Annotated in this window: 52 protein-coding genes and 1 tRNA gene (2 of these 53 cut by a window edge); 24 read left to right on the top strand and 29 right to left on the bottom strand. The window is 74.2% G+C overall.

Going from position 1 to position 56,428, the window contains the following annotated elements; translation table 11 throughout:
- Positions 1-341, bottom strand: the start of a protein-coding gene (locus ACQPYD_RS09435) for a TetR/AcrR family transcriptional regulator (protein ID WP_433700623.1). Its footprint begins 757 nt before the window's first position; the window shows 341 of its 1,098 coding nt (coding positions 1-341); the start codon lies at positions 339-341; the stop codon falls past the left edge of the window.
- A gap of 374 nt (positions 342-715) precedes the next feature.
- Here ACQPYD_RS09435 and ACQPYD_RS09430 point away from each other — a divergent pair, with 374 nt between their 5' ends.
- Positions 716-2,833 carry an acyltransferase family protein gene (locus tag ACQPYD_RS09430; RefSeq protein WP_433700622.1) on the top strand — a complete coding sequence of 706 codons (2,118 nt, stop codon included), beginning with the start codon at positions 716-718 and terminating at the stop codon, positions 2,831-2,833.
- A 54-nt stretch (positions 2,834-2,887) separates the two neighbouring features.
- Here ACQPYD_RS09430 and ACQPYD_RS09425 read toward each other — a convergent pair whose 3' ends face one another.
- On the bottom strand, positions 2,888-3,286 hold the full coding sequence (locus ACQPYD_RS09425; protein ID WP_433700620.1) for an ArsR/SmtB family transcription factor: 399 nt from the start codon (positions 3,284-3,286) through the stop codon (positions 2,888-2,890).
- A gap of 213 nt (positions 3,287-3,499) precedes the next feature.
- Here ACQPYD_RS09425 and ACQPYD_RS09420 point away from each other — a divergent pair, with 213 nt between their 5' ends.
- Genes ACQPYD_RS09420 through ACQPYD_RS09405 form a run of 4 tightly spaced genes read left to right on the top strand, consistent with a single transcriptional unit; the run spans position 3,500 to position 8,585 of the window.
- Positions 3,500-5,110 carry an ABC transporter substrate-binding protein gene (locus ACQPYD_RS09420; RefSeq protein ID WP_433700619.1) on the top strand — a complete coding sequence of 537 codons (1,611 nt, stop codon included), beginning with the start codon at positions 3,500-3,502 and terminating at the stop codon, positions 5,108-5,110.
- Positions 5,098-6,129: an ABC transporter permease gene (locus tag ACQPYD_RS09415; RefSeq protein ID WP_433700618.1), complete on the top strand. Its 1,032-nt coding sequence runs from the start codon at positions 5,098-5,100 to the stop codon at positions 6,127-6,129. The genes ACQPYD_RS09420 and ACQPYD_RS09415 overlap by 13 nt, the downstream gene beginning before the upstream one ends.
- Entirely contained in the window at positions 6,122-7,900 is a 1,779-nt protein-coding gene (locus tag ACQPYD_RS09410) for an ABC transporter permease subunit (protein WP_433700617.1), read from the top strand. The genes ACQPYD_RS09415 and ACQPYD_RS09410 overlap by 8 nt, the downstream gene beginning before the upstream one ends.
- Positions 7,884-8,585 carry an ABC transporter ATP-binding protein gene (locus ACQPYD_RS09405; RefSeq protein WP_433700616.1) on the top strand — a complete coding sequence of 234 codons (702 nt, stop codon included), beginning with the start codon at positions 7,884-7,886 and terminating at the stop codon, positions 8,583-8,585. Before ACQPYD_RS09410 ends, ACQPYD_RS09405 begins: the two co-directional genes overlap by 17 nt.
- A gap of 84 nt (positions 8,586-8,669) precedes the next feature.
- Here the strand turns inward: ACQPYD_RS09405 and ACQPYD_RS09400 are convergent, their stop codons facing one another.
- The 6 genes from ACQPYD_RS09400 to ACQPYD_RS09375 all read right to left on the bottom strand — a co-directional run bounded on the left by ACQPYD_RS09400 (position 8,670) and on the right by ACQPYD_RS09375 (position 13,462).
- Positions 8,670-9,425, bottom strand: a complete 756-nt coding sequence (locus ACQPYD_RS09400; RefSeq protein WP_433700615.1) for an urease accessory protein UreD — start codon at positions 9,423-9,425, stop codon at positions 8,670-8,672.
- Between the two features lie 10 nt (positions 9,426-9,435).
- The gene (gene ureG / locus ACQPYD_RS09395; RefSeq protein WP_433702005.1) at positions 9,436-10,143 is read right to left on the bottom strand and encodes an urease accessory protein UreG; all 708 of its coding nucleotides are present in this window, start codon (positions 10,141-10,143) and stop codon (positions 9,436-9,438) included.
- A gap of 79 nt (positions 10,144-10,222) precedes the next feature.
- Entirely contained in the window at positions 10,223-10,909 is a 687-nt protein-coding gene (locus ACQPYD_RS09390) for an urease accessory protein UreF (RefSeq protein ID WP_433700614.1), read from the bottom strand.
- Between the two features lie 8 nt (positions 10,910-10,917).
- Positions 10,918-12,627 carry an urease subunit alpha gene (locus ACQPYD_RS09385; protein ID WP_433700613.1) on the bottom strand — a complete coding sequence of 570 codons (1,710 nt, stop codon included), beginning with the start codon at positions 12,625-12,627 and terminating at the stop codon, positions 10,918-10,920.
- The gene (locus ACQPYD_RS09380) at positions 12,624-13,163 is read right to left on the bottom strand and encodes an urease subunit beta (protein WP_433700612.1); all 540 of its coding nucleotides are present in this window, start codon (positions 13,161-13,163) and stop codon (positions 12,624-12,626) included. Before ACQPYD_RS09380 ends, ACQPYD_RS09385 begins: the two co-directional genes overlap by 4 nt.
- Positions 13,160-13,462, bottom strand: coding sequence for an urease subunit gamma (locus ACQPYD_RS09375; RefSeq protein WP_433700611.1), 303 nt, complete (start codon positions 13,460-13,462; stop codon positions 13,160-13,162). Before ACQPYD_RS09375 ends, ACQPYD_RS09380 begins: the two co-directional genes overlap by 4 nt.
- Positions 13,463-14,216: 754 nt before the next feature.
- Here ACQPYD_RS09375 and ACQPYD_RS09370 point away from each other — a divergent pair.
- Positions 14,217-15,548, top strand: coding sequence for a cytochrome P450 (locus ACQPYD_RS09370; RefSeq protein ID WP_433700610.1), 1,332 nt, complete (start codon positions 14,217-14,219; stop codon positions 15,546-15,548).
- Positions 15,530-16,630: a cytochrome P450 family protein gene (locus tag ACQPYD_RS09365; protein WP_433700609.1), complete on the top strand. Its 1,101-nt coding sequence runs from the start codon at positions 15,530-15,532 to the stop codon at positions 16,628-16,630. The genes ACQPYD_RS09370 and ACQPYD_RS09365 overlap by 19 nt, the downstream gene beginning before the upstream one ends.
- 52 nt (positions 16,631-16,682) lie before the next feature.
- On the opposite strand, the gene ACQPYD_RS09360 is transcribed toward ACQPYD_RS09365, so the two are convergent.
- The gene (locus ACQPYD_RS09360; protein WP_433700608.1) at positions 16,683-17,912 is read right to left on the bottom strand and encodes an MFS transporter; all 1,230 of its coding nucleotides are present in this window, start codon (positions 17,910-17,912) and stop codon (positions 16,683-16,685) included.
- Positions 17,913-18,185: 273 nt separating this feature from the next.
- Here ACQPYD_RS09360 and ACQPYD_RS09355 point away from each other — a divergent pair, with 273 nt between their 5' ends.
- Positions 18,186-19,172 (top strand): aldo/keto reductase, encoded by a 987-nt coding sequence (locus ACQPYD_RS09355; RefSeq protein WP_433700607.1) that lies wholly within the window; start codon positions 18,186-18,188, stop codon positions 19,170-19,172.
- Positions 19,173-19,359: 187 nt separating this feature from the next.
- Here the strand turns inward: ACQPYD_RS09355 and ACQPYD_RS09350 are convergent, their stop codons facing one another.
- From ACQPYD_RS09350 to ACQPYD_RS09330, 5 genes are all read right to left on the bottom strand, one after another.
- On the bottom strand, positions 19,360-20,904 hold the full coding sequence (locus tag ACQPYD_RS09350; protein WP_433700606.1) for a pectate lyase family protein: 1,545 nt from the start codon (positions 20,902-20,904) through the stop codon (positions 19,360-19,362).
- A gap of 440 nt (positions 20,905-21,344) precedes the next feature.
- Positions 21,345-21,418: transfer RNA gene (locus ACQPYD_RS09345), tRNA-Val, on the bottom strand.
- Positions 21,419-21,462: 44 nt separating this feature from the next.
- Positions 21,463-21,933 carry a peroxiredoxin gene (locus ACQPYD_RS09340; RefSeq protein WP_433700605.1) on the bottom strand — a complete coding sequence of 157 codons (471 nt, stop codon included), beginning with the start codon at positions 21,931-21,933 and terminating at the stop codon, positions 21,463-21,465.
- 130 nt (positions 21,934-22,063) lie between these two features.
- Positions 22,064-22,489, bottom strand: coding sequence for a DUF3052 domain-containing protein (locus ACQPYD_RS09335; protein ID WP_267949059.1), 426 nt, complete (start codon positions 22,487-22,489; stop codon positions 22,064-22,066).
- A 192-nt stretch (positions 22,490-22,681) separates the two neighbouring features.
- A complete protein-coding gene (locus tag ACQPYD_RS09330) occupies positions 22,682-23,092 on the bottom strand; it encodes a secondary thiamine-phosphate synthase enzyme YjbQ (RefSeq protein WP_267949058.1) in 411 nt (136 codons plus the stop codon).
- Positions 23,093-23,220: 128 nt separating this feature from the next.
- On the opposite strand from ACQPYD_RS09330, the gene ACQPYD_RS09325 reads away from it, so the two are divergent.
- Positions 23,221-24,879, top strand: a complete 1,659-nt coding sequence (locus ACQPYD_RS09325; RefSeq protein WP_433700604.1) for an alkaline phosphatase D family protein — start codon at positions 23,221-23,223, stop codon at positions 24,877-24,879.
- A 104-nt stretch (positions 24,880-24,983) separates the two neighbouring features.
- Here ACQPYD_RS09325 and ACQPYD_RS09320 read toward each other — a convergent pair whose 3' ends face one another.
- Positions 24,984-26,081: a hypothetical protein gene (locus ACQPYD_RS09320; protein ID WP_433700603.1), complete on the bottom strand. Its 1,098-nt coding sequence runs from the start codon at positions 26,079-26,081 to the stop codon at positions 24,984-24,986.
- Between the two features lie 334 nt (positions 26,082-26,415).
- Positions 26,416-27,699, bottom strand: a complete 1,284-nt coding sequence (locus ACQPYD_RS09315) for a PucR family transcriptional regulator (RefSeq protein ID WP_433700602.1) — start codon at positions 27,697-27,699, stop codon at positions 26,416-26,418.
- A 252-nt stretch (positions 27,700-27,951) separates the two neighbouring features.
- On the opposite strand from ACQPYD_RS09315, the gene ACQPYD_RS09310 reads away from it, so the two are divergent.
- From ACQPYD_RS09310 to ACQPYD_RS09290, 5 genes are all read left to right on the top strand, one after another.
- Positions 27,952-28,935 carry an ACP S-malonyltransferase gene (locus ACQPYD_RS09310; RefSeq protein ID WP_433700601.1) on the top strand — a complete coding sequence of 328 codons (984 nt, stop codon included), beginning with the start codon at positions 27,952-27,954 and terminating at the stop codon, positions 28,933-28,935.
- Between the two features lie 2 nt (positions 28,936-28,937).
- Positions 28,938-29,894, top strand: a complete 957-nt coding sequence (locus ACQPYD_RS09305; RefSeq protein ID WP_267949053.1) for a beta-ketoacyl-ACP synthase III — start codon at positions 28,938-28,940, stop codon at positions 29,892-29,894.
- 106 nt (positions 29,895-30,000) lie between these two features.
- A complete protein-coding gene (locus ACQPYD_RS09300; RefSeq protein WP_433700600.1) occupies positions 30,001-30,243 on the top strand; it encodes an acyl carrier protein in 243 nt (80 codons plus the stop codon).
- Positions 30,244-30,378: 135 nt separating this feature from the next.
- On the top strand, positions 30,379-31,617 hold the full coding sequence (gene fabF, locus ACQPYD_RS09295) for a beta-ketoacyl-ACP synthase II (protein WP_433700599.1): 1,239 nt from the start codon (positions 30,379-30,381) through the stop codon (positions 31,615-31,617).
- Positions 31,618-31,848: 231 nt separating this feature from the next.
- Positions 31,849-33,075: an EAL domain-containing protein gene (locus ACQPYD_RS09290; protein WP_433700598.1), complete on the top strand. Its 1,227-nt coding sequence runs from the start codon at positions 31,849-31,851 to the stop codon at positions 33,073-33,075.
- 164 nt (positions 33,076-33,239) lie between these two features.
- Here the strand turns inward: ACQPYD_RS09290 and ACQPYD_RS09285 are convergent, their stop codons facing one another.
- Positions 33,240-34,133 carry an SGNH/GDSL hydrolase family protein gene (locus tag ACQPYD_RS09285; protein WP_433702004.1) on the bottom strand — a complete coding sequence of 298 codons (894 nt, stop codon included), beginning with the start codon at positions 34,131-34,133 and terminating at the stop codon, positions 33,240-33,242.
- Between the two features lie 743 nt (positions 34,134-34,876).
- On the opposite strand from ACQPYD_RS09285, the gene ACQPYD_RS09280 reads away from it, so the two are divergent.
- Positions 34,877-37,243, top strand: a complete 2,367-nt coding sequence (locus ACQPYD_RS09280) for a hypothetical protein (protein ID WP_433700597.1) — start codon at positions 34,877-34,879, stop codon at positions 37,241-37,243.
- 169 nt (positions 37,244-37,412) lie between these two features.
- Positions 37,413-38,171 (top strand): DUF2470 domain-containing protein, encoded by a 759-nt coding sequence (locus tag ACQPYD_RS09275; protein ID WP_433700596.1) that lies wholly within the window; start codon positions 37,413-37,415, stop codon positions 38,169-38,171.
- Positions 38,172-38,301: 130 nt separating this feature from the next.
- Here ACQPYD_RS09275 and ACQPYD_RS09270 read toward each other — a convergent pair whose 3' ends face one another.
- From ACQPYD_RS09270 to ACQPYD_RS09235, 8 genes are read right to left on the bottom strand one after another with little or no spacing between them, the layout of a single operon-like run.
- Entirely contained in the window at positions 38,302-38,694 is a 393-nt protein-coding gene (locus ACQPYD_RS09270) for a metal-sulfur cluster assembly factor (RefSeq protein WP_433700595.1), read from the bottom strand.
- Positions 38,694-39,170, bottom strand: a complete 477-nt coding sequence (gene sufU, locus ACQPYD_RS09265) for a Fe-S cluster assembly sulfur transfer protein SufU (protein WP_433700594.1) — start codon at positions 39,168-39,170, stop codon at positions 38,694-38,696. Before sufU ends, ACQPYD_RS09270 begins: the two co-directional genes overlap by 1 nt.
- A gap of 19 nt (positions 39,171-39,189) precedes the next feature.
- Positions 39,190-40,491, bottom strand: a complete 1,302-nt coding sequence (locus tag ACQPYD_RS09260) for a cysteine desulfurase (RefSeq protein ID WP_433700593.1) — start codon at positions 40,489-40,491, stop codon at positions 39,190-39,192.
- Between the two features lie 3 nt (positions 40,492-40,494).
- Entirely contained in the window at positions 40,495-41,256 is a 762-nt protein-coding gene (sufC, locus tag ACQPYD_RS09255; protein WP_433700592.1) for a Fe-S cluster assembly ATPase SufC, read from the bottom strand.
- A 9-nt stretch (positions 41,257-41,265) separates the two neighbouring features.
- Positions 41,266-41,601, bottom strand: a complete 336-nt coding sequence (locus ACQPYD_RS09250; protein ID WP_330162110.1) for a non-heme iron oxygenase ferredoxin subunit — start codon at positions 41,599-41,601, stop codon at positions 41,266-41,268.
- The gene (gene sufD, locus ACQPYD_RS09245) at positions 41,594-42,754 is read right to left on the bottom strand and encodes a Fe-S cluster assembly protein SufD (protein WP_433700591.1); all 1,161 of its coding nucleotides are present in this window, start codon (positions 42,752-42,754) and stop codon (positions 41,594-41,596) included. The genes ACQPYD_RS09250 and sufD overlap by 8 nt, the downstream gene beginning before the upstream one ends.
- A 1-nt stretch (position 42,755) precedes the next feature.
- The gene (gene sufB / locus ACQPYD_RS09240; RefSeq protein ID WP_433700590.1) at positions 42,756-44,168 is read right to left on the bottom strand and encodes a Fe-S cluster assembly protein SufB; all 1,413 of its coding nucleotides are present in this window, start codon (positions 44,166-44,168) and stop codon (positions 42,756-42,758) included.
- Between the two features lie 19 nt (positions 44,169-44,187).
- Positions 44,188-44,964: a helix-turn-helix transcriptional regulator gene (locus tag ACQPYD_RS09235; protein WP_355013480.1), complete on the bottom strand. Its 777-nt coding sequence runs from the start codon at positions 44,962-44,964 to the stop codon at positions 44,188-44,190.
- A 296-nt stretch (positions 44,965-45,260) separates the two neighbouring features.
- Here ACQPYD_RS09235 and ACQPYD_RS09230 point away from each other — a divergent pair, with 296 nt between their 5' ends.
- From ACQPYD_RS09230 to ACQPYD_RS09220, 3 genes are all read left to right on the top strand, one after another.
- Positions 45,261-46,202, top strand: coding sequence for an ABC transporter ATP-binding protein (locus ACQPYD_RS09230; RefSeq protein ID WP_344182369.1), 942 nt, complete (start codon positions 45,261-45,263; stop codon positions 46,200-46,202).
- Entirely contained in the window at positions 46,199-47,044 is an 846-nt protein-coding gene (locus tag ACQPYD_RS09225; protein ID WP_433700589.1) for an ABC transporter permease, read from the top strand. Before ACQPYD_RS09230 ends, ACQPYD_RS09225 begins: the two co-directional genes overlap by 4 nt.
- Positions 47,045-47,111: 67 nt before the next feature.
- On the top strand, positions 47,112-47,909 hold the full coding sequence (locus tag ACQPYD_RS09220; protein WP_433700588.1) for an inositol monophosphatase family protein: 798 nt from the start codon (positions 47,112-47,114) through the stop codon (positions 47,907-47,909).
- Between the two features lie 200 nt (positions 47,910-48,109).
- On the opposite strand, the gene ACQPYD_RS09215 is transcribed toward ACQPYD_RS09220, so the two are convergent.
- Positions 48,110-48,799 carry an RICIN domain-containing protein gene (locus tag ACQPYD_RS09215; protein ID WP_433700587.1) on the bottom strand — a complete coding sequence of 230 codons (690 nt, stop codon included), beginning with the start codon at positions 48,797-48,799 and terminating at the stop codon, positions 48,110-48,112.
- 133 nt (positions 48,800-48,932) lie between these two features.
- Between ACQPYD_RS09215 and ACQPYD_RS09210 the strand changes: the two genes are divergently transcribed.
- From ACQPYD_RS09210 to ACQPYD_RS09195, 4 genes are all read left to right on the top strand, one after another.
- A complete protein-coding gene (locus ACQPYD_RS09210) occupies positions 48,933-49,340 on the top strand; it encodes a hypothetical protein (RefSeq protein ID WP_433700586.1) in 408 nt (135 codons plus the stop codon).
- Between the two features lie 36 nt (positions 49,341-49,376).
- Positions 49,377-50,321, top strand: coding sequence for an EamA family transporter (locus ACQPYD_RS09205; protein ID WP_433700585.1), 945 nt, complete (start codon positions 49,377-49,379; stop codon positions 50,319-50,321).
- A gap of 248 nt (positions 50,322-50,569) precedes the next feature.
- Complete coding sequence (locus tag ACQPYD_RS09200) at positions 50,570-50,770, top strand: hypothetical protein (RefSeq protein ID WP_267949033.1); 201 nt, start codon at positions 50,570-50,572, stop codon at positions 50,768-50,770.
- A gap of 254 nt (positions 50,771-51,024) precedes the next feature.
- A complete protein-coding gene (locus tag ACQPYD_RS09195; RefSeq protein ID WP_433700584.1) occupies positions 51,025-52,158 on the top strand; it encodes a COX15/CtaA family protein in 1,134 nt (377 codons plus the stop codon).
- Here the strand turns inward: ACQPYD_RS09195 and ACQPYD_RS09190 are convergent.
- Positions 52,085-53,380: a PrsW family intramembrane metalloprotease gene (locus ACQPYD_RS09190; protein WP_433700583.1), complete on the bottom strand. Its 1,296-nt coding sequence runs from the start codon at positions 53,378-53,380 to the stop codon at positions 52,085-52,087. The genes ACQPYD_RS09195 and ACQPYD_RS09190 overlap by 74 nt on opposite strands.
- Positions 53,381-53,563: 183 nt before the next feature.
- Here ACQPYD_RS09190 and ACQPYD_RS09185 point away from each other — a divergent pair, with 183 nt between their 5' ends.
- Positions 53,564-53,965, top strand: a complete 402-nt coding sequence (locus tag ACQPYD_RS09185) for a hypothetical protein (RefSeq protein WP_433700582.1) — start codon at positions 53,564-53,566, stop codon at positions 53,963-53,965.
- Between the two features lie 72 nt (positions 53,966-54,037).
- Here ACQPYD_RS09185 and ACQPYD_RS09180 read toward each other — a convergent pair whose 3' ends face one another.
- Together ACQPYD_RS09180 and ACQPYD_RS09175 are read right to left on the bottom strand one after the other, a co-directional pair.
- The gene (locus tag ACQPYD_RS09180; RefSeq protein WP_433700581.1) at positions 54,038-55,450 is read right to left on the bottom strand and encodes a hypothetical protein; all 1,413 of its coding nucleotides are present in this window, start codon (positions 55,448-55,450) and stop codon (positions 54,038-54,040) included.
- An 815-nt stretch (positions 55,451-56,265) separates the two neighbouring features.
- Positions 56,266-56,428, bottom strand: the 3' portion of a protein-coding gene (locus tag ACQPYD_RS09175; RefSeq protein ID WP_433700580.1) for a DUF5682 family protein. 3,566 nt of this gene lie beyond the right edge of the window; 163 of the gene's 3,729 nt are visible here — the last part of the coding sequence; its start codon lies beyond the right edge, outside the window; the stop codon is at positions 56,266-56,268.

Genomic DNA, 56,428 nt, shown 5'->3' with positions numbered 1-56,428 from the left:
GTGAGCCCGGCCGCGGCCCGCAGGGACTCGTCGGAGTCGGAGAGGGGGAACCGGGAGACCCAGGCGCGGGCGAGCGCGCCCAGGGCCGTGGCGGCCGTGGTCCCGGGCCCGGTCCGGGGCGGCGGCGCGGCACGCTCGGCGGTCTCGGCCAGGACCGAGAAGTACAGGGCCCGTTTGCCGGGGAAGTTGGAGTAGACCGCCCCCCTGGTGAGTTCGGCGCGGTCGGCGATGCGGTCGACCTTGGCGTCGCGGAAACCGTGTTCGGCGAACTCGTCCCCCGCGGCGGCCAGTACACGTGCGCGGTTGCGGGCCTGCTGTTCCGCCCTGTTGAGCCGGGCCATCGTTCTCCTCGCTTCGGCGTCGCCTCATCCTATGTCGAGATGCCCCGGGCACTCGGATGCCGGCGACACCCGCATGCCAGGGGCATCCGGACGGGGAGCGCCGTACGCACCGGGGCGGCGCCCGCGCGGTCCCCCTCGCGCCCGCCGGCGCCTCCCCGGGAGGAGGGCGCGGCCGACCGGCCCCGGAGCCCGCCCGCGGGCCGGTGGGGCGCCCCGGCGGGGGCGGCGACGCGAAGTGTGCAGCGGACCATGGCGCGGGATTCAGCCCGCGTACCCCGCACGGTCACGGGAACCGGGCAGCATGGCCGACCACCGGCCGGGCCGCCCCCGCCGGGACCGCTCCCTCCCCTCCCGCGAAAGCGAGCACCGTTCCCGTGTCCCCACTCGCCTCCCGCGCCGGGACCGGGGCCGGGACCGCCCCGCGCACCGGCGGCGCCGACGGCGGCCACCGCCCCGAGATCGACGGGCTGCGGGCGGTCGCCGTGCTGCTGGTCGCCGTCTACCACATCTGGCTGGGCCGGGTCTCCGGCGGCGTCGACGTCTTCCTGATGCTCAGCGGGTTCCTCGTCACGGGGTCCCTGCTGCGGGCGGCCGACCGCGGCGGGATCCGGTTCGGGGCCTTCCTCGGACGGCTGGCCGCCCGGCTGCTGCCCACGGCGGCCCTGGTCATCGCGGCCGTGCTGCTGTGCACACGGCTCCTGCTGCCCGAGCCCCGCTGGCGGGACGTCCTGGGCGAGGCGTTCGCCTCCGCGTTCCACCACCTCAACTGGTCCCTGGCCCTGGACTCGGTGGACTACCTGTCGCGGGGCGACGGGACCAGCCCCCTCCAGCACTTCTGGTCCCTGTCCGTCCAGGGGCAGTTCTACGTGCTGTGGCCGCTGCTCGTCGCCGCGGCGGTGTGGGCGGCGGGACGCTCCGGGCGCGGTCCGCGCGCGGGCGCCCTCGTCGCGCTGGCCTCCGTGTTCGCGCTCTCCCTGGCCTACTCGGTGTACGCCACCCGCGCCGACCAGCCCTGGGCCTACTTCGACACCGGGGCGCGGCTGTGGGAGTTCGCCCTCGGCGGCCTCCTCGCCCTGGCGCTCCCCCACCTCCGCCTGCCCCTCGCGGTGCGGGTCGTGCTGGGGTGGGCCGGGCTGGCGGCGCTGGTCCTGTGCGGCGTCCTGCTCCAGGTGTCCACGGTCTTCCCCGGCCTCGCGGCCCTGTGGCCGACGCTGGCCGCCGCGGCGGTCGTGGCGGCGGGCGCGACCGGCGCCGGGCCGGGCGCCGACCGGCTGCTGACCCTCCGCCCCGTGCGCTACCTCGGCTCGGTGTCGTACGCGCTGTACCTGTGGCACTGGCCGCTGCTGGTGTTCTACCTGGCCGCCACCGACCGCACCCTGGCTACCCCGGTGGGCGGGGCGGCGGTGCTGGCCGCGGCGCTGGTGCTGGCCGCGGCGACCACCCCGGTCGCCGACCGGCTGGCCGCGCTCGGAAGGCGGCCGGGCGCCCCCGGCTCCGCGGCGGCCCCCCGCCGGGGCGGGGCCGCGCGGGCCGCCCTGCGGGGGCCGGCTCTGCGCGGAGCGGCGGTGGGCCTGGCCTGCCTGCTCCCGGTGCTGCTCGCGGCCGGGGCCTGGTCGGCCCGGCTGGACGCCGACCAGCGCCGGTGGGAGGAGCTGTTGGCGGACGGCCGCAGCTACCCCGGCGCGGCGGTGCTGGCGGACGGGGGAGGCGCCGGCCGGGCCTCGGACCTCCCGGTCTACCCGAGCCCCGCGTCGGCCTCCGAGGACGTGCCCGCCACCTACGGGGACGGCTGCAACCAGACCATCGCGGACGCCGAGGTCATCACCTGCGTCTACGGCTCGGAGTCCCCGGAGCGCACGGTGGCGCTGGTCGGCGGCTCCCACGCCGCGCACTGGTTCCCTGCGCTGGAGCGGGTGGCGCTCGACCACGACTGGCGGCTGGTCAACATCGTCAAGGGCTCGTGCCTGTTCACCGAGGCCCCGCAGACCTACAAGGGAGCCCCCTACACCTCCTGCGCGGAGTGGAACCGCGGCGTGATGGCCGAACTCGCCGCGCTGGAGCCCGACGCGGTGTTCACCACCGGCACCACGACCAGCCTGGACGCCTCCGCCGGGTTCGGGGAGGAGCAGGTCGTGGACGGCTACGTGGAGCGGTGGAGGGAGCTGGAGGAGATGGGCGTGGAGGTGGTCGCCGTGCGGGACACCCCCCGGTTCGGCTTCGACGTCCCCGAGTGCCTCGCCTCGTCCACGCCGGAGGAGTGCTCGGTGGAGCCGGGGACGTCGATGGCCGCGACCTCGCCCCTGGAGGGGGTGCGGCTCCCGGACAACGTGACCGTGCTCGACCTCAACGACCTGATCTGCGAACCCGCGGTGTGCCGTCCGGTCGTCGGCAACGTGCTCGTGTACTGGGACGGCAGCCACATCGGCGCGACGTTCATGCGCACCCTCGCACCGGCGCTGGACGAGCGCCTCACCGCGGCGACCGGCTGGTAGGCCCTGCGGCGGCGGCCCGCCGGAGGGTCCGGGTCCGCGCCGGGGGCCGGGGCGCTACGTCGCCCGGGAGCGCTCCCCGGGCGCACCGCCCGCGGGCCCGGGGCCGGGCGCACCGCCCTCCCCCTCGGCCGGGGCGGCTCCGTGCCCGGCGCCGATGAGGTGGAGAAGATCGTGCACGGTGCGGTCGGTGAGCGTGTAGCGCACCGTGCGCCCCTCCCGCTCGTCGCGCACCCAGCCCTGGAGCCTCAGGGTCCGCAGCGCCTGGGAGGCGGTGGCGTCGCTGATCCCGGCGGCGGCGGCGAGCTCCCCCACCGAGGCCGTCCCGGGGCCGGCCTGGTGCATCGCGGTCAGCAGCCGCAGGCGGGTCGGGTCGCCGAGCAGGCGGAACCGGTCCGCCCAGGCGCCGATGTCGAGCTGGGAGTTCGGGTCGAGCCGGTCACCGGAAGAAGTCATCGGGGCCATCATCGCAGAGCCGGGGCACTGGTGACGATCGTCTCCACGTCCGCGTTCCGGCCCCGCATCGCCGTGGTGACAGGGGAAGGAGGATCCCGGGGCGGTCCGGTGCGCCCGGTCCGGGCGCCGCGCGCGAAATCGGGACCTTATCATCTGATCAGATGGTCAGGTATTGGCCGTCGTTCGTGAGAACCGCCCCACAGGAAGCTCTGCATGACACGACCCGTCCCCGCACGCACCCTCCTCACCGCCGCCGCACTCGTCGCCGCGCTCGCGCTCACCTCCTGCGCGGGGCCGCCGGCGGCCGGATCCTCCGGCTCCCCCACCCGCATCGTCCTCGCCGACGCCCAGCCCCTGGGCGGCTACGACCCCGTCGACGGATACGGCGAACTCGGCGTCTCCCCGGTCTTCGAGGGCCTGCTGCGGCCCGAGTCCACCGGGGACGACCGGCTGCCCGACCTCGTACCGGCCCTCGCCGCCGCCCCTCCCGAACCCAACGGGGACTCCACGGTCTGGGACGTGGAGCTGCGCACCGACGTCGTCTTCTCCGACGGGTCCGCCCTCGACGCGGACGACGTCGTGGCCACCTACTCCGCCGTGCTCGACCCCGCCACGGCCTCCGAGGTCGCCGCCTCCTACTCGATGATCGAGTCGGTCACCGCGACCGGCGACCACAGCGTGCGCTTCACCCTGCGCCACCCCTACTACGCCTTCCCCGCGCGGATGTCGCTGGGCATCACGCCCGAGGAGGAGATCACCCCGGGCCTGGCCGCGGACTCCGAGCGCAACCGCCGACCCGTCGGAACGGGGCCCTACGTCCTGGCCGGACTCGACGCCGAACAGGCCGTGTTCGAGCCCAACCCGCACTACCACGGCACCGCGCCGCAGGTCACCGAACTGGTCACCCTGTACCTCCCCGACGACAACACCCGCGCCCAGCGGATGCGCGCGGGGGGCGTCGACGGCACCGTGCTGCCCCCGACCACGGCCGCGACCTTCGCCGGCGCCGACGGCGTCGACGTCCTGGCGGTGCGCACCGCGGACTGGCGGGGGCTGTCCCTCCCGGCGGAGAACGCCTTCGCCTCCGACGCGGCCGCCCGGCTCGCCATGAACCTGGCCGTGGACCGCGACGGGATCATCGAGCACGTCCTCGCCGGCCACGGCCGCCCCGCGCACACCCCGGTGGCCGAGGTCTACGGCGAGGCCCACGAGCCCGACGCCGTCTTCGACCACGACCCCGACGAGGCCGCCCGCCTGCTGGACAGGGCCGGCTGGCGCGAGGGGCCGGACGGCATCCGCGAGCGCGACGGCGACCGGGCCGCGTTCACCCTGTACTACCTCGCCTCCGACAGCCTGCGCCGCGACCTGGCCACGGCGTTCGCCGCCGAGATGCTGCCCCTGGGGATCGAGGTCGACGTCCGCGGCGGCACCTGGGACGACATGGGTTCGCACACCGCCGACGCCGCGATCCTGCTGGGCGGCGGGGACAAGCCCTACGACCTGGACACCCAGGTGTACGCCACCCTGCACACGCGCGAGGAGGGCACGCCCACGTTCGAGAACCCCGGCGACCTCGCCGTCCCGGGGGTGGACGAGGCGCTGGAGGACGCCCGGCGCAGCCCGGACGCCGCCGAGCGCGCCGAGCTCTACCGCGAGGTGCAGAGGGCCTACGTCGAGCAGCCCACCTACGTGTTCCTCGCCTTCGCGGACCACACCTACGTCTCCGCCGACAACGACTGGGACAGCGGGCCGCTGGTGCTCGAACCCCATGCCCACGGCGTCTCCTGGGGCCCGTGGTGGAACCTCGCCGGATGGCGGCGGTGACCGCCGGACCCACCGCGCGCCCGCGTCGCACCCTGTGGCGGGACCGCCGCCGCGCCCTGGGCGGCCTGGCCCTGCACCGCGCCGTCGTCGGCGTTCCGATGCTGGCGGGTCTGAGCGGCCTGGTGTTCCTCCTCGCGGACCGGTCCCCCTTCGACCCGCTCGCCGCCCACCTGGGCGCGCGCTACCAGCAGGTCTCCGCCGAACAGCGGGAGTCGCTGAGCGGCGCCCTGGGGTTCGACGCCCCGTGGTGGCAGGCCTGGTGGGCCTGGGCCGGCGACCTGCTCCGCGGGGACCTCGGCTGGTCCCGCGTGTACGCCATGCCGGTGTCCGAGGTGTTCGCCGAACGCCTTCCGTGGACGCTCCTGCTGTCCGGCACGGCGCTGGCGGGGGCCGTCCTCGCCGCGCTGCTGCTGGGCACGGCGGCGGGGCTCGCCCCGGGCGGCCCCCTGGACCGCGCGGTCACCCGCACGGGCGTCCTGGTGCAGGCGGTGCCCCCGTTCGTGCTCGCCCTGGGATCGGTCACCGTGTTCGCGGTGCTCCTGCGCTGGGCCCCCGTGGCCGGCGCGGCCGAGCCGGGCGAGCCCCACACCGCCGCCGGGGTGGCCCGCCACCTGGTGCTCCCGGCGGTGACCCTGGCCCTCACGCAGCTGCCCTGGGCCCTGCTGGCGGTGCGCACCGCCGTGGCACGGGCCACGGGTTCCGAGGCCGTGCGGGCCGCACGGGCGCGCGGGCTGCCCCCGGCGCGGGTGGTCGCCGCGCACGTCCTCCCGGTCTCCCTCGCACCCCTGGCCACCATCGTGGGAGCCCGGCTCCCCGAGCTGGTGGTGGGGGCGGTGCTGGTCGAGGAGGTCTTCGCCTGGCCCGGGCTCGCGGGAGCCGTGGTGGGCTCGGCGCAGGCGCTCGACTTCCCGCTGCTGGCCGCGCTCACCGTGGCCACCACCGCCGTCGTGCTGGTCGGGTCCCTCCTCGCCGACGCCGCCTACCTGCTCCTGGACCCGAGGGTGGGGACCGATGCCTGAACCGGCGACACGTCCCGCGCGGATCGGGCGGACGGTGTCCGGACGGGTCCTGCCCGTGGCGGCGCTGGCCGCGCTGGCGGTCTACGCCGTCGTGGTCCCGTGGTGGGCGGGGCCCCAGACCGCGGACTTCTCCCAGGCCCTCCGGGGGCCCGGCCCGGCCCACTGGTTCGGGACCGACCACTCCGGGCACGACCTGTTCGTCCGCGCCGCCGAGGGGTTGCGCGTCTCCCTGGCGATCGCCCTGGCCTGCGCCGTCACCGCCACCGTCCTCGGTGTCGCCGTGGGGGCCGCGGCGGCGTCCGCGGGCGGGCGGGTCGACATGCTGCTCATGCGCGTGACCGACGGCGTCAACGCCCTGCCGCACCTGCTGCTCGGCGTGGTGGTCGTGGCCCTGTACCCGGGGTCGCCGTGGGCGGTCATCGCCTCGGTCTCCCTCACCCACTGGCCGCAGATCGCGCGCATCGTGCGCGCGGAGATGCTCTCCGTGCGCTCGGCCGAGTACGTGGAGGCGGCCTACCTGTGGGGCTCCACCCGAGGCGCGGTCCTGCTCCGCCACCTGCTCCCGGCGGCGCTGCCGCAGGCCGCGGTGGGCCTGGTGATGCTCCTTCCGCACGCCGTCTGGCACGAGTCCACCCTCAGCTTCCTCGGTCTCGGGCTCCCGCCGGACGAGGCCAGCCTGGGCACGCTGCTCGAAGTGGCCCGGGGCGACGTGTTCACCGGAGCCTGGTGGACCCTGGCCGCACCGGCCGGGGTGCTCGTGGCCACCACGCTCGCCACGGCCGGGGCGAGCGGCGTCCTGGCTCCGGGCCCCCGGCGGGCGGGGGTCCGGCGCGGTACCGCCGCCCCGGCCGCGGCCGGGGCGGCGGCGCCCGGCGCGATCGCGCGGGACGTGCCCGCCGCGGAGCCTCCCGAGCCCCGGGTGCGCGTGCGCGGACTGACGCTGCGGCTCCCGACGGACGACGGCCGGCTGGTGCACGCCGCCACCGGCGTCGACCTCGACCTGCACGCGGGGCGGTTGACCGCGCTGGTGGGGGAGTCCGGGTGCGGGAAGTCCACGCTCGCCTCGGCCCTGTGCGGACTCCTTCCGCCGGGAACCCGGTCGGCGGGCAGCGTGCGGGTCGCCGGCCGGGAGGTCCCCGCCGCCGACGAGCGGGCCTGGCGGGGCCTGCGCGGAAGAGTGGTCGGCCTCGCCGGGCAGGCCGGGGCCGCGACGTTCACACCGGTCCGCAGGCTCGGTCCGCAGCTCGCGGAGGTCGCGGCCTCGCTCGGCACCCCGACGCCGGTGCCGGAACTGCTGGCGCGCGTGGGGCTGGAGGAGTCCGCGGCGGACAAGTACCCCCACGAGCTCTCCGGCGGTATGGCCGCGAGAGCGGTGCTGGCCGCCGCGCTCGCCGGGGACCCGGCGGTGCTCGTGGCCGACGAACCCACCGCGGGGCTCGACCCGGACCTCGCCGGGCAGGTCCTGCGCCTGCTGCGCGGCGCGGCCGACCGGGGTACCGCGGTGCTCGTCATCACCCACGACCTCCAGGCCCTGGACACCGCGGGCGCCGCCGACGCGGTGGCGGTGATGTACGCCGGGCGGATCGTCGAGCACGGACCGGCGGAGCGCGTGCTGACCGCCCCGGAGCACCCCTACACCGGGGCGCTCCTGGCGGCGCTCCCCGGCCGGGGACTGCGGCCGCTGCCGGGCCTGCCGCCCGAACTGACCGACCCGCCCGGGGAGGGGTCGTTCGCCGAACGACGGGGAGGAAACGATGTCGCTGGTCGCTGAGGGCGTCACCTGCCGCTACGGGCCGCAGACGGTCCTCGACGGGGTGGACCTCACCGTCGAACCGGGCCGCGTCCTGGGGCTGACCGGGCCCTCGGGGAGCGGGAAGTCCTCCCTCGCCCGGATCCTGACGGGGCTGCGCCTTCCCGACTCCGGAACGGTGCTGGCCGACGGCCGGCCGGTGGCCGCGCGCCGGGGGAGGATGAGCGGGGACCTGGGGCTGCTGCACCAGTCCCCGCGGGCGGCCACCGACCCCCGGATGCGGCTGCGCGGGATCATCGCCCAGCCGCTCGCCGCACGGGCGCGGGGGACCGGCCCCGGGGCCCGGGGGGCCGGGCGGAGGGCCGACGAGGCCCGTCGCGTGGCGGAGCTGGCCCGACGGGTGGGCCTGACCGGGGACCTGCTCGACCGCCGCCCCGACCAGGTGTCCGCCGGACAGCTCCAGCGGGCGTGCGTGGCCAGGGCGCTGGCCGCCGCGCCCCGCTACCTGGTCTGCGACGAGCCGACCGCCATGCTCGACGCCGCCTCCACCGCCACCGTCGCGCACCTGCTGGCCTCGCTCGCCGAGGACGGCGTGGGGATCCTCGCGATCAGCCACGACCACGCGCTGCTGGCCGCCTGGGCCCACGACGTGGTGGACCTGCCGCGGCTGGGGACCCCGCACGCCGAGCGGCCCGCCGCCCCCTGAGCGGGGCGGCGGGCCGGCGCGGGACCCGCCCGGAGGTCCCGCGGGCCGTCCGGGCGGCGTGCCCGGGACCGGCCCGCGGGGCGCTCAGACGGCGTCCTCGTAGCCCGCCGGATCGGCGAACCCCGTCCTCCAGCGCTCCCAGGAGCCGGCGACGGCGGCCTCCGCCTCGTGGGCGTGGGCGGCCACCGAGCGCGCCAGGGCCCCCGGCCCGTGGAGCAGCGTCTCCTGGACCCCCACCGCCTGCCCGGGGCGGGCCCCGAGCAGGAACGCGGTGGTCAGCACCCGGTTCCCGCCCAGGACCCCCGGGGCCCCGGCCAGGGCCGGGTCGCGCAGGTCCAGGTCCTCCACCAGCAGGGGGCGGCCGTCGGCCGCGACCCTCGTCGTCGACCGCAGGGGGCCTCCTCCGGTCTCGTAGCTGCGGCCCAGCACCAGGGTCTCGTGCACCAGGGCCCGGGCCCCGCCGGACAGCTCGATCCGGGTGCGGCGGGTGACGTCCGCACCCGCCGTCACCACGAACGGCGCTCCCCGCCACACCAGGCACCCGCCGTCGGCGACCCGGACGTCCGCCTGCCAGCTCGCGGCGCCGCCGCGGGCGTCGTAGGCGACGATCCCCGACGGCTCCACCAGCTCCAGCCACACCCCGGGGCCCACGGTGACCTCCATACGCAGGTCGTCCCCGGCCAGCAGCAGCGCGTAGGCGCCGACGAGCGCCACCCGCGCGGCGGCGCCGCGCGCTCCCAGGGGCCGGGGGCTCAGGTACGTGCCACCGGACAGGTCGCTCAGGCGCACCCGTCCGCCGACCCGTTCCGCGGTCACCCTGGCCGGTACCGTCTCACTCACGGGCGCTCGCTCACGCGTGCCCGTGCCCGTGGACGTCCCCGGCGTCCCCGTGGGCGTGGGCGGTGCCGTCGGCGTGCGTGTGCGGGGCCATCGGCCCCGGGTCCCGCGGCACGTGGACGCCGGACCGGTGGTCGGCCAGGACCTGGCGCACCCATCCGGCCAGCGCTTCGAGCGAGGCCCTGTCGTGCTGGCTCAGGGCCAGCACGGGCAGCCCGTCCCTGGCGCGGGTGGCGTCGGCCACCATCTGACCGGCGTCGACCCCCACGTGCGGGGCGAGGTCGGTCTTGTTGACGACGAGCAGGTCGGCGCGTTCGATCCCCGGCCCGCCCTTGCGGGCCACGTCCCCGCCCCCGGCCACGTCGAGGCAGAAGATCTGCGCGTCGGCCAGCGCGGGGCTGAACGTGGCGGTCAGGTTGTCCCCGCCGCTCTCCACGACGACCAGGTCCAGGGGGGCGAACTCCGCCTCCAGGTCCTCGACGGCGATCAGGTTGGGCGTGACGTCGTCGCGGATCGCGGTGTGGGGGCACGCCCCGGTCTCCACCGCGTGGATCCGCTCCACGGGCAGGACGCCGGCGGCCCGCAGCAGCCTGGCGTCCTCGTCGGTGTAGATGTCGTTGGTGACCACCGCCATGCTCAGCTCGGCGGCGAGTTCGCGGCACAGGGACGCGATCAGGGTGCTCTTGCCGGTGCCGACGGGCCCGGCCACGCCCAGGCGCATCGCGCGCCGGGGCGCGGGGGGCGTGTCGGCGGCGCGGGCGCCGGCGGCGGGCTCCGTGGACGGGGTTCGTCGAGTCGTGTCAGGCAATGAAGATCCTCCTGGTCTTGTTCCGGTGTTCGAGGGACCATCCCTCGATCTGGGGTGCGGTGGGCGCGGGCAGGTCGGCGGCGTCACGCACCGCGAGCGCCTCGGCGACCACCGAGGTCATCACGTCCCCCGTCGAGAGAACCCACCCGGCGGCGTCCACCGGGTCCACGGGGGCGAGTTTGAGTGCGGCGGAGGCCACCGTCTGGGCGTCGTCGTACAGACTCACCCGGGCGGTCTCGGCCTCCCCCGCCCCGATGACGGCGGCGACCACCCCGAGCGCGACCGGCCGCTGCGGCGCGCGGCCCAGGGCGCGCAGCGCGGCGACGGCGGGGTGGTCCGGCCGGAGCCGGGCGGCCAGGCGCACGAGGCCGCGCCCGAGCATCCCCGAGACCTCCCTCAGGGTGTCGCTCGGCGAGCGGGCCAGCAGCTCCTCGTGCACGGCCTCCAGCGCCCGCGGGTCGACGGGGGCCCCGCCGTCCCCGCCGGCCGCCCGGTGCGCCAGCACCGAGGCCGCCGCCTCCACCAGGCCCACCGTGCGCAGCCGCGCGGTCATGTACGCCGGGATGAGCTCCGCGGGCATTCCGGCGATCAGTGCGGGCTCCAGTCCGGCCGAGTAGGTGTGCCCGCCCACGGGGAGGCGGGCGTCGGCCAGCAGCAGGGAGCCCAGTCCCGAAGTCACCCGGCCGCCTAGAACATCGTGTACCGCTGCGCGAGCGGTACCTCGTCCACGGGCCGGGGGCGCACGAACTCGCCGTCGATGCTGATCGCGAACGTCTCGGGGTCCACGTCGATGTCGGGCAGGGCGGTGTTGTTGGGCATGTCCGCCTTGGTGACGCCGCGGGTGGGGCGTACCGCCACCAGCTCCCGGCGCAGCCCCAGCCTGCCGGCCAGGCCGTCCTCGATCGCCAGCGGGGACACGAAGGTCACCGCCAGGTCGGCGGCCGAGGACGCCCGGGCCGCCAGCGCGGGGCGCAGCAGCACCGGCTGCGGCGCGGGCACGGCCCCGTTGGGGTCGCCCAGCGGTGCGGCGACGATCGCACCGGACTTGATCACCGCGGACGGGCGGATCCCGAAGAACGCCGGGTCCCAGAGGACGAGGTCGGCCATCTTGCCGGGCTCCACGGATCCGACCACGTGGTCGATCCCGTGCGCCACCGCCGGGCAGATCGTGTACTTGGCCACGTACCTGCGGGCGCGGGCGTTGTCGGCCGGCAGGTCCGAGGACAGCGGGCCGAACTGGTTCTTCATCACGTGCGCCACCTGCCAGGTGCGGCAGACCAGCTCGCCGATCCGCCCCATCGCCTGGGCGTCGGTGGAGGTGATCGAGAGGGCGCCCATGTCCTGGAGGATGTCCTCGGCGGCCATCGTGGAGGCCCGGATGCGGGACTCGGCGAAGGCCAGGTCCTCGGGGACCCGGGGGTTGAGGTGGTGCACGACGAGCAGCATGTCCAAGTGCTCGTCGACCGTGTTCACCGTGAACGGCAGGGTCGGGTTGGTGGAGGCCGGCAGCACGTTCGCCTCACCGGCGGTGACGATGATGTCGGGTGCGTGGCCGCCGCCCGCGCCCTCGGCGTGGAACACGTGGATGCCGCGCCCGGCGATGGCCTCCAGCGTGTGCTGGACGTACCCGGTCTCGTTGAGCGAGTCGGCGTGCAGCGCCACCTGGAGGCCGAACTCGTCGGCCGCCCGCAGCGCGGCGTCGATCGCCGCCGGGGTGGCGCCCCAGTCCTCGTGCACCTTGTACCCGCCCGCCCCGGCCAGGGCGTCCTCGGCGAGGGCCCCGGCGGAGACGGTGCTGCCCTTGCCGAACAGCATGACGTTGAGCGGGAACCGGTCCAGGGCCCGGTGCATCGTCCGCAGCGAGTGCGCCCCGGCGGTCACCGTGGTGGCCTTCGACCCCTCGGTGGGCCCGGTCCCGCCGCCGATCACGGTGGTGGTGCCGGTGGCGAGCGCCTCGTGCATCTCGATCTCGCTGAGGAAGTGCACGTGGGTGTCCACGGCGCCCGCAGTGAGGATCTTGCCCTCTCCCGCGATCACGTCGGTGCCCGGACCGATCAGCAGGTCCGGGTGCACCCCGTCCATCACGTCCGGGTTGCCCGCCTTGCCGACGGCCACGATGCGCCCGTCGCGGATGCCCACGTCGCCGCGCACGATGCCCCAGTGGTCCATGACCACGACGTTGGTGACGACCACGTCCAGCGCCCCCTGGGCCCGCGTGGTCAGTCCCTGGCCCATCGACTCGCGGATGGTCTTGCCGCCGCCGAAGACGGCCTCGTCGCCTCCCGCCGTGCGGTCCTCCTCGACCTCGATCCACAGGTCGGTGTCGGCCAGGCGGATCTGGTCGCCGACGGTGGGACCGTACAGCTGGGCGTACTCGCGGCGGTCGATGCGGCTCACTGGTCGCGCTCCTCGGTGTCGGCAGGGGCCGCGTCCTGCTCGGCGCCGGTGTCCGGTCCGGCGGTGTCGGGGCGGGGTGTGTGGGTGGGGACCACCTCGGCGGGGTCGCCGTCGCGGGCGTCCGCGTCGCCGACCCGCATGGCGGCGCCGGAGGCGCGCGCGGGTTCGGGCACGTCCACGCCCGGGGTGCCGAAGGGGACCACCGGTCGCGGGACGCGCTCCTCGGCGCCGGGTTCCCGGACCAGGTCGCGGATCTGGAGGCCGGGCACGTGGCGGCGGCCGCCGAGGGCCACGAGCTCCACGGTGCGGCTCACCCCCGGTTCCAGTCGCACCGAGGTGCCGGCGGGGATGTCCAGCCGGAAGCCGAGGGCCGCCTCGCGGTCGAACCGCAGGGCCGGGTTGGCGTCGGGGAAGTGGAGGTGGGAGCCCACCTGGATGGGGCGGTCCCCCGTGTTGACCACCACGAGGGACAGGCGTTCGCGGCCCTCGTTGAGGACCAGGGGGGTGGGGCGGGTGCGGATCTCGCCGGGGATCACTGGATCGGCTCCGTGATCGTGACGAGCTTGCGGCCGTCGGGGAAGGTGGCCTCGACCTGGACGTTGGGGATCATCTCCGCCACACCGTCCATGACCTCGTCCCGGCGCAGCACGTTGCGCCCGTCGTTCATGAGGTCGGCGACGCGGGCCCCCTCGCGGGCCCGCTCGATCACCCAGCAGGACAGCAGGGCGACCGACTCGGGATGGTTGAGCTCGACGCCCCGCTCGCGCCGGTCGCGGGCGATCATCCCGGCGACGGCGAGCAAGAGCTTCTCGGTGTCCGATGGAAGTAGATGCATGAACCACCTCTCAACAGTTCCGACCCACGCGGTGGTGGGCACGGACCTAGTCTTAGCAGGAGGCCCGGGTCGCCATCGCAGGTGAGGAGCTCGCCGGGGGCTCCGGGACCCGCCCGGCGGGACCCGGGCCGGGACCGCTCGGGCGCCGCCGCGGACGGTGCGGGGCACGGGCCCCGCACGGCTCCGGCCGCCCCCTTCCGAACACCGCCGCCCCGCCCCCGCCCCGACACCGCGGAAATCCATAGGCCCTGTCATCCCATGACTTTCGAGCGATCCGGCGTCCCGGCGCCGACGGTCCTGAGCCGCCGGGCGGCCGCCCGGCGGCGGGCGTCGGCCGGGGGCTCCGTCCCCCTCCCGCCGCGGCCGCACCGCGCGTCCCGGACGGCGCGCGCCGCGCCCCCGGCCGGTGGGGAAGATCACCACGGCGACCGGGGGCTCCGGAGCCCCCGGAGGGGCGGACACGGCTCCGGGCGGGCCCGCCCCCGCGCGGCGGCAGGCCCGCGGCCGGGGCGGTCCGACCGGTCGCACCCGGGCGGGGCGCCCCTCCACCCTGGGGAAGGCCCCCTCCCGTCCGGGCCGTTCCCGCGCGGGGAGGCGCGCCGCCGCCCCGCCGGAGGACCGGGACACGGGGACCGGTACCGTCCGGAACCGGAACCCCGTGTGGTGCGGGGATTTCGCGTGTGATCCAATGTGGCCGGAGTTCGCTGTGTCCTACTAGACTCTGCGGCCTCCCCACCCCAGAGGACAGGACACCGTGGCTTCCCGCTGCCCCTACGCCGAACTCCACTCCCCTGACTTCCACGCGGACCCGCACAAGGTCAACCGACGCATGACCGAGGAACACGGACCGGTCTTCCCCGTCGAGATCTCCCCCGGCGTCCGCGCCTGGGTCGTCGCGGACTACGCGATGATCACCGCCTGGTGCAGGGACACCCGTACCTTCGTCCGCGACTCGCGGCTCTGGCTCGACTGGCGGGAGGGGCGCGTCCCCGACGACGCACCGGTCGCGGCGATGATGGCCCACCGGCCCAACCTGCTCTTCGCCGACGGGGACGAGCACGCCCGCCTCAAGCGTTCGATCACCGACTCCCTGGGGCGCGTCCCCGAGAGCAAGGTCGGCGACATCACCCGTCGGCACGCCGACACGCTCATCGACGCCTTCTGCGCGCGGGGCAGCGCCGAACTCGTCTCCGAGTACGCCCGCCTGCTGCCGCTGCTGGTCATGTCCGACCTCTTCGGCTTCTCGCCCGACATCGGCCGGCGGGTCCTGACCTCCCTCAGCGACCTGTGGGACGGCGTGGACGCGGCCAGGGCCAACGGCGAGTACGAGCGCGCGCTGTCCGACGCCATCTCGGCCAAGCACGCCGAGCCCGGCGAGGACATCACCTCCTGGCTGCTCGAGCACCGGGCCGGCCTCAGCGACGACGAACTCCTCCACCAGCTCGTCGTCACCATCGGGGCCGGGGCGGAGCCGACCGCCAACCTCATCACCGGGACCACGCGCACCATCCTGGTCGACGCCGAGGTCGGCCAGGCCGTCCGCGGCGCCCGGGTGGGGATCGGCGAGGCGATCGACCAGGTGCTCTGGCGCGAGCCCCCCATCAACAACTACCCCGTCCTCTACCCGGTGACCGATGTGCGGGTCGGCGCGGACACGGTGGTCCGGGCGGGCGAACCGGTCCTGCTCGGGTACTCCGCCGCGCACGCCGGGCTGTCCGGGAGCGGACCCGACATCGAACAGGGCAACCGCGCCCACCTCGCCTTCGGCGTGGGCCCGCACCGCTGCCCCGCCCAGGGGTTCGCCTACGCCATCGCCCAGGTCGGGGTGGAGACCCTGACCAGGCGGTTCCCCGATCTGCGGACGACGGAGGACGAGGCCCAGTGGCGCCCCTCCCCGTTCGCGCGGGCCCTGGCCCGCCTCCCCGTCGCCTTCACCCCCGACACCCCGAAGGGCACCACTCCCCCATGGCAGCAGACATCCCCGTCCTCCACCCCTACGACCTCCACCGCCAGACAGCCGGACTCCGCGGGCGAGGCCCCGTCGTCGAGGTTGAGATCCCTGGTGGCGTGGTTGTTCGGGCGCTGACCGGACACGACGTCGTCATGGAGGCGCTGGCCCACCCCGGCGTGCGCAAGGAGGCGCGCCACTGGGGCCCCTGGGCCCGGGGCGAGATCCCCATGGACTGGCCGCTGATCTCCTGGGTCGCCCCGGACAACATGCTCACCGCGGACGGCGACCGCCACCGCCGCCTGCGCACGCTGGTCTCGCAGGCGTTCACCCCCCGCCGCGTGGAGGTCCTGCGGCCGCGCGTCGCCGAGATCACCGCCGACCTCCTCGACGCCGCCGAGGCCTCCGGCCCCGGCCCGGTGGACCTGAGGGCCGCGCTGGCGCTGCCCCTGCCGATGACGGTGATCTCCGAGCTGTTCGGGGTCGCCCCCGAGCACCGCGACACCCTGCACGGGCTGATGCACTGGGTCTTCGACGCGACCGTCACCCCGGAGCAGGCCGCCCGGACCAACGCGGACATGCTGGCCTTCCTCACCGAACTGGCCGAGGAGAAGGCCGGGGCCCCCGGCGACGACCTCACCAGCGCGCTGCTGGAGGCCCGCGCCGAGGGGGACGAGAAGCTCTCGCAGAGCGAACTGGTGTGGACGCTGATCCTCATGATCGGTGCGGGCTACGAGACCACGATGAACCTCATCACCAACTCCGTGCACGCCCTCCTCACCCACCCGGAGCAGCTGGCGCTGGTGCGCTCCGGCGAGGCCTCCTGGGCCGACGCGGTCGAGGAGACCCTGCGCTGGGACGCCAGCATCCAGTACCTGCCCCTGAGGTACACGGCCGAGGACGTCACCCTGGCCGGGGTGCGCGTGCCCAAGGGCGAGGCCCTGCTGATGGGCTTCGGCGCGGCGGGCCGGGACCCGGGACAGCACGGCGACGACGCGCACGTCTTCGACCTCCGCCGCGAGCAGCGCGGCCACCTGGCCTTCTCGCACGGACCGCACTTCTGCCTGGGCGCGGGACTGGCCCGGCTGGAGGGCGCCACGGCCCTGGAGGCGCTGTTCACCCGCTTCCCGCGGATCCGCCTGGCCGAGGGGGAGGACGTGCCCGAGGCCCCCTCCATCGTGGCCAGCGGCAGGTCCCGCCTCCCCGTCGTCCTGGGCTGAGCCGGCCGGGACCCGCGCCGGCCCCGGGGCCGGCGCGGGTCCGCCGGGTTCCCTACGCGTGCGCTCCCCCGCCCGGGGGGAGCCGGACGAGGAGGACGGTGAGGACCAGCGCGAGCCCCGTGAGGACCGACGCCGAGAGGCCGACCCCGGCCAGTCCCGCGGTCTCCAGGGCGATCCCGCCCAGTCCGGCTCCGAGGACGATGCCCGCGTTGAAGGCGGCGACGGAGAACGACACCGCCGCGTCGCCCGCGTCCCCGCCCAGTTCGTAGATCCTCGCCTGGACCGCGGGCACGAAGCTCCACGCGGCGAGCTGCCAGAGCCCGACCACGGCGACCGCGGCGACCGCGAACGAGGCGGTGGCGAAGAGCAGGACGAGCCCGGCCAGGGCCGCGGCGACGGCCGCCACCAGGGTGGCGCCCGGGGCCCGGTCGGCGCCGCGCCCGCCGACCGCGTTGCCCGCGACGCCGAGCACCCCGGCGAGCAGCAGCACGCCGACCACCGACAGGCCCTCCAGCCCGGCCTCCTCGCGCAGCAGGGGCAGCAGGTAGGTGAAGGCGCAGAACGTCCCCGCCCAGAACACGGCGACCGCGGTGGTGCCCAGCGCCACCGGCTTCCTCGCCAGGACGGCGAACCGCTCCCGGAGCGACTGGTCGCGCACGGGAGCGAGCCCGGGCACGGCGAGGAGCACGGCCAGGGCGGCGAGCCCGGAGAGGACCGCGATGGCCAGGAACGGGAGCCGCCAGCCCCCGGTGCCGTCGGAGCCGCGCTCCAGCAGCATGCCGAGCGGGCTCCCCAGTGCCGTGGCCGTGGTGATCCCGCCCTGGAAGACGGCCAGGGCCCGCGCACGGGCGCCGGGCGCGGCCAGGCGCGCGGCGGCGCCGAACCCCACCGCGAGGTAGAGGCCGAAGCAGGCCCCGGTCACGAGGCGGGTGGCCAGCAGGACCGCGAAGGTGGGCGCGGCAGCCGCCACCGCGTGCGCGGCGCCGAACACCAGGAGGGAGGCCACGAGCACCGGCCGGCCGGCGTACCGGGCCATGGCCGCGCCGAGGAGGGGCGCGCCCAGCGCGACGGCGACCGCGTTGAGCGTGACGAGCTGGCCGACCGCGCCCTCGGGCACCCCGAGGTCCACGGAGATCTGGGGCAGCAGGCCCACGACCACGAACTCGGTGCAGCCGATGGCGAACGCGCCGAGGGCCAGGGCGAGGAGGGGCGCCCAGGCGCGGGGGGCCGCCGCGGAGGAGGCGCGTGCCCGGGAGGGGGACTCTTTCCGTTGTCTGCTCACACGCCTTTCTACAGGCGCGTCCCCCCGCCGGACAGGGGACCTCCGGCCCTTTCTTAACACTCGTTAAGCAACCTCGGCCGACCCGCGCTCCGACCGGCTCCGGTCCGCCGCGCCGGGCGCCTACGGACCCGCGCGGGCGTCCCGGCTGCCGCGCGGAGGCCGGTCCCGGCCACGGGAGAACCTCGCCGGGACTTGACCTGGAGCGCACTCCAGGATCCAGACTCTCCTTCGGAGGCCCGGTCGACAGGCGGGCCCGGACCCGAGGGGACCACCATGCGGTACCGCACCATCGGCAGTGACCCGCGGACCCGGCGCGAGGTGAGCGTGCTCGCCCTGGGCGCGATGCTCATGGGCTCGGCGACCGACGAGAAGACGTCGTTCGCCGTCCTGGACCGCTACGTCGAGGCCGGCGGCACGTTCGTCGACACCTCCGGCAACTACGCCTTCTGGACGGACGGCGGCCAGGGCGGGCAGAGCGAGGAACTGCTCGGCCGCTGGCGGAGGAGCCGGGGCATCGGCTCGGAGGTCGTCGTCGCCACCAAGCTCGGGGCGCGCCCGCTCGCCCCGGGGACGAGCTTCACCGACAACCCCGAGGGGCTCTCGGCCGGGATCATCCGGGAGTCGGCCGAGCGCAGCAGGGAGCGGCTCGGCACGGACACCCTCGACCTGCTCTACGCGCACATCGAGGACCGTGCCGTGCCCGTGGCCGAGACCGTCGGGGCGTTCGCCGAGCTCGTGTCCGAGGGCTCGGTGGGTCTGCTGGGGGTCAGCAACCACGCGGCGTGGCGGGTCGAGCGCGCCCGCGCCCTGGCGGCGGCCTCCGGGCTGCCCGGCTACGAGGTGCTCCAGTACCAGCACAGCCACCTGCGCCCGCGCACGGACATCCCCGACGCCCTGTCCCGGGACGGCAGCATCGCCGCGGCGGGCCCCGACCTGCTCGGCTACCTGCGCGCGGAGCCCGGCCTGGTCCTGGTCGCGTACTCGCCCCTGCTCGGCGGCGCCTACACCCGGGACGACAAGCCGCTGCCGCGCGACTACGACCACCCCGGCACCCGGGCGCGCCTGGAGGTCCTGCGCGCGGTGGCGCGCGAGGCGGGCGCGACGGTGAACCAGGTGGTGCTCGCCTGGCAGATGGGCGGCGAACTGCCGATCATCCCCCTGGTCGGCGCGTCGTCCGTCGCCCAGCTGGAGGAGAGCCTGGCCGCCGTCGACCTGGAGCTGACCGCGGACCAGCGCTCGCGCCTCGACGCGGCGCACTGACCGCGCGGGCCTCCTCCGGGGGGCATGCCCGGCGCCGACACGCGGAACGGCCGACCCGCCCGGTTCGTCCGGGCGGGTCGGCCGGGATCCGGCCGGTTCGGGTGCTCTCGGCCGGACCGGTCACGGGCCGGCCCCACTGCCGCCGACCGTCACCGCGGGGCGGCGGGTGCCCCCCGCCGCCCGGCGGCTAGCCGCCGTAGGTCTCGAACTCGGCGACGCGCGGTGTGCCGTTCGAGCCGGTGATCTCGAAGTTGATCTTCCGGAGCGTCGTCGGGGCGAAGGTGATGACGCCCGCTCCGCTCCCGGTGGCCAGGACGGCGCCGGTGTCGTGGTTCACGAGCCGCCAGGAACCGATGTTGCCCTCGGCCCCGGCCGCCTCGCGGATGTTGACCGAGGACACCGCGGTGCCGGAGCCCCACTTGACCGAGACGCGGCCGGTCGAGCCGCTCGGCGACCAGTAGGTGCCCATGTCGCCGTCGAGGACGTTCCCGTAGCCGGTCCCGCTGGCCTTGCCCGATCCGTCGGCGCCGGCCCCGATGCTGAGGTTGGTCCCCTCGGGCGGGTCGGTCGGGTCGGGGTCGGGGTCCGTCGGGTCGGGGTCGGTCGGGTCCGGGTCGGTCGGCTCCTCCGCCTCGCAGTTGCCGTCCGAGACCCGGTTGCCCTGGCCCGCGCCGGCGGTCTGGTTCAGCACGGTCGGCACGCAGCCGGCGTCGTCGAGGTCGTAGGAGTACGGGATGCTCACCGACGTGGTGGACTGCGGGTTGGGCCCGGCGGGGTAGTTCGAGTCGCCCGGGCTGGACCAGGTCACGTTGTCGAAGACGTTGCCGTCGACCTCCCAGGTCCCCCTCTCGTCGGTGTAGAAGGTGCCCAGGACGTCCTTGGAGTCCTCGAAGTAGTTGTTCTCCACCTTCGCCCTGGCCCCGGCCCGGGAGTTGATGCCGGACTCGTGGATGTCCGCGTAGTGGTTGCTGTACATGTGCCCGACGCCGCCGCGGAGCAGGGGCGCGCGCGAGTCGAGGTTCTCGAACCGGTTGTGGTGGTACGTGACGTAGCCGTTCGAGCGGTCGCTCTCGCTGGACCCGACCAGGCCGCCGCGGCCGGAGTTGCGCAGGATGCTGTAGGAGAGGGTGACGTACTGGGTGTTGTTCTTCATGTCGAAGAGGCCGTCGTAGCCCTCCGACTCCCCGCCCGACGCCTCCAGGGTGACGTGGTCGACCCAGACGTTGCGGACGCCGCTCTCCATCCCGATGGCGTCACCGCCGTTGGACGTGGGCGAGCCGGACTTCTTGACGTTCCGGACGGTCACGTTCTGGATGATGATGTTGCTGGACTCCCGGATGTGGATGCCCAGCTGGTCGAACACGGCCCCGCTGCCGGTGCCGACGATGGTGACGTTGCTGATCTTCTTGAGCTCGATCACGTCGTCGGCGGTCTCGCAACCGGCCCCCGACACCTTCGAGGTGTTGCCGTGGTTGATGGTTCCCTGCACCTCGATGACGATCGGGGTGCTGGTACTGGGACGGCTGCACAGGGCCTCGTGGATCTGGGTCCCGGTCGTGGCCCGTACCGTCTGGCCGCCCGCGCCGCCGGTGGTCCCGCCGTTCTGCGTCGCGTAACCCGTGGCACTGCCGGTCTGCGCCGATGCCGAGGCCATCGGCAGGGCCAGACCGCCCGCCACCACGGCCGCGGCGGCCAGCGCCGACACGAGCCCACGCGTGATTGATCGTCTCACTGCTCACCCTTCTTCTGGAGCACAAGCATGTGACCTGCTTCACTCGAGAGTAGAGAAAGCGCTTTCCATGTCAAGAGGTGTTGATGCAAACGTTTGCAAGAAGGGGAAGCGTCCCTCGTGCTCCATATGCCTGATGTACTGCGGCTTTACAGGAATTTCACATCGAAAATCGGGACCGGGTACCTCTGTTGATGCAACCGGTTGTAGCCCTCCGCCGAGGACTCGGCGGGGCGTCCGCGACCCGGGGCACGAGGGCGGGGCACCGGTTCCGCAGGATGGCGGGCGCACGGCCGAAGAGGGTTCGAGGAGGTGTCGGTGACGGGTCTCGCGCCCCGGCCGCAGGGGGTGCCTCGGGGCCTCGGGGGTCTGCCCCCGGTCAACACGAAGGACGACCCGGCGAGGCGGCCTCGAACCCTCCGAGCAGGGTCGTCCTGAGTCCGTGGGCGCGAAGGGACTCGAACCCCTGACCTATTGCTTGTAAGGCAATTGCTCTAACCAACTGAGCTACGCGCCCGTGCGTCGCACGAGATCATACCGGTTCGCGGTGGCCGCCGCGCCTCAGGCTCCGGCGTGCTCCCGCAACCGCGCCAGGTACTCGCCGGTGTCGCGCGGCCGGGAGGCCGGGGAGACCGTCGACCAGCGGACGACGCCGTCGGCGCCGACCAGGAAGGTGCCCCGTCGGGCGACCCCGCGCCGGGGGTCGAGGACCCCGTAGGCCTCGGCGACGCCGCCGTGCGGCCAGAAGTCCGACAGCAGCGCGAACGGGAACCCCTCGCGGTCGGACCAGGTGCGCAGGGCGAACACCGAGTCCACCGACACCGCCAGGACCTCGGCGCCCAGCTCCTCGAACTCGGAGTGGCGTTCGCTCAGGTCGGCGAGCTCCCCCGAGCACACGCCGGAGAACGCCAGCGGGTAGAAGACCACGAGCACGGGCCGACCGCGCAGGTCGGCCAGGGCCGTGTCGCGCCCGTACTGGTCCTGGAGGGTGAAGTCGGGCGCGACCGCGCCCGCGGTGATGGGATCGATCATGGTCGCGTTCGTGTTCGGCGGCGCTCGGGCCGGGGACGGCGGCCGCCTGCCGGCGGACGCCCCTCAGCGCCGCGCGCCCGCCTCTGGGACGCGCGGCACCGGATGCCTCACCCGGTACGGGTGGTGGACGTCACCGCTTGGGAACGACCAGGCGCGTACCCGACCAGTCGGCGCCGATGCTGACCGCGCTCGTCTGGGACAGGCCCGACGTCGAAGCGGCCTCCGCGACGTCGTTCGGGGACACGTGGAGCTCACGTCCCGCCTTCGGGGTCAGCACCAGGATGGTCCCGCCGTCGGCGATGGTGGTCACCGTGTCCATCAGCGCGTCGGTGAGGTCCTCCTCCTCGTCGGACCGCCACCACAGCAGTGCCGCGTCGACGTCTCCGTCGAAGTCCTCGTCGACCAGCTCCTCACCGGTGAGTTCGGTGATGGATGCGCGCAGGCCCTCGTCGACGTCGTCGTCGAAGCCGAATTCCTGCACCACCTGACCCGGCTTGAATCCGAGTCGGTCAGCCAAGCCACGTTCGCTCTGTGCCTGGCCCGCGGTCGCGCTCACGAAAGTTCTCCTCCACAGATGGTTTTTCTCAATCTTGCCTGCACTGGGCAGTTGTCACAACGATGCCGGGCCAATTCGCGGCCCGTCACGTGGGTCCGTAACCATCGCTGATGGCCTAGTTCACACGCTAGTGGCATGTTCCGTCAACGCGCTCCCAAACCCCGTCCCGGTCCCGGTCACCCGCGGCGGGGATCACGAGGACGAGAGGTAGGACAGCCGGACCAGGCGGTCCGGGTTGTCCACGTTCAGGTCGACAACGGCGATCGACTGCCATGTTCCCAGTTCGAGGCGGCCCGAGAGCACCGGAACGGTGGTCTGGGGCGCGATGAACGCGGGCATCACGTGTGATCTCCCGTGGCCCCGGGAGCCGTGCTTGTGCCGCCACCGGTCGTCGGCCGGCAGCAGGTCGTCCAGGGAGGCGAGGAGGTCGTCGTCGGACCCCGCCCCGAGTTCGATGATCGCCACGCCCGCCGTCGCGTGCGGGACGAACACGTTGAGCAGTCCGTCGCCTCCGGTCTCGGCGACGAAGTCACCGCACTCCCGCGTGATGTCGGTGATGCTCTCCGATCCACCGGTGTGCAGCTCAAGGATCTGTGTCCGCATAGCGCCACCTTCGCGCAGGTGCGGCCCTCGTGCAACCATCCCGGTGGCACCCGTGCTCAACTGCGCAGGTCGGCGCACGTCATACTCGTCCGCCACATGTGCGAACCTGGTCCAAAGGAGGGCAAACGGTGACTGCTTCTTTACGTTTGGGCCCACTGCTGCGTCACGCGGGACCGACCACGGCGACGGTGTGGGTGGAGACCGACTCCCCCTGCACCGTGCGGATCCGGGTCGACGGAGCCGTGACGGCCGCCTCGGAGACCTTCACCGTGCACGGGCACCACTACGCCGTGTGCGAAATCACCGGGCTCCCGGAGGGCGCGGCCCTGCCCTACGAGGTCTTCCTGGGCGAGGACCGGGTGTGGCCCGAGCCGGACAGCCCCTTTCCGCCCAGCGTCCTGCGCACGACGGCCCCGGACGGGCCCACGCGGCTGCTGTACGGCTCGTGCCGCAGGCCGACGGGCGACACCCCCGAGGGGGTCGTGCGGTACGGCCCGGACATGCTCCGCGCCACCGCCCGGCGGCTGGCCCGCGAGGAGGTCGACGGCAACCTCGTCCTCCTCCTCATCGGCGACCAGGTGTACGCCGACGAGCTGGAGGAGCCGATGCGCTCCTTCCTGGCGTCGGAACGCGGGCCGGACGCGGCCGGCGGGGCCCCGGGGGACGAGGTCGTCCACTACGGCGAGTACGCCGAGCTGTACCGGCAGGCGTGGACCGATCCTCCCGTGCGGTGGCTGCTGTCCACCGTGCCCACGCTGATGATCTTCGACGACCACGACATCCGCGACGACTGGAACACCTCGGAGGCCTGGCGCGGCGCCATGGACGGCCGCCCGTGGTGGCGCCGGCGGATCACCAGCGGACTGGGTGCCTACTGGGTCTACCAGCACCTGGGCAACCTGTCCGCGGACGCCCGGTCCAAGGACCCGCTCTGGGCCCGCGTCCGCGACGCGCGCGGGGACGCCGCCGACGCGGTCGACGGGTTCGCCCGGCTGGCGCACGACGAACCGTCCTCCTACCGGTGGAGCCACCGCTACGACGTGGGCTCCGTGCGGGTGCTGATGGCGGACACCCGCTGCTCCCGCGCGCTCGGGGAGGACGCCGTCCACGAGGGGTCGCGGTCGATCCTCGGCGCGGAGGGGCACGAGTGGCTGGACGAGAACCTGGCCGGGGGCCCCGACCACGTGGTGGTCGCCTCGACCGTCCCGGTCATGCTGCCCTCCGCGGTGCACCACCTGGAGGCATGGAACGAGGCGGTGTGCGCCGGCGCCTGGGGCGAGTGGCCGCGCCCCCTCGGCGAGCGGCTGCGGCAGGCGATGGACCTGGAGCACTGGGGCGCCTTCCAGTACTCGATGCGCCGCCTGGGCGACGCCGTCGGCGCGGCGGCCCGGGGCGAGCGGGGTCCCGCCCCCGCGACCGTGCTGTTCCTGAGCGGCGACGTGCACTTCTCCTACGCGGCCCCCGTCCGCCACCGGCATGTCGCCGGGGGCGGAACCAGGATCACACAGCTCGTGTCCTCGCCCCTGTGCAACCAGCTCTCCGCCGGGACCCGCCGGATCGTGCGCCTGACGGCGAGCCGCGCCGTCCACGTGGTCGGCAGGGCGCTGACGTGGCTGGCCCGGGTCCCGGGGATCGACCTGTCCTGGAAGCTGGACGGCAAGACCTACGCGGGCAACACCATCGGCGAGGTGGTCTTCGAGGGCCGTGAAGCCGAGGCTCTCTGGTACCACGCCTCCGAGGGGGGCATCGACGCGCTGCCCGGCGTGCAACGGCGTATGAGGGTCTGAGGCCGCCCGTTCCCGGGGCGGGGCCGCCCGACCCGTCGTCCCGCGCGGAGCCCGCGTCCCCGGCGCCGGGGACGCGGGCTCCGCGCCCGTGCCCCCGGCGGGTGTCAGGGCTTGTTCGAGTGCGGGCGGCGGGTGGAGGGGGCGGCGCGGCGGGAGCGGCGGACCGCGATCCCGAGGGCCCCGCCGCCCTGTTCGAAGAACTGCCGGGCGGCCCGGTGCACGCTGGAGCGCGGTCCCGCGGGGGCGTCGGGGTCGGGGTCGCCGTCGGCCGCGGCGCGGCTGCCCGGTCCCGGCTCGGAGCCCTCCTCACCCGCTCCGGCGCCGCCCAGGTGCGGGAGCTGACGCGTCGGCTCCACCTCCTGCCCGGAGGGGAGGTGGGGAAGGACGTCGGTCGGCTTCTCCCCTCCGGTGCGCTCCGCCTCCAGGTGGGGGAGGACGTCCGTGGGCTCCTCGCTCCCGTGCCGGGGGGAGCCCAGGTGCGGGAGGACGTCGGTGCGCTCGTCGGACGGGGTGTCCAGCGGACGGATCGGCCGGGTGCGCTCGTCGGCGGAGGCCGCGGCGGGCGCGGCGCCGTCGGGCGCCCCGGAGCTCTCCTCGCGCACGGCCTTCTTCCAGGCCCTCTCCTCCAGCTTCTGGCGCATCGACTCCCGGGAGCGCTCGACCCGCGCCGCCTTCCAGGAGTTGACCAGCGGGGTGACGATCGGCCAGGTCACCTTGGCCGGGCGCGACAGGGCGTGCCACAGGTAGGCGGTGGTGCCCCACGCCTCCATGGCCCTGCGGGCCCTGGTGATCGTGAAGAAGGTCGGCATGGCCAGCAGGAGCTGGGGCCAGGCCAGCAGCAGCGAGGCCAGCAGCGGGTACATGCCCCCGCCCACGACGGACGCGGCGGCGCCGATCGCGACGGGCACCAGCGCCAGGGCGATCCGCAGACCGGTGAACTGGCGGAAGCGGTGCAGCGAGCGGCGCGCGGAGACCTGTGGTACCAGCCCCTCGGGCAGGGGCGTGGGCTGGACGATGAGCGCCAGCAGCAGTGTGCCCACGCCGACGCTCGCGGCCAGCAGTATCGTCCACCCCGCGGCGGAGAGCGCACCGCCGACCAGGAGGTACACCACTCCCAGGACCGGCAGTGGCGCGGGGAGCCAGAACAGCACCCGTCTGCGCAGCTCGCCCTCCTGCGTGGGCTGGAGAACGAAATCGATCACCGAACGGAAGAACCGGGACCTTTTCCTCGGTCGCTCGACCACAGCGTTGACCCCCCAAGAACGTCGCGACGGAGCGGTGCGGGGACCATCGCCCGAGGGTGTCCTTAACCTCATGGGTCCCGCCAGCAGCCTGCCCATCACAAAGCTATCCCTTTTCATGTAGTCCCCGGGCGCACACGGGCAGTCACAGACATACCCGACCCAGGTGAAACTTCCATAAGTCGGTAGATATGACAGGCAACGATCAGATTACGTCCCCCAGTCCTTCCGGTCACCTCCGTGGCTGGTTCCGGACAACCTCCCCGGTGTGGTGTCGGCCACTCCGCGCCGCGCCTCACCCCTCGTGCGTCTGCGCCAGCCGCCCCAGGGCGACCGCCACCCGCAGGACGAACGACCCGCGGCCGTCGGAGGGGGTGCGGCCGGTGAGCTCGGCGATCCTGCTGAGCCGGTAGCGGACGGTGTTGGGGTGGACGAAGAGCATCCGGGCGGTGGCCTCCAGCGAGGAGGCGTGCTCCAGGTAGACCGACAGGGTGTCCAGCAGCGGCGAACCGGCCCCCAGGAGGGGGACGTAGACCTCCTCCACCAGCTGGCCGCGGGCCTCGGTGTCCCCCTGGAGGGCCCGCTCGGGCAGGAGGTCGTCGGCGAGCACGGGGCGCGGCGCGTCCGGCCAGGCCACTGCGGCGCGCAGTCCGCTGACCGCCGCGCGCGCCGACGCCCCCGCCGCGCGCAGGTCCGCGACGGCGGGTCCGACCACCACGGGGCCGGGTCCGAAGAGCCCGGCCAGGGGTTCGGCGGCGGCCGCCGGGAGGTCCTCCTCCGGGTAGCGGTCGCCCACGCCGACCACCACGACGACGCGCCTCCCCTGGGTGCCCGCCAGCACGTCGTGCCCGAAGCGGCGCGCGGCCGCGCGCAGGTCGTCCAGGATCTTGCCGGGGTCCTCCCCGCCGGTCTCCCCGGCCACCGCGATCACGGGGGTGTGCGACCAGCTCAGCGCCGACCCCCAGGTCTGGAGGCCGTCCTCGTGGTCGCCGTGCAGGAGCGCGTCGACGATCAGCGCCTCCAGTCGGGCGTCCCACGCCCCGCGCGCCTCGGCGGCTCGCGCGTACACCTTCGCGGAGCTGAAGGCCACCTCCCTGGTGTACCGGAGCACCGCCTCGCGCAGCTGCTGGGCGCCGCCCGGGGCGGCCAGCTCGTCGACCTGTCCCTCGACCACGTCGATGACCACGCGGATCATGTCGACGGTCTGCTGGAGGGAGACCGAGCGGGTGAGCTCGCGCGGAGCGGTGCCGAAGACCTCGACGGTGATGGCGGGACGGCCCCGGACGGGGTTGCGGAACCAGTCCACGAAGGCGGCCACGCCGGACTGGGCGACGAGCCCGATCCATGAGCGGTCCTGGGCGGACATGCGGCGGAACCAGCCGAGCCGCTGCTCCATGCGGGAGACGGCGGCCGTTCCGAGGGCTCCCATGGAGCGCTCCAGGCGGCGCACGGTCTCGGCGCGCACGCGCTCCTGTTCCTCCGCGGCCGGATCGGTGTCGAGGTCGACGTCGACGTCGGCGGCGTCCGCCGGACCGGTGCTGCCCTCGTCGTCCCGGGGCGGGTGGGGTTCGGTGTTCACACCTCTAGGTTCGCACCCCCGGGGGACCCGACCGGAGGGCCGCCCCGCGCCGGGGCGCTTCCGCCCCCTCCGCGCACCCGCTCCGTGGTCGGTGCGGAACAGCGCGTACCGTCGGGGGTGATCCCCCACACTGGTTTCGGCCGGGCGGGTCCGTGTCGGGCCTCCTTTTGTGGAGTACCTACAAATGCCCCGGCCGAAGTTCGTGTTCCTCCCCATCCGACTGGTGATCTCCTACAGGGCAAGGTTGATGTCGTGCTCGTAATCGTTGCTCCCGGCCAAGGCGCCCAGGTTCCCGGTTTCCTCTCCCCGTGGCTCGAACTCCCCGGCGTCGCCGAGCAGTTCGCCGCGTGGTCCGAGGTGTCCGGACTCGACCTGGCCCGCTACGGCACCACAGCGGACGCGGAGGAGATCCGCGACACCGCCGTCGCCCAGCCCCTGCTGGTCGGCGCCGGCCTCGTCGCGGCCTCCGCCATGCTCTCCCCGCTCTCCGCCCCCTCGCCCGCGCTGCCCGCGGAGTCCTCCCTCGTGGACGCCGTCGCGGGCCACAGCGTCGGTGAGTTCACCGCCGCCGCGATCGCCGGCGTGCTGTCCCCCAAGGACGCCATGGCGCTGGTCGCCGAGCGCGGCCGGGGCATGGCCGACGCCGCCTCCCGCACCGGGACGGGGATGACCGCGGTGCTCGGCGGGGACCGCGACGAGGTCCTCGCGGCCCTGGCCGCCGCGGGCCTGACCCCGGCCAACGACAACGGCTCCGGCCAGATCGTGGCCGCCGGGACCACGGAGCAGCTCGCGGCCCTCGCCGGAAACCCGCCCGCGCGGGCCCGGCTCCGGCCCCTGGCCGTCGCGGGCGCCTTCCACACCGAGCACATGGCCCCGGCTGTGGAGCGGGTCCGCGCGACGGCCGCCGCCCTGTCCCCGTCCGACCCCACGGTCCGCCTCCTGTCCAACGCCGACGGCGCCGTCGTGGACAGCGGCGCGGAGTACCTCGAACGCCTCGTCTCGCAGATCTCCTCGCCTGTGCGCTGGGACTCCTGCACCCGGACCCTGGCCGACCTCGGGGTGACCGCCCTGATCGAGCTCACCCCCGCGGGCACGCTGACCGGTCTGGCCAAGCGCGCGCTGCGCGGTGTGGAGCTCCTCGCGGTGAAGACCCCCGACGACCTCGACCGCGCCGGTGCCCTCATCAAGGAGCACGCGGGGGTTCTCTCCCCCGCGGGCACCGACCAGGAAGGCTAACCATGTTCAGCTCCCCGAACTCCCCCGGAGGCGCGTCCGTCGTCGCCCTCGGCGAGTACCAGCCGTCCCAGGTCCTCACCAACGCCGACCTCGAGTCCCGCGTCGACACGACCGACGAGTGGATCCAGAGCCGCGTGGGCATCAGGGAGCGGCGCATCGCCGGTCCCGAGGACACCGTGGCGAGCATGGCCGTGGCGGCCGGCGGCAAGGCCCTCGCCGCCAGCGGGCTCTCCCCCGAGGACATCGACCTCGTCATCGTGGCGACCTGCACCGTGCAGGACCAGATCCCCAACACCGCGGCCACCGTCGCCGCGAAGCTGGGCATCACCGCCCCGGGCGCCTTCGACCTCAACGCGGCCTGCGCGGGCTTCTGCTACGCGCTGGGCGTCGCCGCGGACATGGTCCGCGGCGGCAGCTCCCGCAACGTCCTGGTGATCGGCTCCGAGAAGCTCAGCGACTGGGTCGACTGGGAGGACCGCTCCACCTGTGTGATCTTCGCCGACGGCGCGGGCGCGGCGATCGTCTCGGCGTCCGAGGAGCAGGGCGTGGGCCCCGTGGTCTGGGGCTCCTCCGGCGAGCGCGCCGACAAGATCCACCTGCGCGACGGCAAGTACCTCTACCAGGAGGGCCAGGCGGTCTTCCGCTGGACGACCACCGAGCTGTACCAGGTCGCCCTGGAGGCCCTGGAGCGGGCCGGTGTGGAGCCCTCGGAGCTGACCGCGTTCGTCCCGCACCAGGCCAATCTGCGGATCGTGGAGTCGATCGCCAAGAAGCTGGGCGCTCCCCAGGCACTCGTGGCGCGCGATATCGTCACCGCTGGCAACACCTCCTCCGCGTCCATCCCTCTCGCGCTCTCGCGCATGATCGGGCGCGGGGAGCTGCCGTCGGGGAGCATCGTCCTCACCCTGGGCTTCGGCGCGGGGCTGGTGTACGCCGCACAGGTGATCCGCATCCCCTGAACACCGCCCGAGCCCGCGGCACCACCGCGCGAGCCGGGTTCGCAGAACCCCGGCACGTGCGGTGTCCATGAACCGACACCGAAACACCAACCAAGGAGATAACGACATGGCGGCTCACAGCGAGCAGGAGATCCTGACCGGCCTCGGCGAGATCGTCGAGGAGATCGTCGGCACCGAGCCCGCCGACGTCACCCCGGAGAAGAACTTCGTGGACGACCTCGACATCGACTCGCTGTCCATGGTGGAGATCGCCATCGCCGCCCAGGACAAGTTCGGCGTGGAGATCCCGGACGACCGGCTCAAGGACCTCAAGACGGTCCAGGACGTCATCAACTTCATCCAGAAGTAGCGTGCTCGGGGCGCCGGGTCCCACCCCTGACCCCGGCGCCCCCACAGGCCACCACCCGTGGTCTCCCCCAGGTACATCCGCCAACGCCTCCCGGCCCCGCGGCCGGGAAAGTCCCACGAGAAGGGCGAACGGATCATGTCAAAGACCGATGTCGTCGTCACCGGCCTCGGCGCCACCACCCCCCTCGGGGGTGACGTCGCGACCACATGGTCCGCGCTCCTCGACGGCCGCTCCGGAATCTCCACCCTTCCTGAGGAGTGGCACGAGAAGCTCCCGGTGCACTTCGCCGGGCAGATCGCGCAGGAACCCTCCGAGAAGCTGCCCAGGCCGCGCATGCGGCGCCTGGACCGCACCCAGCAGTTCGCGCTGATCGCCGCGAAGGAGGCCTGGGAGGACGCCGGGTCGCCCGAGGTCGACCCGATCCGTCTCGGCGTCGTCGTCTCCAGCGGCATCGGCGGCATCCTCACCATCCTCGAGCAGTACGACATCTTCCGTGAGAAGGGCTGGAAGCGGGTCTCCCCGTTCACCGTGCCCATGCTCATGCCCAACAGCCCCGCCGCCGCGATCAGCCTGGAGTACACCGCGCGGGCCGGGTCCCACGTGCCGGTGAGCGCCTGCGCCTCCAGCGCCGAGGCCATCGCCAACGGTGTGGACATGATCCGCTCCGGCCGCGCCGACATCGTCATCGCCGGCGGCACCGAGGCCGCGATCCACCCGCTGAACATCGCCTCGTTCGCGTCCATGCGGGCCCTGTCCACGCGCAACGACGACCCCCAGACGGCCTCCCGCCCCTGGGACAGGAACCGCGACGGCTTCGTCATGGGCGAGGGCGCGGGCATCCTGGTGCTGGAGTCCGCCGAGCACGCCGCCCGCCGGGGCGCCCGCGTCTACGCGCACGCCTCCGGCGTCGGCTACACCAACGACGCCTACGACATCGTCCAGCCCGACCCGGAGGGCGCCGGCCAGGCCCGCGCCATCACCCAGGCCCTGGACGACGCCGGCCTCGTGCCCGACGACGTCGTGCACGTCAACGCCCACGCCACGTCCACGCCCGCCGGAGACGTCGGCGAGACCCGCGCGATCCGCTCGGCCCTGGGCGACTCCGCCGCCGACCGGGTCTCGGTGACCTCCACCAAGTCCATGACCGGCCACCTGCTGGGCGGCGCGGGCGCGGTGGAGTCGATCGCGACCATCCTGGCGCTGCACGACGGCCGTATCCCGCCGACCATCAACATCGAGGAGCTCGACCCGGACGTGGTCGTGGACATCGTCCGCGACAAGCCCCGGGACATGCCCGGCGGCGACGTCGCGGCCGTCAACGAGTCCTTCGGGTTCGGCGGCCACAACATCGCCCTGGTGTTCCGCCGCGCCTGACCCCCGCGCCCGACCCGGCCGGCGCCGCGCGTGTGCGCGGCGCCGGCCGAGCGCTGTCCGGGGCGCGTCGCCCCCGCTCCGCGGCCCCGGACCAGGTCAGGGGCTTTTCGCGGCCACGGTCGGTCGCGCCTCCGCGACCGTGCGCGCGCCGCGCCGAACAGGTCGTGAAGCTGAGCTGAACAGCCGCGAACAGGTCTTCATGTGCGCCCTGATCGGGGTCACCATGAGTATGTGTCTGCCCTGCATCCCCACCACACGTCAGAGGCGCACCCGTCGGGACCAGGTGCGGGCCCCCGGCGTTCCCCCGGCGTCGCCGCTCCCCCCGGCGCGCCCCGCCCGTCCCGCTCCCCCGGCTACCGGCCCGTCGTGGACCTGGACTCGGGCGCGGTCGTCGCGGTGGAGGTCGTCGCCGTGCCGCCCGCACCGCACCCCGCCGTCCCCGGGGGCCCTCCGAACGCGGAGATGGGCGTCCACGAGGGGACGGCCGTGGCCGACTGGGTGCTGGGCCTGGTCGCCGAGGCGGCCGGGACCGAGAGCCTGCTGCCGCTCGTCCTCCCCCTGCCCGCGAGGATCCTGACCGCCGGGGAGGGGTTCGTGGCCCTGGTGGAGAGCCGGATGCGGCGTGCGGGCCGGCGCCCGCGCGACATCACCTTCCTGCTCGGCACGGACCTGGCCGACCTGCCGCGGTCGGTGGTCTCGCCGGGGGTGTCGCGCCTGAGGGCGGCGGGGTTCCGCTGCGGCTTCGGCACGTCGATGGTGCGGCCCGACCTCGTGGTCGAGGCCGCCCCCTTCCTGATGCGGATCGACCCGGAGATCGTCGCGGGGGTGGCGACCGACCAGAGGCACGCGACGGTCGTCGAGGGCCTCGCACGGATCGGCCGGGGCAGCGGCGTGTACGCGATGGCCTCCGGCGTGGGGACGGCCGAGGACGTGCTGCGGTTGCGCGCGTGCGGGATACGGCTGGGGACGGGGGAGTTCTTCGCCGACCGGACGTGGCGGCCCGGGGAGCGCGTGACCCCCGTGCCCGAGCCGACGGCGTCCCAGGGGCGGGAGGAGGACGCGGGGCCGCGGGTCACCGAGTTCATGGTCCCCCCGGTGGGCTTCGACTCCGACACCACCACCGAGCAGGTGCTGGAGGCGTTCACGGGCGACCCGGCTCTGAACAGCGTCATCCTCATCGACCACCGGGAGCGGCCCGTGGGGGTGATCGACCGCACCCGGTTCCTGCTGTCGGTGACGGGCCCGTACGGGCACGCGCTGCACGCCAAGCGCCCGGCGCTGCGGCTGGCGGAGTCGCCGCGCACGATCCCCGCGTGGATGACCGCCCTGGCGGCGCTGCGCGTGGCGGGCCAGGACACCGACCGGGTCTACGACGACCTGGTCGCGACCAACTCCTACGGGCAGTGCCTGGGCGTGGTGCACATCAGCGACCTCATCCAGTCCCTCTCCCGGAGCTGACGCGGGCGCCGGGGGCGCCCTCCCCCGCCGCGGCTCCGTACCCGCGGCGCGCCCGGGGGCCGGACCGGCGGGCCCGCTCCCGGCCGCGGGCCGGGACCCCGGACGGAAAAAACGGCGGGCCCCGCACCGCACGGGTGCGGGGCCCGCCGGGGCCTTGCGGCGGCTCAGTCCACGGGGTCCGGGCCCTTGGTGCCGGAGGGGCTGCTGGTGGGAGCGGCGCCCTCGCCCGCGGCGTACGCGTCGTAGTCCGACTCCAGGACCCCGGCCTCCTCCATCGCCAGGGCGATCCGGGCGCGGGTGGCCTCGTCGTGCAGGTACTCCAGCTCCGGCCGCTTGGGCAGGCGGCCGTCCCCGGAGGAGCGGCCCATGAGGCGGCGCCGAAGCCACGGCACCCCGTACTGGCGGGCCCAGCGGCGGTTCTCGCGGCGGCGCAGGATGCGGGGCAGCTGCTGGGGCGGTGTGCTCCACGGGTCGGTCCAGGACTCGCGCGGCCCCATGGGGAAGCCGAGGAGGTCGGCGATGCGGGCGGCGACGATCTGGTGGCCGGCCCCGTTGAGGTGCAGGCGGTCGTCGCTCCAGGCGCGGGAGTCGGTGAGGGCGTTGAGCGCCCACAGGTCGACGATCTCGGTGCCGGTGCGCTCGGCGACGGCGCGCATGTGCATGCTGAAGACCGCGATGCGGCCGCGGTAGTAGCGCAGGACGGGGATCCAGCCGGTGTCGTGCCCGGACAGGATCACCACGCGGATCCCGGCGTCGCGCAGGCGGCGGATGCCCCACTCGAAGTGCTCGGCCAGCTGGTCGAGGTCGCCGCCGGGGCGCAGGACGTCGTTGCCGCCCGCGAGGACGGTCACCAGGTCGGGCTTCCACTCCAGCGTCCGGTCGAGCTGCTCGCCGAAGATGTGGCGCATGCGCCGGCCCCGCACACCCAGGTTGGCGTACCGGAAGTCCGGGGAGATCGTGCCGAGGTGCTCCGCGAGACGGTCCGCGAATCCGCGGTACTCGCCGTTGGGGCCGCTGTCGTCTTCCATCCCCTCGGTGATGCTGTCGCCGATCGCCACGAACGACCGGATGACGTCCGGTCTGCTCGCGCGAGCGGCCGCTGGGGGATTCGTCTCAAGGTCTGTCACGTCAACCAATCATCCGGCTCGACCGTCCCACGCCTACGAAGCGCCGAGGGTGCGCGGGAACGGAATCCTGGTACGGGCCGCGGTGTACCGCCGGCCCGGGTCCGAACACCGTCGACCCCTGGTCGGCCGCGGAGCGCGGCCACCCGGCCGAAGGTCGTTCGGGCGAGGACAGTGCCCGACCAGCATACCCACGACCGGCGTCGGAACGCCTGACCCGGGGGTCCGCCGGCCCGCTCCGGGTCGTCCCCTCTCCCGGGCGGCCGCGCGCCCCTGTTTCGCGGAGAGGGCGCGCGTATGACGGCACAGTGAATACCAACGACTGCTTGGTGCGATATGAGCCGCATGCCCCCTATGAGCTAGCTCACACGGTAGCGGGTTCCGCGGGCTCCGATCCCCCTTGTCACGGTCGTCACACGGCGCGGTCACGGCGGGGTCGCCGCGGACCGGGCCGACCTGGGGGTACCCATGCGGCCCCGGGGCACGTACGATCTCGGGGAAGTGCTCACGGCACCCCTGTCCCCCGGCTCGCCGTGCCCACCCGCGAAGCACCGGACCGGTTCGCGGTCCGGCCCCCGTCCGGGTGAAGGGCGCGTACTGTGGTGCATCGAACCGAAGGCCCGTGCGGTTCCTCCCCAATTCACGTGCAGACACCAGGAGGTCGAGGTCCCCAGCGGATGAACGCCGTCTCTCCGATCTGCCTCGTCGACCTCGCTCCCGCCCTGCGGTGGTCGAGGTCGCCGGACGTGGCACCCCTTCTCCACCATGACCGGCTGATCGACGGCTGGTGGCACTCGCTCCCGGTCGCGCGCGTCCTGGACATCGCGGGCCCCCCGTGGCTGGCCCACGGCATCGCGCGCCTCGCGGTCGAGCAGTGGGGGCACGTGCCCCTCTCCGAGTTCCTGCCGAGCCTGCGGACCCAGCAGGTGAGCTGCGCGGACCTGTCCGAGCCGGTACGCGGCGCCGTCACCGCCGCCGCGGGCGACTGGGACCGCCTCATCTCCACCGCGCCCCAGGAGATCGGCGAGTGGCCGCTCTCCGGATGCGGGGTCCTCGACGTCGTGAGCACCGTCGCCTGGCGGGCGCTCCAGCCCTGCTGCGAGCTGCCCGGCGGCCCGACCCCCTCACCGGCCCTGATGCTGGAGGCCGTGCGCACCATCGCGCACTGGATCCCCGACACGGTGCCGGACCACGTGCGCAGCGCCCTGGAGTACCTGAGCGCGGCCACGGGCGCCGACGGCGCGGCCGACGTCTCGGAGTCCGCCGGCCACGGCTCGACGCCGCCGCAGACACCCGCCACCCGCGCCATCCGGACCCTGCGCGCCCTGCGGGCCCAGCGCGAGGAGCGCGAGGGGGCCGACTCCCCCTTCACGGAGGAGGCGCCCGTCAACGGGCACGGCGGCGCCGCGCCCACCGGCATGGTGAGCTCCGCCGCGATGCTCCCCGGCCCCGCGCCGGGCGCCGAGGCCGCCGGCTCCGACGCCGGGCGCGAGGGGGCCCCGGGCGACCTGCGCTCCCAGTTCCGCAGTTCGCTGGTCGGCCCCGGCCGCACGTTGCGCCGGCCCAGCTTCGGCCCGCCCAAGGCCATGCGCCCCGACCACGTCGAGGAGCGCCCCCCGGCCCCCGCCCTGGGCCAGCACCCCCTGGTGGACCTGGTCGAGGAGATGTTCCGCTCCTGGCCCGACCTGGAGCGGACGGTCGCCGCCGAGCGCCTCTTCGCCACCGACCCCATCAGCATCCGCGTGCTCTCCGAGCAGATCGCGGTGGACGTCACCGAGATCCGCGGCGCCCAGCGCAAGGTGGAGGAGCGCCTGCTGCGCTGGCTCAACTCGCCCGAGGGCGCGGCGGTCACCAAGCACATGCGCGAGCTGTCCGACCAGCTGGGGTCCGCGACCACCATCGACCGGCTGATCAACGCGCACCCCGACCACCCGGTGGACGTGCCCACCCTCAACACGCCCCTGTGGCGGGTCATCATCACCCTGTTCACCGACCGCCGCATGCACAACGGCTGGCTCATCGCCGACGACCCCAACCGCTTGCGCTGGCAGACCCGCGAGCTCCTGGGCGACGCCCCCGACATGACCGAGGCCGGCCTGCGGCTCGGCCGTATCGGCATCCGCCAGCAGGAGCTCCGGGCCTGGCTGCTGAGCACCCCCGGGGTGAGCCTGAAGGACGGGCACGTGTTCGTCGACGCCTCGGTCCCGATGGAGGCTCCCACCAGCCACCCGGGGCACATCGCCCCGGAGGACTCGGGCGCCACCACCGAGAACGGGCTGCCGATCCGGCGACGCGTCGAGGGGCCCGGGGCCCCGGCGCAGCCCGAGCCCGTCGCCGCTCTTCCGGAGCACCGGCAGAGGACCGTCCACGACCAGGCGGGAGCGGTGTTCGTCCCCTCCGGCCTCGAACCCCACCGGCCCGTGCTCCTCGGGCACCCGCACGGGGGTCCGGGCCCCGCCCTCCAGCCGGTCCTCGCCTCGCACGCCCCCGCGGCGCGCCCCGGCGCGAGCGACCCGGCGATGGCCGCCCGGTGCTTCCGCGCCCCGGACGGGCGCTGGTGGCACCGTATCGACATCACCGCCGACCACCTCAACGGCGCCCCCGTGGCCGTCCCCAACGGCTACGCCACGCACCTGGGACTCCAGCCGGGCCGCCTGCTGTGCCTGACCGCGCCCGGCGCGGACCTGCTGGTCCTCGTCTGGAGGGACCAGCCCGCGTTCGACTCGCTGCGGCCGCTGCTGCGCCGCCAGGCCGCCCAGCCCGGCGACCGCATGTTCATCACCGTGGCGGGCGACCGCCTGGACGCGCGCAAGCTGCCCGCCACGGACCTGAGCGGGTACACGCCCGCGGCCCGGGCGCTGCACCTGAGCGGGTACACGGCGCCCGCCTCCACCGACGAGGCCCTCAAGATCCTGTCGCGCCGCATCACCGACCACGACGACGACGCGCTCGCCGACCCGCAGTCGCTCATCGACCTGCTGAACCTGCGCGGTGACAACGACATCGCCGGGGAGCTGCGCTCGGGGCTGTTCGCCGCGCACTGACCCCTGCCGGGGGCGCCTGCCGCCCCTTCGGCCCTCGCCGCCCCGGGACCGCCGTCCCGGGGCGGCTTCCGTCGTGCGCCCGCCTCCCCCTTCCGCGAAAAGCCGCGCCCGGGGGTGTCCTACCAGGGGTAGAACCATGTAGGTTAGCCTCACCTAAGTAAGAATCGAGGTGGTTCCCCTGTCCACGTACCAGCACCTGGCTCCCCCGCCCGCCGAACGCGCGCGGTCGGTCCTGGGCCGTCCCAACCCCGTGACCGTGACGACCCGGGACCACGCCGTGCACCTCGACGAACCCGCCTGCCACATCCACCCCAACGGTTCCGTGAGCCTGCTGGTCCCCGACCGCCACCTCCTCCTGGAGCGGATCGGCCGCCACACCACCGCCGCCACGGTCGAGTTCACCGACACGGCCCCTGTGCCCCTGCGCGACCGCACACGCTCCCTCCTGTGGATCAGCGGCACCCTCACCCGGCTGGACCACCCGACGGCCCGTCTGCGCGCCCTCCGCGTCCTACGCGACGACCCCGACGAACGGCTGCTCGACATCGGCCACGGACGGACGATGGTGGCCCTGGAGCCCTACCTGGTGGTCCACTCCGACGCCGAGGGCTGTCACCTCCTGCGCACGGACGAGTTCGTCCGCGCGCGCACCGACCCCTTCGGGCGCCGGGAGGGCGAGTGGCTGCGCCACCTGGAGGAGGACCACCCCGACATCCTGCACGCGATGGCCGTGCGCTCCCCCGAACCCCTGCCGCCCGGGCGACCGCGGCCGCTGGGCGTGGACCGGTACGGGATCACGCTCCGCTTCGAGGGCCCCGAGGGCGACGTCGACGCACGGCTCCCCTTCAGCAGACCCGCGGACACCCCCCACGACGTCGCGGCGGAGGTCCACGGCATGGCGGGCCTCCCCCACCGCTGCGGTCCCTGAGGAGCGGCCGCGCCGCCCCCGCTCCCCCGGGGCCCCGGCGGGAACCGGGCCCCGCGCGAGGCCCCCGACACACGAACGCGGCGGGCCGGGACCCGTGGTCCCGGCCCGCCGCGCGGTCTGTCGTCACACCTCAGACGTTGAAGCCCAGCATGCGCAGCTGGTCCCGCCCGTCGTCGGTGATCTTGTCCGGACCCCACGGCGGCATCCAGACCCAGTTGATCTTGACCTCGCGCTCGAACTCGTCGAGGGCGCTGTTGGCCTGGTCCTCGATCACGTCCGTCAGGGGGCACGCCGCGCTGGTCAGCGTCATGTCCAGGGTGATGACCTGGTCGTCGGCGCTCACCCCGTACAGCAGGCCCAGGTCGACGACGTTCACGCCCAGCTCGGGGTCGATCACGTCCTTGAGCGCCTCGCCGATCTCCTCGGCCAGCGCCTCCGCCTCCGGGGAGAGGGGCGCGGTCTCGGGGGCCTCGGACGCCTCCGCGGCCTCGGCCGCCGCCGTCGTCGTCTCGTTCTCGCTCATCAGACGCCTTCCTTCTCCAAGGACTGCGACACCGCGTCCTTCCATGCCATCCAGCCCAGCAGTGCGCACTTGACGCGCGCGGGGTACTTGGACACCCCGGCGAACGCCACGGCGTCCTCCAGGACCTCCTCGTCGGGCTCACCCCTGCCCCGGGACTGCATCAGCTCCGTGAAGGCCTCCAGGGTGGTCATGCCCTCGGAGACCGTCCGCCCGATCAGCAGGTCGGTCAGCACCGAGGTGCTGGCCTGGCTGATCGAGCAGCCCATCCCCTCGTAGGAGACGTCGCTGACGACCGCCTTCCCGTCGAGCCCGGCCGTGCCCTCGGCCGGGGTCAGCGCCACGCGGAGCGTCACCTCGTCCCCACAGGTGGGGTTGATGTGGTGGGCCTCCGCGTTGTGCGGATCCCGCAGCCCCTTGTGGTGCGGGTTCCGGTAGTGGTCCAGGATGATCTCCTGGTACATCGCGTCCAACTGCATGGTCAGGCTGTTCCTCGCTCTAGGGCCGGGTTCCGAAGAACTTCTGCGCGGCCCTGATGGCCTCCACCAGCGCGTCCACGTCCTCCAGCGTGTTGTAGAGGTAGAAGGACGCGCGCGTGCTCGCGGTGATGCCCAGCTTGCGGTGCAGCGGCCACGCGCAGTGGTGGCCCACGCGGACCTCCACGCCCCGGTCGTCGAGCACCTGGCCCAGGTCGTGCGGGTGGATGTCGTCCACGACGAACGACACCGCGCCGCCGCGGTCCACCGCCTCGGTGGGACCGACGATCCGCACGCCCTCCACGGCCCCCACCCGCTCGAGCGCGTACCCGGTGAGCTCGTGCTCGTGCTCGGCGACCCGCTCCATGCCCACCTTCGACAGGTAGTCGCAGGCCGCGGCCAGGCCGACGGCCTGGGGGGCCATCGGCACCCCGGCCTCGAACCGCTGCGGCGGTTCCGCCCACGTGGAGTACTCCATGTGGACGACGCCGATCATCGACCCGCCGGAGATGAACGGCGGCATCGCCTCCAGCAGCTCCCGGCGCCCCCACAGGACGCCGATGCCGTTGGGGCCGAGCATCTTGTGCCCGGAGAACGCCAGGAAGTCGACGCCCAGCTCGGTGACGTCCACCGGCATGTGCGGGACCGACTGGCAGGCGTCCAGGACCGTCAGCGCTCCGACCTCGCGGGCACGGGCGACCAGGGGCGCCACCGGGTTGACGGTGCCCAGCACGTTGGACTGGTGCGTGAACGCGACCACGCGGGTGCGCTCGTTGACCAGTTCGTCGAGGCCGGACAGGTCGAGGCGGCCGTCCCCGGTCACCGGGAACCAGCGCAGCGTCGCCCCGGTGCGCTGGCAGAGCTGCTGCCAGGGCACCAGGTTGGCGTGGTGCTCCATCTCGGTGACGACGATCTCGTCGCCGGGGCCGACCCGGAGGCTGCGCAGCCCCTCGTCGGCGGTGGCGGCGTTGCCCATGGCGTACGCCACCAGGTTGATCGCCTCGGTGGCGTTCTTGGTGAACACCACCTCGCCGACGTCGCCGCCGATGAACCGGGCGATGGTCTCCCGGGCCGACTCGTAGGCGTCGGTCGCCTCCTCCGCGAGCTGGTGCGCACCACGGTGCACCGCCGCGTTGTGGCGTTCGTAGAACTCACGTTCGGCGTCGAGCACCTGGCGGGGCTTCTGCGAGGTTGCCCCGGAGTCGAGGTACACCAGCGGGCGCCCGTCGCGGACGGTCCGGGAGAGGATCGGGAAGTCCTCCCGGAGCGCCGCGACGTCAAGCCGGCCCGCGCCGGCCCGACCGAACTCGCGGACTGTCGTCATGGGTTATGCGCCCGCCTTCACGAAACGCTCGTAGCCCTCGGACTCCAGGACGTCGGCCAGCTCCGGACCGCCGGACTCGGCGATGCGGCCCTGGGCGAAGACGTGGACGAAGTCGGGCTTCACGTAGTTGAGGATCCGGGTGTAGTGCGTGATGAGCATGACGCCCATCTCGCCGCCGGCCTTGGCGCGGTTGACGCCCTCGGAGACCACCTTGAGCGCGTCGACGTCCAGGCCGGAGTCGGTCTCGTCCAGGATCGCGACCTTGGGCTTGAGGAGCTCCAGCTGGAGGATCTCGTGGCGCTTCTTCTCACCGCCGGAGAAGCCCTCGTTGACGCCGCGGGCGGCGAAGGCCGAGTCGATGGACAGGTCCTTCATCGCGCCCTGGAGCTCCTTGGAGAACTGCCGGAGCTTGGGGGCCTCGCCGCGCACCGCCGTGACGGAGCTGCGCAGGAAGTTGGACATGGACACGCCGGGGACCTCGACCGGGTACTGCATGGCCAGGAAGACGCCGGCGCGGGCGCGCTCGTCCACGCTCATGTCGAGGATGTTCTCCCCGTCGATGAGCACCTCGCCCTCGGTGATCTCGTAGCGCGGGTGGCCGGCGATCGCGTAGGCCAGGGTGGACTTGCCGGAGCCGTTCGGGCCCATGATGGCGTGGGTCTCACCGGAGTTGATGGTGAGGTCGACGCCCTTGAGGATCTCCTGCCTCTCGTCCTCACCGATGAGGACGTCGGCGCGCAGACCGCGGATTTCGAACTTCGTCATGTCAAAGCCTCAGGAATTCTTCTCGTCCAACGACACGAGCACGTCGTCGCCGTCGATCTTCACGTCGTAGGTGGGAACCGGCTGGGTCGCGGGCGGGTTGATCGGCGCCCCCGAACGCAGGTCGAAGCAGGAGCCGTGGAGCCAGCACTCGATGGTGCCGTCCTCGACCTCGCCCTCCGACAGGCGGACCTCGGCGTGCGAGCACACGTCCCGCACGGCGAACACCTCGCCCTCGGAGCGGACCAGCGCGATGGGCGTCTCGTCGTCGGTCTCGATGCCGAGGACCCCCTCCTCGGGGATCTCGGCGAGCTCGGCGACCTTCACCCAGCGACCGCCCTCACTCATGCTCGGCCAGCTTGCGCTCGACCTTGGCCATGATGCCCTCGCGCAGCTCACCGACCGGGATGCGGTTGATCAGCTCGAGGAAGTAGCCGCGGATGACCAGGCGGCGGGCCTCGTCCTCCGGGATACCGCGCGAGCGGAGGTAGAACAGGTGGATGTCGTCGAGGCGGCCGCTGGCGGCGGCGTGCCCTGCGCCCTCCACCTCGCCGGTGAAGATCTCCAGGTTGGGCACCGAGTCGACGCGGGTCTCGTCGGTGAGCTGGAGGTTGCGGTTGTGCTCGTACGAGTCGGTACCGGTGGTGCCCTCGCCGATGATCACGTCGCCGATCCACACGGCGTGCGCGCCCTTGCCGCTCAGCGCACCCTTGTACTCCACCCGGGACCGGGTGTTGGACATGTTGTGGTCGATGAGCGAGCGGTGCTCGTGGTGCTGGCCGTCGCCGGTGAAGTAGAGGCCGTGGAGCTCGGCGTTGGCGCCGCGCCCCTTGTAGGCCACCTTCGGGGAGAGCCGGACCACGTCGCCGCCCAGGGTGACCACGATCGACTTGAACGTGGCGTCCTTGGCGACCTGGGCGTTGTGCTGGGACACGTCGACGGCGTCGCGGTCCCAGTCCTGCACGCTGATCAGGGTCAGGCGCGCGCCCTCGGCGACATGGATGTCCACGCTGCCCGCACGGACGCCCGTACCGGTCTGGTTGAGGACGACGATCGCCTCGGCCAGCGGCTCGACGTCGATGACGTACTGGTCGTAGCGGGTGCCGCCCTGGGCCTCCCGGGAGATGACGACCGGCCGGTCCAGGGCCTTGCCCTTGGCGACCGTGACGACCGTGGCCTCCTCGAAGGAGGTGTAGGCCTGGGCGGTCACACGGTCCGCGGGGAAGCCCGCGGTGCCGAGCCGGGCGTCGCCGCGGCCGACCGTCTCGACGGTGACGCCCTCGGGGGCGTCGATGTCGAGCTTGTCGGCGCCGTCGGCGACGGCGGTGCCGTCGTGCAGGCCCTTGAGGCGGCGGACCGGCGTGAAGCGCCACTCCTCCTCACGGCCGTTGGGGACGGGGAAGTCGTTCACGTCGAAGGACCCGTGGGTCGCCAACTTGGAGAACGGGATGTCCCCGAGGCCGTGGCTGTGGGCCTTGGGTTCGATGCTGGGGCCGGTCAACTTAACCAACCGCTCCTTCCATCTGAAGCTCGATCAGCCGGTTCAGTTCCAGCGCGTACTCCATGGGCAGCTCGCGCGCGATGGGCTCGACGAACCCGCGCACGATCATGGCCATGGCCTCGTCCTCGTTCATGCCCCGGCTCATCAGGTAGAAGAGCTGGTCCTCGCTGACCTTGGAGACGGTCGCCTCGTGCGCGAGCTCGGCGTCGTCCTCGCGCAGGTCGTTGTAGGGGTAGGTGTCCGAGCGGCTGATGGTGTCGATCAGCAGCGCGTCGCACTTGACGGAGGACTTGGCGTTGTGCGCGCCCTCCTGCACCTGCACCAGGCCCCGGTAGGAGGCGCGGCCCCCGCCGCGTGCCACCGACTTCGAGACGATGGTGGACGAGGTGTTGGGAGCGCAGTGCACCATCTTGGAGCCGGTGTCCTGGTGCTGGCCCTCGCCCGCGAAGGCGATGGACAGGGTCTCGCCCTTGGCGTGCTCGCCCATGAGGTACACGGCCGGGTACTTCATGGTCACCTGGGAGCCGATGTTGCCGTCGATCCACTCCATGGTCGCGCCCTCTTCGGCGATGGCGCGCTTGGTGACCAGGTTGAAGACGTTGTTCGACCAGTTCTGGATGGTCGTGTACCGGCAGCGGGCGTTCTTCTTGACGATGATCTCGACGACCGCGGAGTGCAGCGAGTCCGACTTGTAGATCGGCGCGGTGCAGCCCTCGACGTAGTGGACGTAGGCGCCCTCGTCGACGATGATCAGCGTCCGCTCGAACTGGCCCATGTTCTCGGTGTTGATCCGGAAGTAGGCCTGGAGCGGGATCTCGACGTGCACGTTCTTGGGCACGTAGATGAAGGACCCGCCGCTCCACACAGCGGTGTTGAGCGCGGCGAACTTGTTGTCGCCGGGCGGGATCACCGTGCCGAAGTACTCCTCGAAGATCTCCGGGTGCTCCTTGAGGGCGGTGTCGGTGTCGAGGAAGATGACACCCTGCTCCTCCAGGTCCTCGCGGATCTGGTGGTAGACGACCTCGGACTCGTACTGCGCGGCGACACCGGCGACCAGGCGCTGCTTCTCCGCCTCGGGGATGCCGAGCCGGTCGTAGGTGTTCTTGATGTCCTCGGGCAGGTCCTCCCAGGAGGTGGCCTGCTTCTCCGTGGACCGCACGAAGTACTTGATGTTGTCGAAGTCGATCTTGGACAGGTCCGCGCCCCAGTTGGGCATGGGCTTCTTGTCGAAGAGCTTGAGGGACTTGAGCCGGAGCTTGGTCATCCACTCCGACTCGTCCTTCTTCGAGGAGATGTCGCGGACGACCTCCTCGTTCAGGCCACGGCGGGCGGTGGCACCGGCCGTGTCGGAGTCGGCCCAGCCGAACTCATAGTTTCCGATCCCTTCGAGCTCGGGATGCGCGATAGACGTCATGCGCGGACTCCTCCAGGACTCAGGCGTCCTTGTGGTGAACTGAGCCGCCCGCCCCCTGGCGGATGGCCTCTGACGCGGGGGTTTGGCTGTCCCCGCCCGCCACGTCGCCCCGAGGGGTGACGTGCGTGGTGCACACACCGTCGCCGTGGGCGATGGTGGCCAACCTGCGCACCGGGGTGCCCAGAAGTCGTGAGAATGCCTCGACCTCGGCTTCGCAGAGCTGCGGGAACTCCGCGGCCACGTGGGCGACCGGGCAGTGGTGTTGGCACAGCTGGTCGCCGCCCCCGGGTGCGGGCGCCCGGCCCGCGGTGGCGGCGTAGCCGTCGTTGGAGAGTGCCTCGGCCAGCAGTCGGACGCGCTGTTCCGGCGGGACCGCGTCCAGCAGGGGCCTGTAGCGCCTCTCCAGATCGGCGACCTGACTGCGGGCGAACTCGCCGACGGCCCCGTCCCCGGCGGTCTCCGCCAGGAAGCGGAGCGCGCTGGTGGCGAGGTCGTCGTAGGCGTGGACGAAGGCGTCCCGCCCGGCCTCGGTGATGGCGAAGACCTTGGCGGGCCTGCCCCTGCGGCGCTGTCCGCCGTGGGGCCGGGCGTCGCGGGCCTCGACCATGCCCTCACCGGTCAGGTTGTCGAGATGGCGGCGGATCGCCGCCGGAGTGAGTCCGAGCCGCTCCCCCAGGGAGGATGCGGTGATCGGGCCCTTCTCCAGGATGAGCCGCGCGACGCGGGCGCGGGTGCCGGTCTCGGCCCCGCGGTCGGGTCCGGCCAGGGCACGGGGCACACTGGTCGCCTCGGGCACGGCACTCCCCTCCCTCGTCGTACGCAGCTCGTGGTTTTGACAACATCAGTGTGGCCTAAATAAGTCCGTTGAGGCAAACGCCGCTCCATGCCCTTCATCACGAAGGTCAGGCTTGCCTAACAGCGTGTTCATGCGCCCGAAACCCGAGGTCGCCACCGCGCGAGGGACCGGAACGACCCGGATTGCCCGCATGCTGATACGACATGACCAGGATGTGGACCACCCGAGTTTTCGGCGGCCCCTCCCCGAGCGGGGCGGTGAAGGGCCCCGTCCGGCCGCACGTAAACTCAGGCCCCATGGACACAGCCGCGGTCGAGGTCGTCGACCTGGTCAAGCGCTACGGCGCCACCACCGCAGTCTCCGGCCTCACGTTCAGCGCGCGCCGGGGGGCGGTGACGGCCCTGCTCGGCCCCAACGGGGCGGGCAAGACGAGCACCATCGAGATCTGCGAGGGCTTCCGCCGCGCCGACGGCGGACGGGTCCGGGTCCTGGGCCTGGACCCCGTGGCCGACGCCACCGCCCTCAAGCCCCGCGTCGGGGTGATGCCCCAGTCCGGCGGGGTCCCCACCGGCGCCCGCGCGGCGGAGTGGCTGAACCTGATGGCCTCCTTCCACGCCAGCCCGATCGCCCCCGCCGTCCTCATGGAGCGGCTGGGCCTGAACTCCGTGGCCGCCACCCCCTTCCGCCGCCTGTCCGGCGGCCAGCAGCAGCGCCTCTCCCTGGCCTGCGCCGTGGTCGGACGGCCCGAGCTGGTCTTCCTGGACGAGCCGACGGCGGGCCTGGACCCGCAGGCGCGCATGGCCACCTGGGACCTGGTGTCGGCCCTGCGCGAGGCGGGCGTGGCGGTCATCCTCAGCACGCACCACATGGAGGAGGCCGAACGGCTGGCCGACCACGTGGTCATCATCGACCGCGGCGCCGTGGTCGCCGAGGGCGCGCCGGCCGCGCTCACCGAGGGTCGCCGCGAGGTGTGCTTCTCCAGCACGCCCGTGGACTCCTCCGCGCTCCTGGCCGCCCTGCCCGAGGGCAGCAGGGTCGCCGACGGCGCCACCGCGGACGGCCGCCACGAGTACGTGGTCACCACCGACGACGCCGCCGCGCTCGGTCCGGAGTTCCTGGCCACGGTCACCGCATGGTGCGCGTCGGCCGGCGTCCTCGCCGAGGACCTGCGCGTGCGACGGCGTACCCTCGAAGACGTCTTCCTCGAACTCACGGGCCGGGAACTGCGCGACCAATGACCGAGCACACCTCCAGCACCACCACGCGGGCCGCCGACGCCGCCCCGACCACCCCCTCCCGGGGCGGCGGCGCCTCGCTGTTCACCCCTGCGCCCGGGGCCGCGCCGATGTGGCGGATGGTCGCCTCGCAGGCCCGTATGGAACTGCGGGTGATGCTCCGCCACGGCGAGCAGTTCCTGCTGACCATGGTCATCCCCGTCCTCCTGCTGGTGGGCTTCAGCCTCACCTCGGTCCTGGACGTGGGCCCGGGCCCCCGCGTCGACGCCCTCACGCCGGGTGTCCTGGCGCTGGCGGTGATGTCGACGTCGTTCACCGGCCTGGCCATCGGCACCGGCTTCGAGCGGCGCTACGGGGTGCTGAAGCGCCTGGGGGCGACGCCGCTGTCCCGGTTCGGCCTCCTGGCCGCCAAGACGCTGGCCGTCCTGGGCGTGCAGGCCATCCAGATCGCGCTGCTGTGCACGGTGGCGCTGGCCCTGGGCTGGTCCCCCGACCCCGACCCGGCGGGCGTGCTGTCGGCGGTCGCCCTGGTGCTGCTGGCGACCGCCGCGTTCAGCTCGCTCGGCCTGCTCATGGCCGGCACCCTGCGGGCGGAGGCGACCCTGGCCGGGGCCAACCTGGTGTACGTGCTGATGCTCGGGCTGGGCGGGGTGCTGTTCCCGACCAGCAGCTTCCCCGCGCCGCTGGAGCAGGCCGCCTCGCTCCTGCCGGTCACCGCCCTCAGTTCGGGCCTGCGGACCGTCCTCGCGGACGGGTCCCTGCCGGGCTGGGGCGCGTTCGCGGTCCTGGCCGTGTGGGCCCTCGTCTGCGGGCTGCTCGCCAGCCGCCTCTTCCGCTGGGAGTGACGCCCGCGGGCCTCCCCGGGAGGGGGCGGTCCCCGCGCCCGCGCCCGCCGCTCCTAGGATGGGGCGCATGCTCGACGTCGACGCGGTCACCGAGATCCTCCGCGAGGCGGCGGAGGCGGCGGTCCTCCCCCGCTTCCGGTCCCTGTCCGAGGGCGAGGTCACCGAGAAGGCCCCCGGCGAGCTCGTCACGGTCGCCGACCGCGAGGCCGAGGAGCTGATCGGCGCCCGCCTGCGCGACGTCGTCGCGGCGCCGGTCGTGGGCGAGGAGGCCGCCTCGGACGACCCCGGCCTGCTCCGCGCGCTGTACGGGGAGCCCGTGGCGTGGCTGGTCGACCCGGTCGACGGAACCCGCAACTTCGTCCGGGGCGACACGCGCTTCGCGGTGATGGCCGCCCTGGTGCGCCACGGCGAGACCGTCGCGGCGTGGATCCTGCGCCCCACCGAGGACCGGGTCTACGTCGCGGAGCGCGGGTCCGGCACCTGGCGCGACGGCGTGAGGGTGCGCCGGGAGCCCGCACCGGCCGATCCGGCCCGCCTGCACGGCTCGGCCGCGACGCGGTTCCTCGCCCCCGACGCGAAGCGGCGCGTGGAGGAGGCCGCCACCCGCTTCGCGTCCATGGGACCGGGCTCGCACTGCGTCGGGGTGGACTACCCGCTCCTGTTCGAGGGCGGGCAGGACTTCCTGCTGTTCCACAGGACCCTGCCCTGGGACCACGCCCCCGGCTCCCTGATGCTGACCGAGGCCGGAGGCGTGTGCCTGCGCCCGGACGGCGGCGCGTACCGTCCGGGGGACGACGCCGTGGGCCTGCTCTGCGCCTCCGACGACGAGTGCTGGAAGACCGCCCGGTCGCTCCTCGTCGGCTGACCGTGAGGATGTGCGGTGGCTTCTCCGGCAGGTCCGACCCACCGGCCGACCGACACCGACAGGCCGTCCCCGAGGGGATGCGTCGGCCCGCTCGGAGAGGCCGCCGCACGCGACCGGACGGGCGACCGTGACCTCCCAGGGGCGTCCCCGGGCCGGGGCGCCGCCGCGGGGCCGTCCGGGCCGCGGGGTCCCGCGGCGGATCAGCCCATGGGGAGCAGGCGCCACTGCTGGTGGGCGTGGGAGCCGTCGGGCGCCTGGACGATCGCCGTGCCGTTGTCGGGCGCGCCGCCCTGCCCTTCGAGGGCGCGGCCCGTGGCCCGGTTGACCAGCCGGACGACCCCGCTGCCGACCTCGACCACCGACCAGTGCTGGTTGGGCGCCCCGGTGCGGGTGAGCAGCGTGGCGGCGGGCTGCGCGGGGTCGGCCGCCACCTCCAGGACCTTGCCGCTGCCGACGCCCTCGATCTCGTAGAAGCCCTGTTCGTCGAGCGGGACGAACCTCCACTGCTGGTTCTCCGCGTCGTGGCGGTCCCACAGGTGGACGGGGGCCCCGTTGTCGGTGGAGGCGCCCGCGACGTCGGCGACGCGGTCGCCGTGCACGTTCTGGAGGACGTAGGCGAGCGCGGGGTCCATCCCGGCGGGGTGGACGTACTCCTCTTCCTCCTCGGGCTCCCCGGTCTCCTCCGGCGCGCCGGAGGGCTCGACGAGGATGCCGGAGACCACGTCCAGCCCCGGTTCCTCCGGTTCTCCGGAGCCGGCGGCGAGGAGGCCGCCCGTGTAGCCGCCGATGACGGCGACGAGGACGAGCGCCAGCGCTCCGGCGAAGACCGGCCAGGTCGGCACGTGCCGTTCCTGGACACGGGAGGCGCTGCGGGCTCGGCGTCGGGACATGTGAGGACACTCCAGCGGGCGACGGGTGAGGGTCGTGTCGGCCACGGCCCCGCACTATTTGACACCACTTGACGTACTTCGCGCACGTTCGCCCTCGGCCGACCCCCGGTGCGGGCCTCGATAGGGTCCCGCCATGGAAGCCATCGGAGTCCCCTGGTTCATCGTGGTCCGGTACCTCGGACCGCCGCTCATGCTGCTCGTGGCGGGCGGGGCGCTGCTGGTGTGGCGCCCGCCCGCCCGCCGGGGGCTGGTGTGGGCCGCCCTGGTGACGAACCTCGTGGCGGCGGCGCTGCCGTTCCTGTGGATCGGGTTGCAGATCCTCACCGACCAGGCGGAGAGGACGGTGTTCGGCCTGGTCATGACCCTGATCCAGCCCTTGGTCGTGGTGGTCGCCTGGCTGCTGGTCCTGACCGCCGTGATCCACCGCCCGCCCGCCGTCCCGCCCGTGGTCCCGGCCGCCGGGGCGCACGCGGAACCCCTGCGGTCGCGCGCGCGTGCGGGGACCGCGGCGCCGGAGGGCCGCCGGGACGAGGGCGGGTAGGCCGAGCGGGGAACCGGAAACGTAGGATGAATACCCATGAGCACCCCGGCCACCCCCAAGGAACCCTTCTCCCTGCGGACCGCGGCGGAGGCGATACCGCCGGTCTGGCTGGTGATGGTCAGCATCGTCTCCGTGCAGACCGGCGCGGGCGTGGCCAAGAACCTGTTCGAGGAGCTCCCCCCGGCCGCCGTCGTGTGGCTGCGGCTGCTCACCTCTGCGGTGCTCCTGGTCCTGCTGGTCCGTCCTGCGCTCCGGGCCCGCAGCCGGACCGACTGGCTGGTGGTGGCCGGCTACGGCGTCGCGCTGGCGATGATGAACTTCCTCATCTACCAGGCGTTCGCGCGCATCCCGCTGGGGATCGCGGTGACGATCGAGTACCTCGGGCCGCTGGCCATCGCGATCCTGGGCTCACGGCGCAGGATCGACCTGCTGTGGGCCGGACTGGCCGGGCTGGGCGTGGTGGCGCTGGGCCTGGAGTCGGGCTCCATGGACCCGCTGGGCATCCTGTTCGCGGTGCTCGCGGCGGTGGCGTGGGCGGGGTACATCCTGCTCAGCGCGGCGACGGGACAGCGTTTCAGCGGCGCCTCCGGCCTGGCGTTCGCCAGCGTGGTCGGCGTGGTGATCATGGCCCCGGCCGGGATCGCGGAGGGGGGCGCCGCCCTGCTGGACTGGCGGCTGCTGCTGTTCGGCCTGGTGGTGGGCGTGCTCTCCTCGATCGTCCCCTACACCCTGGAACTGAACGCCCTGCGCCGGATGCCGCCCCGGGTGTTCGGCGTGCTGATGAGCCTGCAGCCCGCCGCGGCCGCGGTGGTGGGGCTCGTCCTGCTGGGCGAACTGCTCTCGCCCTGGCAGTGGTTCGCGGTGGGGTGCGTGATCGTCGCCAGCGCCGGCTCCACCCGCACCTCCGCCCGTGAGCGCGGCGGGCGGACGCGCGGCGGCTCGCCCGCCCCCTCCCCGCCGGAGGACCACCGGAGGGGTTGAGGCCCGCACGGCGGTTCGACCCGGTTCTCCTGTCAAGATTTTCAGTTACCCGCCACCTATCGTAATCACTTACGAAAAAGGTGCCTTGAGCTGCCAGGACACTGGCAAGGCGGCGACCGCGGAGACCTCCCGCGCCCCCGCCCCGGAGAACCTGGTTGACTACTCTGCGTTTCCGAGCGTGATCAAACGGTTATCAGTCCTGGTGGGTCGGCCGACCTCTTCGAATATTCGCTCTCGAAAGGGAAGCAATGCGCACCGCTGCCAAGATCACCATGACCGCTCTGTTCGCCGCCGGACTCCTCGGCATGGGCACCGGGGCCGCCCTGGCGGGCGAGAAGGGCTCGGACATCGAGGCGTACGAGGCCTGCACCAGCCAGCAGAGCTTCCTCGGTCTGATCAACCTGGACCTGAACCTGCTCAACCAGTGCATCGCGAACTACAACCGCTAATGCCTGTTTCCTGAACCGGGTCCCGGTTCGGGGGAGCGGTCCGTGCGCCCGGGGGCACACCCCCGGGCGCACGGCCGCGGTCGCGGTTCCGAGCCGCGCCGGCCCTACGGGGAGGCGGTTCCCGGCCTCGGGAACGGGGCGCCACCCGTCGCACGGCGGTCGGGCGGCTCCGCGCCACGGCCCCCGCCACCTGGCGTTTTCGCAATCAGGGGCCCGGTCGCACGACGGTCGGAGAACGTACTACGCTCTGTCGTATGTCTGATTTCCCGGCCGCCGCGGCGCTGGCCCCGAACACGCTCCCCCCGCTCGCGGCGGAGGACATCATTCTTCTCGGCGCCCCCCTGTGGGCCTGGCAGGTCGCCGTGGCCGTCGCCGGGGTGCTCGCCCTGGTCCTCCTGGCCCGGACCATCTGGAACCCGACCCCGAGGTCCCTGCGCGCCTGGACCCTCGGCAACATCGCGGTCAACGCCGGGATCGCCGTGACGGGCGCCACCGTCCGCGTGACCGAGTCCGGGCTCGGCTGCTCGGAGTGGCCCAAGTGCACCCCCGAGAGCTTCGTGCCCGTCGACACGGGACACGCCGCCTTCAACGCCGCCGTCGAGTTCGGCAACCGGACGCTCACCTTCGTCGTGCTGGCCGTGGCCGTCATCACGTTCATCGCCGTCATGCGGATGACGCCGCGCCGCCGCGACCTGGTCCGGATGGCCGCCGTCATCCCGTTCGGCGTCCTCGGCCAGGGCGTCGTCGGCGGCATCACCGTGTGGACCGACCTGCACCCCGCCTCGGTCGCCACGCACTTCCTGCTGTCCATGGTGATGACCTTCATCACGGTCGCCCTGTACGTGCGCTGCCGGGAGCCCGAGGGCAGGCCGCAGGTCTCCGTCGGCCCCATGCTGCACGCCATCAGCGTCGGCCTGGTCGTGATCGGCTTCCTCCTGCTGGTCGCCGGCACGGTCGTGACCGGCAGCGGCCCCCACGGCGGCGACGCGGCGGCCCCGCGCTTCGGGTTCGACATCCCGGTCGTCACGCGCATCCACTCCGCGCTGGCCTGGCTCACCCTGGTCGGGGCCCTGGCCGCCGCCGTCATCGCCTTCCGGGGCGGCGCCCGCCGCCCCGTCCGGATCAGCAGCGCCGCCCTCGTGGCGGTCGTGCTCCTCCAGGGGGTCCTGGGCTACACCCAGTACGCCCTCGGGCTCCCCGAGGCGCTCGTCGTCCTGCACGTGCTCGGCTCCGCCCTGACCTGGGTCGCCGTCTCCCGCCTGTACTTCTCCACCACCCGCCTGGTGCCCGTCGGCGAGGTCGTCGGCGACGGCCTCAGCCGAGGCCCGGAGGGGCCTGCTGGCCGTGACGGGGGACGTACTCCTGCTGGCTCCTCGCCTGCGCTATGACGTGGGCGAAGTCGGCCCGGCGCAGGAACCCCGAGTCGGTCGGCTTCTCCGCCCAGCCCGGGGTGACCGGCTGGGGCAGCCGCCCCAGGAAGGTGTCCCGGGCCACGTGCATCAGCGCCAGGAAGGAGTCCCTGCGGACCTTCCAGTCCTGGCGGGCCGACCCGGCGTCCAGCCTCTGGTGCAGCAGCGCCAGCTCGGTCGCGGCCAGCTGGTACTCCTTCATCGCCGTCCGCCCCCGCCGGCCGGCGTTGCGCCCCGCCCACTCACGGGCCCGGCGGCGCCCCTGCATCGAGCTGAGCATGGTGATGTCCGCCGGCGTGACCAGCCCGGTGGAGATGTAGGGCGGCAGGTACCGGTCGATGGCGCCGATCTGCCCCCGCCGGTCGCGCGCCGCCAGCGCCAGGACGCCCATCAGCACCGCGAACAGCACGACGTAGGCGACGGCCAGGCCGTACCAGCCGAAACGGGTGGACGCGTTCCACATGCCGTGCAGCAGGACGGCCAGCGCCCAGCCCCCGACCGGCGCCAGCAGGCGCAGGCGCCCGGTGCGCGTGGCCGCGTAGGCGACGCCGATGCCGATCATCGCGGTGTAGACCGGGTGGCCGAAGGGGGCGATGATCCCGCGGATGGCGAAGGTCGCGACGAGGGTCCCGTCGAAGAACGCGCTCAGGAAGTACAGGATGTTCTCGGTGAAGGCGAAGCCGGTGGCGACCATCCCCGCGTAGATCACACCGTCGGTGAACGTGTCGATCTCGTGTCGTCTGCGCCACAGCAGGATCAGCAGCACCACGCCCTTGGCGCTCTCCTCCACCAGGGGCGCCACCACGGACGTCCCCAGGAAGCCGCCCAGCTCCTGACCGAACAGCGGCACGGTGACGTGTGCCAGCCCCCAGCCGTTGAGCAGCAGGGACGCCACCACCGCCACGCCCGCGCCCCAGACGAAGGCGAAGAACAGCACCCACCCGGGCTCGGGCTCGATCCGGTCGAGCATGAGGATGAGCGGCACGAGGATGCCGACCGGGATGACGGCGGCGACCAGGCTGACGACGAATCCGAGGGCGCCGTCGATGCCCGCCGCGGCCCCGCCCGCCATGGCGAGCAGCCACAGGTAGACGAGCATGCCGGCCATGCACACCACGCTGACGGTGATGCCCAGGACGAGGGTCATCGAGTAACGGGAGCGTCGGCCCTGGAGGATGGCCTTGCTGTCGAGTCGGGGCATGGGCACCGATCGTAGCGGGAACCGCGGCGACCACGTGTTTCACCCCCGGGGAGAGGGACGCGGCCCCGGGCGGCCGACGGGGGACGACACGCTCCGGCCCCCGCGCGCGGGGACGGAACGCCCCGAATGGGGCAGGATCGGAGTCCGCGAGTCGCGAGCGCACGAGAACGGAAGGGCCCCGCCATGGAACCGACCACCATGCCGTCCACCACCGCACCACCGCTCCTGTGGTCGATACGGGTGACGGCGCTCCTCCAGCTGGCCGCCGTCCTCTGGGAGGGCGCGACCGCCGGGCAGCTGGTGACGTTCAACACCGCCGCCCTGCCCCTGCACTACTACGGCGCGTTCGGGGTGCACGTGGCGGCGGGCCTGCTCGTGGTCGCGGCGGGCCTGTACTGGTACCGCTCCGGGGGCGGCCCCGGCCGCCCCCGCGCGATCCTGCTGGCCGGCCTGGCGGCGTTCCTGCTCGGCTTCCCGCAGGCCGCGCTGGGGACCTACGGGCCGCTCCAGGCCCACGTCCCGCTCGCCCTGGTCCTGACCGGGGCCGCGGTGTGGGCGGCCGTGCTGGCCTGGCGCAGGCCCTGACCCGCGCGGGACGGATCCCGCGGCCCGGGACGGCCCGGCCCGGGAACGGGCCCGCCGGGGTCCGGGCCCCGGTCAGGCCGCCGGCCGGTGCGGACCGCCGACCCGTTCGGCCCACGCCAGGACGCGCAGGTGCCGGTGCGCGGCCCCCAGGTAGGTCGTCGCGGCCAGCCACGCGCGGGCCAGGCGGTCCGGAGGGGGGACCACCGACTCGCCCGTGGCGGTGCGCCGGCGCTCACGGGCCGCCCCGACCACCTCGCCGAGGACGTCGGCGGCGGTGGGCAGGTGGTGGCCCCGCAGCCGGGCGGGCAGCGCGGAGCCGTCCGGGGCGGCCTCCCGCCCCGCCTCGGCGATCCGGGCGAGGACCCTGGTCAGGGCGCCCAGGCCGGGGTCGGCTCCGGGCGGCTCCGTCGGCCGGGGACGGCTCGGGGCCGCCGATCCGGCCGAGGGCAGGGTGTCCAGGGAGAGGTTGACCCGCCCCTTCCAGGCGGCGGGCAGCGGCAGCCCCGGAGCGTGCACCGCCACCGGCACGAGGAACCCGGGCCGCTCGGGGACCGGCCGTGCCACCGCGCGCAGCGCGAGCCCGGGTTCGGCGGCCAGCCGCAGGAGGTTGCGCGCCCGGAGGAGGTCCTGGGCGCCGTCGGGTCCCAGGACCAGGGGGGCGCCGGTGGCCGCCTCCACGACCGCGGTCCCGCCCTCCGCCTCGCCCGTGACGGTGAGGTCGGCGAAGACCAGGTCGTCGCCGGTGCGGTGGACGGGGGCCGCCTGCGCGGCGACGGCCGCGGCGACCTGATCGGCGAGGGGCCGCCCCCACAGCCCCGCCAGGGGTTCCTCGTCCCAGGCGCACCCGGCGGAGACCGCCGCCGTCGTCGCGGACCCCCCGCTCAGGCGGCCGTCGGCGCTGGCCGCGACCCGTTGGGCGACCATGCCCGAGCGGCCGAGGTCGCGGTGGCTCAGCGCGGACCGCCCGAAGGCGATCCCCGCGCCGTAGACGGCGGCGGCCCTGTCGGGGCCGCCGGGGGCGACGTCGCCGATCCGCCACAGGCGCGCCCCGCCGCCGAGGGACACGGCGTGGGTGACGACGCCCGCGTATCCGGACGCGGTGAGGACGCGCTCGCAGCCCAGCCCGTACAGCCGGAGGGAGCCGACCTCGGTGTACGAGCGGCGCCCGATCCCCACGTCCGCGAGGGTCGGCGCGGGGCGGGGGCCCTCCGGTCCGCCGCCGAGCCGCCAGGACGTGTCGAGGAGCCCGGTGAGGGCCGCGGTGTACTCGGCCAGGGCGAAGGCCGGTGTGGCGTGGTCGCGCGGACCGGCGGCCACGGCGGTGCAGGCGGCGGCCAGGCGGGGCAGGCGGGCGGCGCGGGCCGCCGCCGCGGCCCGCAGGAGTTCGGAGCGCTGGGAGGAGCCCGCCGCGCGGACCCCCGCCGCCAGGGTCCGGGCCCCGGCGGCCCAGGCGAGCGCGGCCGCGGCGCGGGCGTCGCCGTCCACAGCGGCCGGGGCGGCGAGGGGTCCGCGACGGGGTCCCCGGAGGCGCGGGCGGTCTCCGCGGCACCGCTCCGGCCCGCGGGGGCGGCCGGACCGCCCGCTCCCCCGGCCGCCCGGCCGCCCCGGGCGGCGCGGGCGGCCCCGGCTCCCCGTCCCGCGGGGGGACGGCTCCGGCGGGCCGGTCCCCGGCGGGCTCCCCGGGCGGCTCGGAGCGCTCCGGCTCCGGGCCGGGCTCCGGACCGTCCGCGTCGTCGTCGCCCGTGGGCGCCAGCAGGCCGACGACCGAGAGCAGGTGCAGGCAGCGGGGGGCGAGCAGGCAGGTGCAGGCCGCCTGGGAGGGCTCGGTGATCCGCGGGCCGGTCAGGGTCACGGTCTCGTTCCCCGTCCCGACCGTCCACACGGGGCCGTCCGAGCTCCAGTCCCACCCCTCGGCCGCGCGGGGGGCGGCGTCCAGCTTGCGGCGGACACGGCCGGGCGCGGCTTCGAGCAGCTCGGCGAGCAGGCCCGGGTCGATGCGGGGGCGTTCGGCGGTCACCTGGGGTCCTCCTCGGACTGCGTGTGCGTACGGGGCCGGCCGGCTCGGCGGTCCCCGGTGGTCGGTCGGGCACGGTGGCCGCCGCACGGCGGCGGCCGGAGTCCGCCGGCGGGGCGGGGCGTGCGGGGTCCGGTCCGCGGCCCCGCCCGGCCGCGGGGCGCGGCGCCCCGGGGGCTCCCCTCCGGCGCGGGCCCCGCGGGCGCGTCCCGCCGGGGGGTGCGGGGGGCGGCCGGCCCGCGCGGCGCCGGGGGCAGCCCGCCGACGGCGTGCCCGTCCCGGGCGCTCACCCCCGCACCTTCTCACCGATCCACGACGCCAGCTCCTGCGGGCTCAGCGACGCGACCGGCATGCCCGCGGCGACGAACTGCGCGGCGAGCGCCTGGTTGCAGACCGGCGCCCCCGTGTCGTCGAGGGCGGCGAGCCCGAGCAGGTGGGCCCCGGAGTCG

The organism is Nocardiopsis sp. CA-288880 (genome assembly GCF_050955985.1).
Taxonomy (GTDB): Bacteria; Actinomycetota; Actinomycetes; order Streptosporangiales; family Streptosporangiaceae; genus Nocardiopsis; species Nocardiopsis tropica.
Note: the sequence above shows the minus strand (reverse complement) of the source record. Positions and strands in the feature narration are given on the sequence as shown.

Coding starts and splice junctions, on each gene's coding strand:
- ACQPYD_RS09415 (WP_433700618.1), top strand. CDS start 5,098: ATGGCGGCGGTGACCGCCGGACCCACCGCGCGCCCGCGTCGCACCCTG.
- ACQPYD_RS09410 (WP_433700617.1), top strand. CDS start 6,122: ATGCCTGAACCGGCGACACGTCCCGCGCGGATCGGGCGGACGGTGTCC.
- ACQPYD_RS09355 (WP_433700607.1), top strand. CDS start 18,186: ATGCGGTACCGCACCATCGGCAGTGACCCGCGGACCCGGCGCGAGGTG.
- ureG (WP_433702005.1), bottom strand. CDS start 10,143: ATGCGCCTGGGCGTGGCCGGGCCCGTCGGCACCGGCAAGAGCACCCTG.
- ACQPYD_RS09250 (WP_330162110.1), bottom strand. CDS start 41,601: ATGAGTGAGGGCGGTCGCTGGGTGAAGGTCGCCGAGCTCGCCGAGATC.
- ACQPYD_RS09340 (WP_433700605.1), bottom strand. CDS start 21,933: ATGATCGATCCCATCACCGCGGGCGCGGTCGCGCCCGACTTCACCCTC.
- ACQPYD_RS09200 (WP_267949033.1), top strand. CDS start 50,570: ATGCGCACCGCTGCCAAGATCACCATGACCGCTCTGTTCGCCGCCGGA.
- ACQPYD_RS09330 (WP_267949058.1), bottom strand. CDS start 23,092: ATGCGGACACAGATCCTTGAGCTGCACACCGGTGGATCGGAGAGCATC.
- sufC (WP_433700592.1), bottom strand. CDS start 41,256: ATGACGAAGTTCGAAATCCGCGGTCTGCGCGCCGACGTCCTCATCGGT.
- ACQPYD_RS09220 (WP_433700588.1), top strand. CDS start 47,112: ATGCTCGACGTCGACGCGGTCACCGAGATCCTCCGCGAGGCGGCGGAG.
- ACQPYD_RS09305 (WP_267949053.1), top strand. CDS start 28,938: ATGTTCAGCTCCCCGAACTCCCCCGGAGGCGCGTCCGTCGTCGCCCTC.
- ACQPYD_RS09210 (WP_433700586.1), top strand. CDS start 48,933: ATGGAAGCCATCGGAGTCCCCTGGTTCATCGTGGTCCGGTACCTCGGA.
- ACQPYD_RS09300 (WP_433700600.1), top strand. CDS start 30,001: ATGGCGGCTCACAGCGAGCAGGAGATCCTGACCGGCCTCGGCGAGATC.
- ACQPYD_RS09420 (WP_433700619.1), top strand. CDS start 3,500: ATGACACGACCCGTCCCCGCACGCACCCTCCTCACCGCCGCCGCACTC.
- ACQPYD_RS09375 (WP_433700611.1), bottom strand. CDS start 13,462: ATGCATCTACTTCCATCGGACACCGAGAAGCTCTTGCTCGCCGTCGCC.
- ACQPYD_RS09185 (WP_433700582.1), top strand. CDS start 53,564: ATGGAACCGACCACCATGCCGTCCACCACCGCACCACCGCTCCTGTGG.
- ACQPYD_RS09425 (WP_433700620.1), bottom strand. CDS start 3,286: ATGACTTCTTCCGGTGACCGGCTCGACCCGAACTCCCAGCTCGACATC.
- ACQPYD_RS09215 (WP_433700587.1), bottom strand. CDS start 48,799: ATGTCCCGACGCCGAGCCCGCAGCGCCTCCCGTGTCCAGGAACGGCAC.
- ACQPYD_RS09280 (WP_433700597.1), top strand. CDS start 34,877: ATGAACGCCGTCTCTCCGATCTGCCTCGTCGACCTCGCTCCCGCCCTG.
- ACQPYD_RS09270 (WP_433700595.1), bottom strand. CDS start 38,694: ATGAGCGAGAACGAGACGACGACGGCGGCGGCCGAGGCCGCGGAGGCG.
- sufB (WP_433700590.1), bottom strand. CDS start 44,168: ATGACGTCTATCGCGCATCCCGAGCTCGAAGGGATCGGAAACTATGAG.
- ACQPYD_RS09405 (WP_433700616.1), top strand. CDS start 7,884: ATGTCGCTGGTCGCTGAGGGCGTCACCTGCCGCTACGGGCCGCAGACG.
- ACQPYD_RS09230 (WP_344182369.1), top strand. CDS start 45,261: ATGGACACAGCCGCGGTCGAGGTCGTCGACCTGGTCAAGCGCTACGGC.
- fabF (WP_433700599.1), top strand. CDS start 30,379: ATGTCAAAGACCGATGTCGTCGTCACCGGCCTCGGCGCCACCACCCCC.
- ACQPYD_RS09260 (WP_433700593.1), bottom strand. CDS start 40,491: ATGACGACAGTCCGCGAGTTCGGTCGGGCCGGCGCGGGCCGGCTTGAC.
- ACQPYD_RS09225 (WP_433700589.1), top strand. CDS start 46,199: ATGACCGAGCACACCTCCAGCACCACCACGCGGGCCGCCGACGCCGCC.
- ACQPYD_RS09190 (WP_433700583.1), bottom strand. CDS start 53,380: ATGCCCCGACTCGACAGCAAGGCCATCCTCCAGGGCCGACGCTCCCGT.
- ACQPYD_RS09205 (WP_433700585.1), top strand. CDS start 49,377: ATGAGCACCCCGGCCACCCCCAAGGAACCCTTCTCCCTGCGGACCGCG.
- ACQPYD_RS09195 (WP_433700584.1), top strand. CDS start 51,025: ATGTCTGATTTCCCGGCCGCCGCGGCGCTGGCCCCGAACACGCTCCCC.
- sufU (WP_433700594.1), bottom strand. CDS start 39,170: ATGCAGTTGGACGCGATGTACCAGGAGATCATCCTGGACCACTACCGG.